Source organism: Sinorhizobium sp. 8-89 (assembly GCF_030124325.1).
In the GTDB taxonomy this organism is placed as follows: domain Bacteria; phylum Pseudomonadota; class Alphaproteobacteria; order Rhizobiales; family Rhizobiaceae; genus Sinorhizobium.
This window is the reverse complement of record NZ_JASKLR010000019.1, coordinates 1-57,042: the sequence shown is the minus strand read 5'-3', so window position 1 is coordinate 57,042 and position 57,042 is coordinate 1. Positions and strand designations below refer to the sequence as shown.

Sequence of the window (57,042 nt, the reverse complement as noted above, 5' to 3'; positions counted from 1 at the left end):
CAGATCAACTGACCGCCGTTCACCTCAAGCACCTGGCCGGTGATGTAGCCCGAAAGCGCATGCGACGCGAGGAAGAGATAGGCGGGGGCGCAATCCTCGGCGGTGCCGAGCCGCGCCAGCGGGATCGATTTGCGTGTCGCCTCCAGCTTCTCCGGCGACGAATAGCGCTCATGGAAATCCGTCGCGATCGTGCCGGGGGAGACGCAATTGACGCGAATGCCCTCTGGCGCCAGCTCGCGCGCCAGCGCCTTCGAATAGGTCGCGACGAAGGCCTTGGTGGCGGAATAAATCGATGAACCGGCGCTGCCGCCCGTCGACGCCGAGATCGACACGGTGTTGACGATCGCGGGATGCGTGCCCTTGCGCAAGAGCGGCAGCATTGCCCGCGTCATCTCGACGACCGACGTCTGATTGAGCTGCACGACAGTGCGATAGTCATCGTCGGTCAGGTCGGCGGCAGCAAAGCGCCCGACCATCGTACCGGCATTGTTGACGAGGACATCGATGCTGTCGAACCGCTCCCGCACGGCATCGGCGAGGCTTTCGACACCACCGGCGGCGAGAAAATCGGCGGCGTAAAGAAACGCCCTGCCCTCCGTCGCGGCCAATTCGAGAAAATCGTGATGTTCGCGGGCAATTGTTCTGCCCATGTGGACGAGGACACGCGCGCCGCAATCGAGGAATTGCCGCGCGACCTCCAGCCCAATACCCCGGCCACCGCCGGTCACCACCACGTTCGTGCCCTTGAACAAGGCCGGATGAAACATGCCTTCCCCCTCTGACCCACGATCCCCGACAGGGGCGGTCCGGATCACCAGCGCGATCAACATTTATAAAGTTGGAGCAGAATGCAGGAGAAAAAAGCGCCTGAACGTCTTTTCTCTCGCTCTGACAGGCCAACAAGCTCGTCTATCCGTCGCCGGAATGCAACACGGCGCGACGGCGATTGCCGCGAAATCGACGTCCTATGAAAACGCTGACTTCTGAAATTGCATGGCTTTCGTTTTTGCATATTATGAAAAAAAACGAAAACCAAGGGAGCCGAAATGTATCTCAGCGGGCGGCAAGCGGAAATTCTGGAACTGGCAAAAACAGAGGGGCGCGTGCTCGTCGAGGAACTCGCCCAGCGTTTTTCGGTGACTCCGCAAACGATCCGCAAGGATCTCAACGACCTATGCGATGCGAGGGTGCTGAACCGCATTCACGGCGGCGCCATCTTCCCGAGCGGCAAGGAGAACGTGAAATACGACGCGCGACGCCAGATCGCCGCGGGGGAAAAACAGGCGATTGGCCGCGCCGCCGCCGCCCTCATCCCCGACAACGCCTCGCTCTTCATCAATATCGGCACCACCACCGAAGCGGTCGGGGAAGCGCTGCTCGACCACAAGGAATTGATGGTCATTACCAACAACATCAATGTTGCCAATAGGTTGCGTGTATTCCCTTCGATCGAGGTGGTGATCGCCGGTGGCGTCGTGCGCGGCTCCGACGGCGGCATCGTCGGCGAGGCCGCCGTCGACTTCATCAAGCAGTTCAAGGTCGATTTCGCCGTCATCGGAGCCTCCGCGATCGACCACGACGGGGCGCTTCTCGATTTCGACTTTCGCGAGGTGAAAGTCGCCCAGGCGATCATTGCCAATGCGCGCCACGTGATCCTCGTTTCGGACTCCACGAAATTCGAGCGAACCGCACCGGTCAGGATCGGCCACATCTCCCAGGTCCAGACTTTCATCACCGACCGCTGCATCATTGAAAACGTTCGGCAAATATGTGCCGAACAGGACGTCCGGCTGATCGAGACCGACGCCTGACACGGGGCACATTTCCGGCGCGTGGGATTCGGGAAACATTCGTTTGACATTCGAAATGTTTTCGTTTTAACTGATTTCACTTTCGCAGTTGCATCAATTTGTGCGTTGCGGAATGCGGAGGGGAAATACAGTGTCAGAGCAGGCAATCTTCGACGTCTTCGTCATAGGCGGCGGCATCAATGGATGCGGCATTGCACGCGATGCCGTCGGTCGTGGCTATTCCGTCGCGCTGGCCGAAATGAAAGACTTCGCCTCCGGCACATCCTCCGGCTCCACCAAGCTTATCCACGGCGGCCTGCGCTACCTCGAATATTACGAGTTCCGCCTTGTCCGCGAGGCGCTGATGGAGCGCGAGGTATTGTGGGCGATGGCGCCGCACGTCATCTGGCCGATGCGCTTCGTACTGCCCTTCCACAAGGGCGGCTTGCGGCCCGCCTGGCTTATCCGCCTCGGCCTGTTCCTTTATGATCACATCGGCGGCCGCAAGCTTCTGCCCGCGACCCGTACGCTGGACATGACCCGCGACCCCGCGGGAGCGCCGCTGAAACGCCTGTTCACCAAGGCATTCGAGTATTCTGACGGCTGGGTCAACGATGCCCGTCTGGTCGTGCTGAACGCGCGCGATGCGGCCGATCGTGGCGCGCGGGTCATGCCGAGCACCCGGGTCGTCTCGGCGCGCCGAAAGGACGGCCACTGGACGATCGAGACGGAAAATATGGTGGCGGGCGGTCGCCAGAGCTTTCGCGCCCGCATGCTCGTCAACGCCACCGGCCCCTGGGTGGACCGGGTGCTTGCCGACACGATCGGCAAGAAGGACGTGCACAATGTCCGCCTTGTCCAGGGCAGCCATATCGTCGTGAAGAAGAAGTTCGAGGATCCGCGCGCCTATTTCTTCCAGAACCCGGACGGGCGTATCATCTTCGCCATTCCTTACGAGAACGATTTCACGCTGATCGGAACGACGGACCACGACTTCATTGGTGATCCCACCGGCGCGCGCATTAACGACGCCGAGATCGACTATCTCTGCAAGGCGGCGAGCGAGTATTTCACCGATCCTGTAACGCGCGACGACATCGTCTGGACCTATTCCGCGGTGCGCCCATTGTTCGACGACGGCGCCAGCAAGGCGCAGGAGGCAACCCGCGACTACGTGCTTCGCCTTGACGGAGAGCCCGGCCAGGCGCCGTTGCTGAACGTCTTCGGCGGCAAGCTCACGACCTACAGGCGCCTTGGCGAGTCGGCGCTCGAGAAAATCGGCGAGGCAATCGGCGTCAAGGGCAGCAAATGGACGGCCGGGTCGAGCCTGCCGGGTGGCGACTTCCCGGCTACCGGCTACGATGCCGAGGTTGCCAGCCTCAAGGCGCGCTATCCTTTTCTTGCCAATTCACATGCGCGCCGACTCGTGCGTCTCTACGGCACGCGGGCGGCCCGGCTTCTCGGCAAGGCCGCGAGCGAGGCCGATCTCGGACGGCGCTTCGGAGCAGACCTTTACGAAGCCGAAGTCAATTGGCTGATCGAGCAGGAATGGGCGCGGCGCGCGGAGGACGTGCTGTGGCGCCGCACGAAGCTGGGACTGAAGCTTTCGCCGGCGGAAGCCGCGGAACTGGAGGAATATATGCAGGGCGCTGCAAACGCTGCAGCCTAGATCATGATGATTTAGGTCGAAGCGACCCGAGCGGGACGCGGGCGGAAAACCGAGACACTTTTCCTCATCCCGCTCTGATATCCTGCAATTGACACTGCCGATGGCTGGGTGGAACACCGGAGAATTCAATGCTTGAAATGAAGAATATATCCAAGGTCGTGGGCGGGGAGACGCACATCCACCCGACCGACCTTGTGCTGGAGAGGGGGTCGCTCAACGTGCTGCTCGGCCCCACGCTCTCCGGCAAGACGTCGCTGATGCGGCTGATGGCCGGTCTCGACAAGCCTGCCTCCGGTTCGCTCCGCCTCGATGGTGCCGACGTCACCGGTCTGCCGGTGCAGCAGCGCTCGGTTGCAATGGTCTACCAGCAGTTCATCAACTATCCGGCGATGACGGTCTACGACAACATCGCCTCGCCGATGCGCATCAAGGGCGCCGATAACGCCACGGTCGATCAGGAAGTGCGCAAGGCGGCCGAACTCCTGAAGCTCACCCCTTATCTCGACCGCACCCCCTTGAACCTTTCGGGCGGTCAGCAGCAGCGCACCGCGCTTGCGCGCGCGATCGTCAAGAATGCCGATCTGGTGCTGCTCGACGAGCCGCTCGCCAACCTCGACTACAAGCTGCGCGAGGAACTGCGCGAGGAACTGCCGAAGATTTTCGCCGCCTCCGGTGCGATCTTCGTCTACGCGACGACGGAACCGTCCGAGGCACTGCTGCTCGGCGGCAACACCGCGACCTTGAGCGAGGGGCGCATCACCCAGTTCGGCCGCACCATCGATGTCTACCGCCGACCGGTCGATATCGTCACCGCGCGTACTTTTGCCGACCCGCCGCTGAACACGATCGAGCTTGTGAAAACCGGGGCGAGTTTTTCACTGGACGGCAAGCCAGTGCTTACCGTTCCAGCCCATCTTTCAGCCGTTCCCGATGGTCCCTGCACGGTTGCCTTCCAGCCGCACCACATTTCGTTCGATACGCCGAACGGAGGCGGCAACGCGCTTACCGTCAAGACGGCGATTTCCGAGATCGCGGGGTCGGAAAGCTTCATTCACGTCGGTTTCGCCGGCGCACGCTGGGTCATGCTCGCGCCCGGCGTTCACGACATCGAGCCGGACGCAATCCTCGAGGTCTTTGTCGACACCCGTCACCTGATGGCCTTCGGGCCGGACGGGCGGGCGATCGGCGGAACGGCCTGAGGAGGCGCTGGGAGGAAACCATGGCACGCATCAACCTAGAACATATCCGCCACGCCTACGGCGCCAAGCCGAAGTCGGAAGCCGACTACGCGCTGAGGGAAGTGCATCACGAGTGGAACGACGGCGGCGCCTATGCCCTGCTCGGCCCTTCCGGCTGCGGCAAGACCACGCTGCTCAACATCATTTCCGGCCTCATCAATCCGTCGGAAGGCCGCATCCTCTTCGATGGCCGGGACGTGACGCATTTTTCGACCCAGGAACGCAACATCGCCCAGGTGTTCCAGTTCCCGGTGATCTACGACACGATGACGGTCTACGACAATCTCGCATTCCCGCTTCGCAACCGGCACGTGCCGGAAGCCGAAGTCGACCGCCGCGTCAAGGAAATCATTGAGATGACCGGTCTCGGCGGCTGGGCGAAGAAGACCGCGCGCGGCTTGACCGCCGACCAGAAGCAAAAAATCTCGCTCGGCCGCGGCCTCGTTCGTTCCGATGTCAGCGCCATCCTCTTCGACGAACCGCTGACCGTCATCGATCCCGAAATGAAGTGGGTGCTACGCTCGCAGATCAAGCGGCTGCACAAGCAGTTCGGCTTCACCATGGTCTATGTGACCCATGACCAGACCGAGGCGCTCACCTTCGCCGACAAGGTCGTCGTCATGTATGACGGCCAGATCGTCCAGATCGGCACGCCGGCTGAACTTTTCGAACGGCCGCGGCACACCTTCGTCGGCTATTTCATCGGCTCGCCGGGCATGAACGTGCTGCCGGTAAAGATCGCCGGCAACACGGCCGCGATCGGCAACGAGAACATCGCGCTGAATTTCCTGCCGAAGATCAAGTCCGGCGCCAAAACCGAACTCGGCATCCGTCCGGAATTCGTCTCGCTCGGACGCGAAGGCATGCCGGTCGCAATCACCAAGGTCGAAGACATCGGCCGCCGCAAGATCGTCCGGGCGCGTTTCGCCGACCTGCCGATCTCGATCGTCCTCGACGAGGATGACGAAATCCCGGCCGAGCCACGTGTCGCCTTCGATGCGAAGGCTATCAATATCTACGCCGATTCCTGGCGCGTCGGAGAGGAGGCCTGACCCATGGAAAAGACCTGGAACAACAAGGCCTGGTTCATGGTCCTGCCGGTGCTGGTACTCGTCGCCTTCTCCGCGGTGATCCCGCTGATGACGGTCGTCAACTATTCGGTGCAGGACACTTTCGGCAACAACGAGTTCTTCTGGGCCGGCACCGACTGGTTCCTGGATGTGCTCGAATCCGACCGCTTCTGGGATGCGCTCACCCGCAACCTGATCTTCTCCGCTATCATTCTCGCGATCGAGATTCCGCTCGGCATCGTGATTGCGCTCAACATGCCCAAAAAGGGCATCGGCGTGCCGATCTGCCTCGTGCTTATGGCACTTCCGCTGCTGATCCCGTGGAACGTCGTCGGCACGATCTGGCAGGTCTTCGGCCGTGTCGATATCGGCCTCCTCGGGCGCACGCTCGCCTCGCTCGGCGTCAACTACAACTACGTGCAGAACCCGCTCGACGCCTGGGTGACGCTGATCATCATGGACGTCTGGCACTGGACGAGCCTCGTCGTGCTGCTCTGCTATGCCGGCCTCGTCTCGATCCCGGACGCCTACTACCAGGCGGCCAAGATCGACGGCGCTTCACGCTGGTCCGTCTTCCGCTACATCCAGCTTCCGAAAATGAAGCGCGTGCTGCTCATCGCCTTCCTGCTGCGCTTCATGGACAGTTTCATGATCTATACGGAACCCTTCGTCGTCACCGGCGGCGGTCCGGGCAATTCGACGACCTTCCTGTCGATCGACCTCGTCAAGATGGCCATTGGCCAGTTCGACCTCGGCCCGGCCGCAGCCCTCTCGATCATCTACTTCCTCATCATCCTGCTGCTCTCGTGGATCTTCTACACCGTGATGACCACCAGTGACGCGCAAGGCTGAGAAGGGAGGGAGGACATTATGAAAACTCAAACGCAACCGATATCGCAACGCCTCTCCTGGCTGGTGCCGACGATCTACATCATCTTCCTGCTGCTGCCGATCTATTGGCTCGTCAACATGAGCTTCAAGGAGACGAGCGAGATCCTCAGCACCTTTTCGCTGTGGCCGCAGAATCCGACGCTTCGCAACTACATGGTGATCTTCACCGATCCCTCCTGGTACAACGGCTACATCAACTCGATCACCTACGTGGTAATGAACACGGTGATCTCGGTCGCCGTGGCGCTACCGGCGGCCTATGCCTTTTCACGCTACCGCTTCCTCGGCGACAAGCATCTGTTCTTCTGGCTGCTGACGAACCGAATGGCGCCGCCGGCCGTCTTCGCGCTGCCCTTCTTCCAGCTCTATTCCGCCTTCGGCCTGATCGACACGCATATCGCGGTCGCGATCGCGCACTGCCTCTTCAACGTGCCGCTGGCGGTCTGGATCCTCGAAGGCTTCATGTCGGGCGTGCCGAAGGAGATCGACGAGACGGCCTATATCGACGGCTATTCCTTCCCGCGCTTCTTCGTGAAGATCTTCGTACCGCTGATTGCCTCCGGCATCGGCGTCGCCGCCTTCTTCTGCTTCATGTTCTCCTGGGTCGAACTGCTGATCGCCCGCACCCTGACGACGACCGACGCCAAGCCGATCGCCGCCACCATGACCCGCACCGTCTCGGCGTCCGGTCTCGACTGGGGTGTGCTTGCCGCCGCCGGCGTGCTGACGATCATCCCCGGCGCACTCGTGATCTATTTCGTTCGCAACTATATCGCCAAGGGCTTCGCCCTGGGGAGGGTCTGATGGAAACCGTCGCCACTCGCAAGAACCGCTGGCCCGTCGCACTTGTCGCCGTGCTTGTCGTCTATGCCGTAGTTGCGGGCCTGCTCGTTTCCGCCCTGCCGCTCAAGGACGGCCAGCGCGACTGGTTCGCCCCGCTGTTCCCCGGCGGCTGGATGGCTTGGTCCTTCCCGACCGCCATGTTCTTCCTGACGATCTTCGCGCTGCTGTCGCTGATGGCCGTCTGGGAATATGCCCGGCCCGGAGGCAATCCGAGGGTCGGCATCCTGCGCTTCGAAACGACGCGCGGCGACCGGCTCTTCGTCTCGCTGCTCGGATCCGCCTTCATTCAGCTCGGCTGGCTGGGGCTGGTCGGCACAAACCTCTGGTGGGCGGTCGCGCTCTCGGTGGTTTATGCCATCGGCGTCTTCCGCTACGTCTGAGAACGAAATGGGGGGCATCGAGATCGCGCCCCTCGCAACTGCAATGAACTGCAATCGCAAAACCCAAGGGAGGAAATTATGCGACGGCATCTTCTAACGACGACGGCAGCAATGCTGCTGGCTCTCACCGGCTCGGCCTATGCCGGCATGGATGAGGCAAAGGCATTCCTGGACAAGGAAATCGGCGACCTCTCGTCGCTCGATCGCGCGGCCCAGGAAGCGGAAATGCAGTGGTTCGTCGATGCGGCGAAGCCCTTTGCCGGCATGGAAATCAAGGTCGTCTCCGAAACGATCACCACTCATGAATATGAAGCGAAGACGCTCGCCAAGGCGTTCTCCGACATCACCGGCATCAAGATCACTCACGACCTGATCGGCGAAGGCGATGTCGTCGAAAAGCTGCAGACGCAGATGCAGTCGGGCGAGAACGTCTATGACGCCTACATCAACGATAGCGACCTGATCGGTACGCACTGGCGCTATCAGCAGGCCCGCAGCCTGACCGACTTCATGGCGAACGAGGGCAAGGACGTCACCAACCCGAACCTCGACATCGACGACTTCATCGGGAAGTCCTTCACCACGGCTCCGGACGGCAAGCTCTACCAGCTTCCCGACCAGCAGTTCGCGAACCTCTATTGGTTCCGCTACGACTGGTTCAACGATCCGAAGATCCAGGAGGAGTTCAAGGCCAAGTACGGCTACGACCTCGGCGTGCCGGTCAACTGGTCGGCCTATGAGGATATTGCCGAGTTCTTCACCGGTCGCGAGATCGACGGCAAGAAGGTCTATGGCCACATGGACTACGGCAAGAAGGACCCGTCGCTCGGCTGGCGCTTCACCGACGCCTGGCTGTCGATGGCCGGCAACGGCGACAAGGGCATCCCGAACGGCAAGCCGGTCGACGAATGGGGCATCAGGGTCGATGAGAACTCGCGTCCCGTCGGATCCTGCGTTGCACGCGGCGGTGACACCAACGGCCCGGCCTCCGTCTATGCCATCCAGAAGTATCTCGACTGGATGAAGGCCTATGCTCCGGCCGCTTCCCAGGGCATGACCTTCTCGGAATCCGGTCCGGTCCCATCGCAGGGTGAGATCGCGCAGCAGATGTTCACCTATACTGCGTTCACCGCCGACTTCGTGAAGCAAGGCCTGCCGGTGGTGAATGAGGACGGCACGCCGAAGTGGCGTTTTGCCCCGAGCCCGCACGGCGTCTACTGGAAGGACGGCATGAAGCTCGGCTATCAGGACGCCGGCTCCTGGACGCTTCTGAAGTCCACTCCGGACGACCGCGCCAAGGCCGCCTGGCTCTACGCGCAGTTCGTCACCTCCAAGACCGTGGACGTGAAGAAGAGCCATGTTGGCCTCACCTTCATCCGCCAATCGACACTCGATCATCCGAGCTTCACCGAGCGCGCACCGAAGCTCGGCGGTCTGATCGAGTTCTACCGTTCGCCGGCCCGCCTGCAGTGGTCGCCGACCGGCACGAACGTTCCTGACTATCCGAAACTGGCTCAGCTTTGGTGGCAGGCGATCGGTGACGCTTCTTCCGGCGCCAAGACGGCGCAGGAAGCCATGGACTCGCTTTGCGCCGAGCAGGAAAAGGTGCTGCAGCGCCTCGAACGCGCCGGCATCCAGGGCGACATCGGTCCGAAGCTCGCCGAAGAGCACGATCTCGAGTATTGGAACGCGGAGGCCGTCAAGGCCGGCAATCTCGCTCCGCAGCTGAAGGTCGAGAACGAAAAGGAAAAGCCGATCACCGTCAATTACGACGAACTGGTCAAGAGCTGGCAGACGAACTAAGTCTGACGGCAACGGCGCCGCCCGAAATTGGGCGGCGTCAAAATTACCGGAGATGCGGCGCCGGGGCTGGAAACAGCCCCGGTTCTTTTTTCAGTGCTCGCTAATGCAAGAAAGCGGAATGTGAGTGGCCAGGAAACGGCCAGCGCTGTGAACAAGGACAGCATCGACGGGCGATCGTGATTCGACAGTATTACCGCTGATCAAGCGAAAACTGTTTCCCCTTTTTCAATAAAGAAATGATTCGGCATCACTGCCATAGTTTGCCACCCCACGCCTTTAGACGTGGGAATACATGCAAAGGTATTGGAGGAGATTACCTTGGCAAACAATATTGAGGAAACTGTTTCGCATACGCGCCCGGAGGATGAGAATCTCGGTATCGGAGCCAATCTGGCCTACGGCCTGCAACACGTCCTGACGATGTATGGCGGCATCGTCGCGGTCCCATTGATCCTGGGTCAGGCGGCGGGCCTGAGTTCCAGCGACATCGGCCTGTTGATCACGGCATCTCTTTTCGCCGGCGGCCTTGCCACCATGCTGCAGACCCTCGGTCTGCCATTCTTCGGGAGCCGCTTGCCGCTGGTCCAGGGCGTTTCGTTCTCGGGCGTTGCGACGATGATAGCCATCTCCGGCAATGGTGGAATCGAGTCCGTGCTTGGTGCGGTCATGGCCGCGTCGCTGACCGGCCTGCTGATCACCCCGATCTTTTCGCGGATCACCCGCTTTTTCCCGCCCCTGGTCACAGGAATTGTGATCACCACAATCGGATTGACGCTGATGCCCGTTGCCGCGCGCTGGGCGATGGGGGGAGACAGCGCCTCACCGGATTTCGGCAGCCAGGCCAATATTCAGCTCGCCGCGGTGACGCTCATCATCGTGCTGCTGCTCAGCAAGCTTGGTAGCGCGTCGATCTCGAGACTCTCCATCCTGGTTGCGTTGATCATCGGCACCGTCATCGCCTTTTTCGCCGGCATGGCCGATTTCTCGCAGGTGACCGAGGGACCGTTCTTCGCACTCCCGACAATCTTCCACTTCGGCTATCCGACTTTCGAGATTGCTGCGATCATTTCGATGTTCATCGTCATCATGGTGACGCTGGTGGAGACCTCGGCCGATATTCTGGCCGTCGGCGAAATTATTGAGACGAAGGTGGATTCTCGCCGTCTCGGCGACGGCCTCAGGGCGGACATGCTGTCCAGCCTGATCGCTCCGATCTTCGGCTCGTTCACCCAGAGCGCCTTCGCCCAGAATGTCGGGCTCGTGGCGGTCACCGGCGTCAAAAGCCGCTATGTGGTGGCGACGGGAGGCATGTTCCTCGTGGCGCTCGGCCTGCTGCCGGTCATGGGCCGCATTGTCGCCGCGGTTCCGAGTGCCGTTCTTGGAGGCGCCGGTATCGTGCTTTTCGGCACCGTCGCGGCGAGCGGCATCCGTACCTTGTCGAAGGTCGACTATAACAACAACATGAACCTGGTCATTGTCGCCACCTCCATCGGGTTCGGTATGATCCCTATCGCATCACCCGGTTTCTACGAACATTTCCCGGCGTGGGTTGCAACGATCTTTCATTCCGGCATCAGCTCCGCCGCACTGATGGCGATCAGCCTCAATCTGCTCTTCAATCACCTCTCCGCCGGAAACTCCGACCAGCAATCGGTGTTCGTCGCCGGAATGGAGCGGACGCTCCGGTATCAGGACATCGCACGGCTGCACGACGGCGACTATTTTCTGAACGGCAAGCTTTATGACGCGAAGGGCATCGAAGTGCCCGTAATCGCTTCGGAAGCGCACTAATCCCCATTGCTGCAACGACACGTCCGTGGCGCCGAGATCGACACACTATCGCTCTCGGCCGGAGCACCAACGCGGACAACAACAAGGGACGACCACATGTCACAAGAAGACGAAATGCTCGGACTGCTCGAGGCCCTGCTGACCACGATGGAGCGCGGCGTAATCCCAAAAACGGAGGTCGGCGTCGCCGCCGGCAACAAGATCTTCGGCGCCGGTTTGCTGAGGAAGTCGGACCTGTCGGTCGTCCTCGTCGAGACCAACAACGAAACGGAGAACCCACTTTGGCACGGCGAGGTCCACACGCTGAAGCGGTTCTACGAAATCGCTGGAGCCGCTCGCCCCGACCCGCGTGACCTCATCTTCCTGTCGACACACGAACCGTGCTCCATGTGCCTTTCGGCGATCACCTGGGCGGGCTTTGACAATTTCTACTATTTCTTCAGCCACGAGGATTCGCGCGACTCCTTTTCGATCCCGCACGACCTCAAGATCCTCAAGGAAGTCTTCCTGTTGGAGCCGGGCGGCTACAACAGGAAGAACGCCTTCTGGAAAGGCCGGTCGATCGCTGATCTGATCGCCGGTATTCCGCAGCCCGACCGCTCGCGCTTCGAACTGCGCGCCGCGGCGATCAGGCAGAAATATGCTGACCTCTCGGCCACCTATCAGGCCGGCAAGGAAAGCAACGCCATTCCGCTGAACTAAAGTCTCGTCACGAGAACGTCGGGCAGGTCCGGATCAATCCTTGCGCTTTCGGCAATAGAGCTCCAGCCGGTGGCGCACCAGTTCGTAGCCGAGCTCGGCGGCGATCTCTGCCTGCAGCTGTTCGATCTTGTCGGATCTGAATTCGATCACTGCGCCGGTTTCGATGTCGATAAGATGGTCGTGATGCGGCGCATCCGCCGTCTCGAATCGGGCCGTTGCACTCTCGAAGGCATGGCGCTGCACGACCCCCTGCTGTTCGAGCGCCGACAAGGTCCGGTAGACCGTCGACAGCGAGACCGTTGCGTCGATTTCCTTTGCGCGGCGATGCAGTTCGCTGGCGTCGGGATGGTCCTCAGCTTCGGCCAAAATCTTCAGGATTGCAGCGCGTTGGCGCGTGACACGCACACCGCCGTCTCTGAGGATTCCTTCCAACTCCTCGATGCGATTCTTGTTCTGTTTCATCTGGCGACACTAGCCAAGGGCGATCTGTTTGAAAATAGCTAGTTGCAAATGGTTCTCATTTGCATTGACTTATGCAAATCATTCGCATAGGCATAGTTTGGGTCAACTTGAGGAGCGACGGATGATCGATTGCACGAGGCGTATGATTCTGGCGGCAGCAGCGGCGGCGGCCGCCCTTTCCTTCATTTCCGGCGCAGCGCTGGCCCAGGAAAAATTCAAGGCCGTCACCACCTTCACGGTGATTGCCGACCTGGCGCAGAATGTCGCAGGCGACGCGGCAATCGTCGAATCGATCACCAAGCCGGGCGCGGAGATCCACAACTACCAACCCACGCCGCGCGACATTCTGAAAGCGCACGACGCCAAGCTCATTCTCTGGAACGGGCTGAACCTGGAACTCTGGTTCGAAAAATTCTTCCAGAACTTCGACGACATTCCCGGCGTCGTCGTCTCGGAAGGCGTCGAGCCGATGGGGATCGCGGAGGGTCCGTACACCGGCAAGCCGAATCCGCATGCCTGGATGTCGCCCTCGGCAGCGCTGATCTATGTCGACAACATCCGCGATGCCTTCGTGAAATTCGACCCTCGGAACGCCGAGACCTACAAGGCGAATGCCGAAGCCTACAAGCGAAAGATCGAGGCGACCATCGCTCCGATCCGGGCGGAACTCGAGAAGATCCCGGCGGAAAAGCGCTGGCTCGTCTCGAGCGAGGGCGCCTTCAGCTACCTGATCCGCGACTTCGGCATGAAGGAGCTCTATCTCTGGCCGATCAACGCCGATCAGCAGGGCACCCCGCAGCAGGTGCGCAAGGTGATCGATGCCGTGCGCGCCAACAATATTCCGGTGGTCTTTTCCGAGAGCACGATCTCGCCGGATCCGGCCGAACAGGTGGCGCGGGAGACCGGTGCGAAATATGGTGGCGTGCTTTATGTCGATTCCTTGAGCGAGGCCCACGGTCCGGTGCCGACCTATATCGACCTGCTGCGTGTGACCTCCGAAACGATCGCGAAAGGTCTTTCGCAATGAACCTCCAGGTAAAGACGCGCGCCACGCCGGCGCCGGCATCAACGGACGAGGGCAGCGGCATCCGCGTCCGTGGCGCGACGGTGACCTATCGCAATGGCCACCGGGCGCTGCGCGACGCCTCCTTCGAGATCCCGACCGGCACGATCACGGGGCTCGTCGGCGTCAACGGCAGCGGCAAGTCGACGCTGTTCAAGGCGATCATGGGCTTCGTCAAGCTGGCGAAAGGCGAAATCTCGATCCTCGGGCTTTCGGTGCCGGCCGCGCTGAAGAGAAACCTCGTCGCCTATGTGCCTCAGGCCGAGGAAGTCGACTGGAACTTTCCGGTTCTCGTCGAGGACGTCGTGATGATGGGCCGCTACGGCCACATGAACATGCTGCGAATCCCTAAGAAAGTCGATCATGACGCGGTCGAGGCCGCCCTTGCGCGCGTCGGCATGAGCGACTTCCGCAAACGCCAGATCGGCGAGCTTTCCGGCGGCCAGAAGAAACGCGTCTTCCTCGCCCGCGCGCTGGCGCAGGATGGCCGCGTCATCCTGCTCGATGAGCCCTTCACCGGCGTCGACGTCAAGACTGAGGATGCGATCATTCGCCTGCTCATCGCCTTGCGCGACGAGGGCCGCGTGATGCTCGTCTCCACCCACAATCTCGGCAGCGTGCCGGAATTCTGCGACCGCACCGTGCTCCTGAAGAACACGGTGCTCGCCTACGGTCCGACGGCAACCACCTTCACCCGCGACAATCTCGAACTCGCCTTCGGCGGCGTGCTGCGTCACTTCGTGCTCGGGGGTGAAAGCCTGCACGACGACGCCGATCCGCGCCAGCTTGCCGTCATCAGCGACGACGAGCGCCCGCTCGTCATGTACGGCGCTCGGGACCGGATGGTGGCGCAGCCCGCAAAGCCGGAAACCGACCCTGAATCGGACGACAAATGATAGCGGCGCTCATCGAACCCTTCACCTACAGCTACATGCTGAACGCCATGTGGGTGAGCGCGCTCGTCGGCGCCGTCTGCGCCTTCCTCTCGGCCTACCTCATGCTCAAGGGCTGGTCGCTGATCGGCGATGCCCTCTCCCACGCGATCGTGCCCGGGGTCGCCGGCGCCTATATGCTGGGTCTCCCCTTCTCGCTCGGCGCCTTCTTTTCCGGCGCGCTCGCTGCGGGCACCATGCTGTTTCTGAACCAGCGCACGCGGCTGAAGGAAGACACGATCATCGGGCTCATCTTCACCTCCTTCTTCGGCCTCGGGCTCTTCATGGTGTCGCTGTCGCCAACCTCGGTGAACATCCAGACGATCGTGCTCGGCAACATCCTCGCCATCACGCCGGCCGACACGCTGCAGCTCGCCATCATTGGCATTGTCTCGCTCGCGATCCTCTGGGCGAAATGGAAGGACCTGATGGTGACCTTCTTCGACGAGAGCCACGCCCGTTCGATCGGCATCAACACGACCTTCCTGAAGGTCCTGTTCTTCACCCTGCTTTCGGCCTGCACGGTCGCAGCCCTTCAGACCGTCGGCGCGTTTCTCGTCATCGCCATGGTCGTGACCCCCGGGGCAACGGCCTATCTGCTCACCGACCGCTTTCCGAAGCTGATCGCTATCAGCGTGGCGATCGGTGCGCTGACAAGTTTTGTCGGCGCCTATGCGAGTTATTTCCTCGATGGCGCGACGGGCGGCATCATCATCGTGTTGCAGACGCTGATCTTCCTGCTCGCCTTCGTCTTTGCCCCGAAGCACGGGCTCATCGCCGCCCGTCGTCGCGTGTCCGAGGCGCTGGAGGCCGTACGATGATCTCGCTCGACATGCTTCTCGCCGTCTTCGAGTTCGAGTTCATGCGCAACGCGCTGGTGATCTCGGTCCTGGTCGCGATCCCGACGGCCATGCTCTCCTGCTTCCTCGTTCTCAAGGGCTGGTCGCTGATGGGCGACGCGATCTCGCATGCGGTCTTTCCGGGCGTTGTCATCTCCTACATCGTCGGCCTGCCGCTCGCCGTCGGTGCCTTTGCCGCCGGCATGTGCTGTGCGCTGCTCACCGGTTACCTCAAGGAAAACAGCCGCATCAAGCAGGATACGGTGATGGGCATCGTCTTTTCCGGCATGTTCGGTTTCGGCCTGGTGCTCTACACCAAGATCCAGAGCGACGTGCACCTCGATCACATCCTCTTCGGCGACATGCTCGGCATCGGCTGGCGCGACATTTTGGAAACGGGAATCATTGCGCTCGTTGCCGCCGGCATCCTCGGGCTCAAATGGCGCGACCTGCTGCTACACGCCTTCGATCCGGCCCAGGCGCGCGCGGTTGGTCTTCCGGTCGGATGGCTGCATTACGGCCTGCTTGCGATCCTGTCGCTGACGATCGTCGGGGCTTTGAAGGCCGTCGGCCTCATTCTTGCGATCGCCATGCTGATCGCCCCCGGTGCGATCGCCTTTCTGCTCACGCGCACATTCGGCGGCATGCTGATCGCCGCCGTGATCGTCGCGGTCTTCGCCTCCTTCTTCGGCGTCTACCTGTCCTTCTTCATCGACAGCGCACCGGCGCCGACCATCGTAATGCTGATGACGGCGATCTTCCTCGCCGCCTTCGCCTATTCCACCTGGAAAACGGCACGCCTTGCCGACTCATTGAATTCAAAGCCCCAGCGCCCTCATGAGTAAGTATCCACCCGGGCCACGCCGGAGCGGAAATACTCGTCCGGTCGCTCTCCAGTCAGGCGCTCATGTGCTTGTTGCCACCTCTTTGAGCGTGACATTCATTTCAGCGCCAAAGGTTTCGCGTCTTGGAATATCGGGACAAGCTGACGAGCAAGCTCTTCGCTCAACGTGCGCATATAGGTGGCTGTTACGTGATGCTTGTCGTAATAGACCTGCACATTGCCAATAACCGCAGGGCACATTTCGGCCGTGCAGAAATAATCGGAAAAGTCCAGAAAATGCAGGTTTTCCTCGAAGGAGACCGCGCGTGCCGGACTGATCGGAGCGAGCACCAATTCCCGCTGCACGGCGCATTTCGGCGAGAAGCGACCATTGATCTCCACGCATTCGGGGACGTCAAAGCCAAACCAGGGCGTGTCGCGCATTGCGACGACCGGAATTCCCGCCGCCGCCAGTTTCTCCCATTGCCGTTGATAACCAGCGGGAACTTCCTCGATGCCATCGACCACCCGCGTGGACGTGGTGAAAACCAGATCCGGCTTCGTCGACAACAATCTTTCCATCAACAGTTCGTTCCACTTGGTACAGGCGTCTCGATGTGCCGGCGCCTCGGAGGTCTCCTGCGAGCTCAGCGCGCAACTGCTCTTGGTGTAGGTGACAATTTTCCAGTCCGGATATCGCTGCAAGACGCCCTGCAGCGCCGGTAGCCAATGCACGCTGTGCGAGCCACCAACGAGCGCCAGAGTGTGGTTGGCCTCTCTCGGCCCGTAACTGCAACTGAGCAAGGCGGTTCCCTGTAGAGACTGGTGGCAGCCGTCCCGATAGGCGTCTGCATCGTCCCATTTTACGGTCATAGGTCCAGGATGGACGGGGATATCGCTCGAACCCGCCGCAAGCCCTTCGATCGCCGCACCGGGATAACGCTCGGCATCCGCGACGCGTAGCTGCTCCTCGGTCATGTTTTGACCGGCCTCTACTCTCCAGACGAACAGGCCCGCAGCGATTACGGCAAGGGCAACGATCGCCCCGAACGCTGTTTGCAACGGGCGGCCGTCATTCTTCCGCCCGCGAAAACGTGCCTCCACGAGCCGGGTTGTGAAATAGGAAAGGACGATGGAGACGAACAGGACGACCATGCCCTCTATGGGACCGGCCGAGGTTTGATAAGAGCAGGTGAGATAGAAGACCAGGATTGGCCAATGCCAGAGATAAAGGCCGTAGGATATGCCCCCGAGCCACACGAGCGGTCGCGCGGCCAGCAGTCTTGCGACACCGAACCGCAACGGCGGCCCATCGCCGGAAACAAGGATTGCTGCAGCGGCGAGCGTCGGCCAGAGGGCGGCGTAGCCGGGAAAGACAGTCGATATCTCAAGCAAGATGCCACAACTCAGAATCGCCGCGAAACCGATCCACCCGCCGATCGTCCGCTGCATTGGCGACAAATTGATACCGGGCAGCAGCAGGCGACTGATCCCGCCAAGCGCGAACTCCCAGATCCGCGCAAAGGTGTCGTAGTAGGCGAATGCCTGGTTCCGGGACGTACTGTAGATCGAGTAGGCAAGCGACAGTGCGAACACACTTGTGAGAAACGCCAACAGGTCGGCGCGCGAGGGGCGTCGCCTTATCGAGGTAAATACGGCAACACCCGCTGCTAGAATCAGCAGGCATTGGACCTGGGCTGACATTGCCCAGTAATGCTGGACCGGACTTCCCACCTCATCTCGTGCGAGATAGTCGATCGCCGCGGCCGCCAGAAACCAGTTCTCGATATATAGCGAGCTGGCCATAATCTGATGCATGCCGGTTTGCCATCGCATTCTCGGCAGCCAAAACGGCGCCGACATCGCGATCACGGCAAGCACCAAAAAGGACGCGGGCAGAAGTCGACGGGCCAACTTGGTGGCAAAGAGGATGAGATGCACGCGGTGCTTGGCTTCGGCCTGTTGCGCTAGCGATCCGATGAGCAGATAGCCGGAGACGATGAAGAACACATCGACACCACCAGAAACCCGGCCGATCCATATATGATATATCGCGACCAAAAGTACGCCGATTGCCCGCAAGCCCTGAATGTCGTCGCGCTGCGCGGCGCGAATATTCGGCTCAGCTATTAGTTTACGGGCGTGGTAATGAGGTCGGGATGCCAGGGCTGCGTCGGCAGAGCCTCGAAACCGCTTCGTAGATCCGGTCGCCAATCTGCGTCACTCTCTCGAGATCAAATTAGCCCATCCTGCATCAGCAGCTTAAAATGCTGCACCGCACAAAGTAATGTCAAGGCGAGGGGCCGGAGATACGGTTCACTTTCGGCATCGAGTGTCACAAAGGTTGATAAGTCTCCTGTCGATCAACCTCCGCGATCGCTATCTGTGCATCGTTTCAGACGCACAACATCGCCGCAGAACTTTGATTTTCTGCGTGGTTTGTCCTTAAAGCTGCGATTTAGGAAACATGCGATAGACCAGAACCTCAGCCGACGGCCGTGGAATAGCCGCTCTCGCGTCTCGATCCGTTGTGAGATTTCGGTATGAGTGCGGATCGGACGATGCCTCAGCCGCGCCGCGTCGCCTTCAATCTCTCCTCGTCGAGCGCGATGCCAAGGCCGGGCGCTTCGCCCAGTTCCAGCCAGCCGTTTTTGTGCCGCAGCGGAGCCGCCATCGGATAGTCGCGCCGCTGTTCGCTCCACTCCGGATTGTCGTAAGGGTATTCCAGCCACGGCGCATCACCCACCCCTGCCGTCAGATGGGCGTTCGCCAGAACGCCGATGCCATTGGTCCAGGAGTGTGGAGTGAACATCACCCCCGCCTCGCGCGCCTGCCAGGCGAGCCTACGGCAGCCGGTAATACCGCCGACCAGCGCCACGTCCGGCTGGATCACATCGAAGGCGCGCTCCTCGATGATGTCGCGGAATTCATAAAGCTCCCGTGTCATCTCGCCGCCGGCGATGCGCACGGAGGTCGCATCGCTCAACCGGCGCATGCCCTTGCGGTCGGAGCGATGCAGCGGCTCCTCCATCCAGTAGACCCCTAGGCGCTCCAGTTCCTTCGCGACCGCCAATGCGTCCTTGAAGGTCCAGGCAAGCGTCGTATCCCAGGGCATGCGCCAGCCCTGATTGCAGTCGACCATCAGTTCCAGCCGGTTGCCGACGCGGGTCTGGATCGCCTCCAGCGCCCGCACATCCTCCCGCCAGCCGTCGCGCCCGCCGGCGGAGGAGGTGAAGCGGACCTTCATTGCCGGAAAACCCTCCTCCAGATAGCTTTCGGCCTGGGCCGCCATCGCGCCGGGATCACGAAGCACGCCGGAAGAGGCATAAAGGCGCACCCGGTCCGCCCGACCGCCCAGCATGCGCCAGACGGGCTCGCCAACGATTTTGCCTGCGAGGTCCCAGAGCGCCAGATCCATCGGCCAGCAGCGGCCATAGTGGAAGTTGATATGCGACAGCACCTCATAGTGCCGCTCGAGATGGCGCGGATCCTCGCCGACGAAGAGGCCTTCGTGGCCCTCGAAGCCTTTCATCAGGTCACCCGAGCCGATGCCCTCGCGGCCTTCGTCGTCGCGCACCCGGACGATCGTCGCGTCGAACTGTTTGCGCGGGCGCCCGTCCCAGCTTGCCTTGAACAGCGGATCGAGCGGCAGGCGGTGGTGGGTGATCTCGATGGAAACGATCTTGCTCATGGCTCCTCCGATCCGCCTCCTTGTTCTTACGTCCTGCAAGTGCCTAACCAAACTGCTGCCAGATGGTCTTGTAGTCGCAGTATTTGTCGATCGCGTGCACAGAACGGTCGCGACCGAAGCCGGACTGCTTAAAGCCGCCGAAGGGTGTCGCGAAACTCGACATGTCGTAGGTGTTGATCCACACCGTGCCCGCGTGGATCGCTTCCGAAAAGCGATGCGCCCGATCCATGTCGCGGGTGAAGACGGCGCCCGCCAGTCCGTAGACCGTGTCATTGGCGATCCTCAGCGCCTCCGCTTCCGTTTCGAAGGGAATGGCGGCGAGCACCGGTCCGAAGATTTCCTGGCGCGCGAGCTTCATGTCGTTCGTCACGTCCACGAAGACGCCCGGCGAAACATAATAGCCTCCGGTTTCGTCCATCACGCGTTCGGCACCAAAGACACGGCGTCCCCCCTCCTTCTCGCCAGCGGCGATCATCGAAAGCACCTTTTTCATGTGGTCTTCCTCGATCAGCGCGCCGATCTGCGCCGAAGGGTCGAGCGGATGGCCGAGCGTGATCTCGCGTCTGGTCACCGCCTGGATCTTTTCGATCAATGCTTCCTGCACCGAACGCTGGACAATCAGCCTCGTCGCTGCGTGGCAGGTTTCGCCGGAATTGTAGAAGCAGCCCCAGGCCGCCGCACTCGCGGCGGCATCGAGATCGGCGTCCTCGAAGACGACGAGTGGCGACTTGCCGCCGAGTTCCAGCGCCACGCGCTTGACGTTCGACTGCGCCGCATAGCCCATGATCAGCTTGCCGACTTCGGTCGAGCCGGTAAAGGCGATCATGTCGACGTCCGTGTGTAGCGCCAGCGGTTTGCCGGCCTCCTCGCCGTAGCCGGTAACGACGTTGAACACACCCGTCGGCAGCCCCGCTTCGATCGCGAGTTCCGCAAGTCGGATGGCGGAGAGCGAGGACTGTTCGGCCGGCTTCAGCACGACCGAATTGCCGGCCGCGATCGCCGGCCCGAGCTTCCAGGCGTCGATGATCAGCGGATAGTTCCACGGCGTGATCGCTCCGACGACGCCGAGCGGCACTTTCCGCACCAAGGCACGCGCATTCGGTCCCGTCGGCGCGATCTCGTCATAGAGCTTGTCGATCATCTCGCCGTAATACTGCATGCCGTCGGCTGCGAGCCGGACATCGACATTTAGCGATGCCATGATCGGCTTGCCGACGTCGAGCGTTTCCAGCAGCGCAAGCTCCTCGCCGTGCTGCCGGATGAGATCCGCCCATTTGAGCATGATCTTCTTTTTCTCCAGCGGTTCCTTCTTGCGCCAGGTGCCGCTCTCGAACGCGGCGCGGGCGGCCGCGACAGCCGCATCGACATCGGCGCCGCCACCGCGGGCGAGTTCCGCGCCCGGCTTTCCATCCATCGGCCGGGCGCGCGTGAAGGTCGCGCCGGACGCCGAGGGCCCGTGCGCGCCGTCGATAAAGTGCCGTCCCTCAGGCTTCAGTCCCGCCAAAAGGTTTTCCCAATAGGCGCGTGTATATTCCTGGGTCATCTCATTATCCTTTCGCCAGCGCCATCATCGTCGCCGCGAACCGGTCGATATCGACATCGGTCACCTCGCGGATCGTCGAGTGGCGCATAGGCCGGTTTTCCAGGGCCTTCATTTCGCGAGCAAGATTGGCCGCGGAAAAGGCGTCGAAGGCCTTCGGCAGCGCGCGGTCAACGCCGCAGCGGTCCATCAGATCGGAGACGAAGGCCGGAAGGTCGCCTGGCTCATCGAGGCCACAGGCCCTTGCCGCACGGTTGAGATCCGCCGTGTTCGCTTCCACAAGCCAACCGATCGTCGCTTCGAAGCCAAGCGCGGTGGCAAGCCCGTGATGCACCGGAGCGAGCCCGGCCAGCGCATGACTGATGTTGTGGGCAATCGCCGTGCCGCAGTTGTCGATGGCAATGCCGGCGTAACAGGAACCGAGCAGCACCTTGCCGCGGACTTCCAGATTGGCGGGTTCCCTGACTGCCGTTTCCAGAGCGCCGGTGATCAGCCGCAGCGCCTCATGAGCGTAGAACTGGGCGCCAGTATGCGTGTTGCGGTTGGTCGCCGCCTCGAAAGCGTGGACGAACGCATCGAGTCCGCACCAGGCGGTGAGACTGGCGGGCAGGCTCACCGTTAGCGATGGATCGAGAAGCACGAGATCGGCCTTGGTCTCCGCCCCCCAGATCCAGAGCTTCTTGCCTTCCGGCCCGGAGAAGATGTTGGTGGCGGAGGTCTCCGATCCCGTGCCGGCGGTCGTCGGCACCAGGATCTTCTTCAAGGGATCTTTCGGCAGCGGATTGGCGGCGAGCGCATAGTGCATAGGATCCCGGCCCGAGGCGGCGCAGCAGGCAACGATCTTGGCGATGTCGAGCGCCGAGCCGCCGCCGATGCCGATCACGAGATCGGATCCCGTCACCGTTTCAAGTGCCGCATGAAGGTGAGCGAGTTTCGGCTCTCCGGTGAAATCGGAGAAGATGCAGGCGGGGATGTCCTCCCGCTCGACGGCTTTGGCAATGCTTTCGGCCAGCCCGGATTTTGCGAGGAAGCCATCGATGACAATGGTCGCGCGCCGCGCTCCAAGCCCCTTCACGGCCTGGCCGATCGCCTGATGAATATTGTCTCCGAAGCGGATTTCCGGAATGAAGGAGGTGGAGAACTGCACGGGTCGTGTTCCTGGCTGGCCTTTGTCGCGGCTTTACCCTGCAACACAATCTGATATTTTCAAATCCGGTGAATTTTCAGCCTTTTTGATAACCTGAAGTCATGGAAAACCGTCTGCTCGATCGCATCCCGCTGGAAGCCTTCCGCGTCTTCGACGCCGCCAGCCGGCACATGAACTTTTCCCGTGCCGGGCGGGAGCTCAACATCACCCAGGCGGCCGTTAGTCGGCGCATCAAGACGCTTGAGGACCATCTGGGCAGTCCGCTGTTCAGCCGTCGCGGCAAAAACCTGGAACTGACACCGCAGGGAGAACGGCTTTTCCAGCGGGTACGGGCCTCGCTCGACTATCTGGAGGAAAGCCTCGAACCTTTCCGCGGCGCCGGCGGCCAGGTGATCTCCATCGCCGCCAGCGGCTCGGTCTCCCACCTCTGGCTCGGCACGCGGCTGCGCGAATTCGGCAAGGAGAACCCGGGCATCTCGATCCGTCTCCTGACGACCGACAGCCCGTCCGAACTTGCTTCGGAAAACAACGATCTGGTCATCCTCTATTCGACCGGAGATCATCCGCGCTGGTCGCTGACCTTGCTGATGGCCGAAGAGCTGGCGCCGGTGGCCTCGCCCGAATACCTCGCCGCCAGGGGCCTCGACGCGCCCGAGCTGCGGCCAGAAACCATCGCGACGCTCGATCTCATCGACTACGACCGCTTCAATGCCCACTGGATTTCGTTCCAGAACTGGTTCGAGCGGATCGAGCCCTCCCGGCACGGCGCGAAGCCGCGTCCGAAATATACGTTCTCGACCTATGTGATGGCGATCGATGCGGCACTGCGCGGCGACGGCGTGGCGCTCGGCAGCCTCGGCCTGGTGCGGGAACATCTCAACGATGGCCGACTAGCTATGCTCGGCCAACGCAGCCTCGCCTCCGGCTACGGCTATTATCTCGGGCTGCCGCGCAACCGGCCGTCGACGGACGAGGTGCTTCGCCTCCATGCAGCACTGAGCAGGCCGGCATGAACGGCGTCCCTCATATGGACGGGCGGCTCCGGTGCAGTGAACCTTTGGCTGCGTGCTCTACCGCGCTCACGATTTGCGTCAGCCGGGCGCTTTTCAAGACGGAGCGCTGACACCAGATGGAGAAGAAGCAAAAAGGCCGTTCCGGCATCGCCTTTTTCTTCCTTGCCGTGGGGCTCGTCTTCACGGCGATCCTCGCGACCGTTCTCCTTGCCAACGAGCAGCGCAACCTAAAACAACTCCTCACGGTTGCCGGATTGCCGACGACATTCTTGGAGGAGGCGAAGCAGGAGACGAAGCAAGCCGAGCCGGTGCGCGAATTCCGCAAGAAGCCGGAGCCGCCGCGTGTGTTGCTGCCGGCCCGAACCTTTGAGGATCTGAATACACCAGAACAGCAGTTTCTGCGCGAGATCCGCAGCGACCCGCGCGCGCTTTGCGAAGGCCTGCGCCAAGCGGGCTTTCGTGAACTCGAGTGGAAATCTGCGGAGAGTGGCCGGTGGGAATGCTCGTCGCTCGTGCCGTTTGCCCGACCTGGCGAAGACACCCCCTCGTCGATCTTCATCTTCGTCAAAGGCAATGGCGAAGACGAGATCACCTCGTTTCGCGTGAAGCTGAACATCGAACGCCCCAATGACACGCAGGCCGTCACCAGCGCCGCCGCAAAAGCCGCCTCGGTCTTCCTGACGCAGGTCCGCTGGGCGGATAGCGAAGGCATCGCCCTGCGGCTCCAGGCGCTCAAGGAATTTGACCTCAAACGCTTCGGCAGCCGCATCCAGTTCAAGCAGGAATCGGGCGACGTTCCCCGCTACAATTTCCTCGCCAATCAAGCGGCGCGGTCAAGACCGAAGAGCATCGCCGAACTCTTTTTCGATCGCGGCAAGTGGCTCACCCCGGGCGACGGTTCAGCGGTTTCCGTCGTGCGCGGTCCGACAGCCTGGAACGTGCCGGACGCAGTGTCTGAGCCAAGCGGTGCGTCTCGATCCGCGAGCGAACAGCCGGAGCATTGAAATGCCAGAGCTCAGCGGTCGATGCGGGTGGAAAGAATGATCGACGACAGCGTCTTTTCGACCCCGTCGATTTCCCCGATGCGATCGATCAGCAAGTCGAGCTCGCTGATCGAGGTGGCCGCGACGATTGCAATGAGATCGAAACTGCCGCTGACGGAATGCAGCGTGCGGATCTCGCGGATGGCGCCAAGTTCGGGAGTGACCCGGCTCAACGCCCGCGGCGCGATGGTGATCAGCACATGCGCTTTCACCAGGCCTTTTTCGTAGACTTCCGAAAGCCGCACGCCATAACCGGCGATCACGCCCTCGCGCTCCAGCCGCTCGATCCGCGCCTGTACCGTCGTGCGAGAAAGCCCAAGCCGGCGCGCGATCGTCGCCGTCGGCATGCGTGCATTCTCGCTCAGGATGGCCAGAAGTTCGCGGTCCTTGCCGGTCACTTGCATATCGTCGATCCATTTTGGCGAATTGCCGAATATTGATTGGCGATTTAGCCATACTGACGCTTCAAATCAACGCATCCCGGGAGGAAAATGGGTCTGAAGCTCATACCCTGGGGAAAAGAATGAAAGACATTGTTGTCATCGGTGCCGGCAAGATCGGCTCCACCATCGCTCGCATGCTGGCGCACACCGGCGACTATCGCGTCTGCGTTGCCGATCGCAGCGCCGAGCAGCTGCAACAGGTCGAAAAGCACGACGCCATTTCGACCGCGACCATCGACATCGGCGACAGGAAGGCGCTCGTCGGTCTGCTGACCGGCAAGTTTGCGGTGCTGAGCGCCGCTCCGTTCCACCTGACGGTCGCCATCGCCGAGGCCGCTGCCGAAGCCGAAATCCACTATCTCGACCTGACCGAAGACGTCGAATCGACCCGCCAGGTCAAGGCGATCGCAGCCAAGGCGAAAACCGCCTTCATCCCGCAATGCGGCCTTGCGCCCGGCTTCATCTCGATCGTCGCCAACGATCTGGCTAAGCGCTTCGAGACGCTCGAAAGCGTACGGATGCGTGTCGGCGCCTTGCCGCAATATCCGTCGAATGCGCTCAACTATAACCTGACCTGGAGCACGGACGGCGTCATCAACGAATATATCGAGCCTTGCGAAGCGATCGTCGAAGGTTCGCTGATCGAAGTCCCGGCGATGGAGGAGCGTGAGGAATTCTCGCTCGACGGCGTCACCTACGAGGCCTTCAACACCTCCGGCGGCCTCGGCACGCTCTGCGAAACCCTGAAGGGCAAGGTCCGCACGCTGAACTACAAGACCATCCGCTATCCCGGCCATGCCGCCATCTTCAAGGCGCTCCTGAACGACCTCGGCCTGCGCCACCGCCGCGAGGTGCTGAAGGACATTCTGGAGAACGCCCTGCCGTCCACCACGCAGGACGTCGTCGTCATCTTCGTCACGGTCTCCGGTTTCCGCGAAGGCCGGCTGGTCCAGGAGACTTACGCCAACAAGGTCTATAGCGGCGTCGTCGCCGGACGCATGCAGAGCGGTATCCAGATCACCACGGCAGGCAGCATCTGCGCCGTTCTGGACATGCTCGCCGAGGGTAAGATCGCGTCGAAGGGTTTCATCCGCCAGGAAGACATAGCGCTCGACGCTTTCCTTGCCAACCGCTTCGGCCACTACTACGCGCAGAAGCACGAGACGAATCGCGCCGCAAGCTGAGCTTTCGTCGACGCGAAACGCGCGTGGCGTTTTGCCCGCGCGTCCACAGAATGAAACACATAAATGCCCGGATCAACTCCGGGCATTTTTCGTTCACGGCGGAAATCTTGGACAGGAAGCGCTCGGACTCCGCCTCGCAGCACTCCCAAGCCTGGGTGTCGGTGATTGCAGATCGGTCCGCCGGGACGAATTCCCTCACCTGCCGGCCATCTTCTCGCCGCAAGTGGAGCGAAGGAGCTCGCAGCAAGCGCCAGCTCAAAGTTCCCTCTCCCGGCCTACAGAGAGAGGGGATGAGGGGCAGTCGCCCCGCGCAAGCAAATCGAGCCGCCGCTCCCTTGACAGCTTCGAACGCCGCCATGGCCAATGGCGTTGACTAAACACGAAAAACCCCGCTCGAGGCGGGGTTCGATAGGCATTATCCCTTGTCGGGATGTCCCTTTCAGGCCGGTATGACGATCTCCCCGAGCTTCGTCAGCTCGGCGATGAATTGTTCGAGACGAGTCTTCTTCTCGTCGCCGGCGCCCTCCAGTTCAGCGCGAACTGCTTCGATGCGATTCTCCAACACCGTCGGATCGAGTTCGTCGACGTGGACGGCGGACTCGGCAAGCAGCGTGCAGCCGGTCGGCAGGATATCGGCGAAGCCGCCGAAAACCGCAAAGCGTTCGGTCTTGCCGTCAGCCGTTCTCACGGTAACAACGCCCGGCTTGACGGTCGTCATCGTCGGCGCGTGATTGGCCATCACGGTCATCTCGCCCTCGGTTGCAGGGATGACGACTTCCGTCACCTTTTCCGAAAGCAGCAGGCGCTCGGGGGAAACAAGTTCAAAATTGAAACTGTCGGCCATGACCATTCACTTCTGGTGCGCGCGCCACCAAGTCGGCGGCGGCTGTGCATGTTCTCTGCCGCTCCCCGCGGCAGGATGAAAACCGCGGCGCGAAACGCCCGCGCCACGGTTCACGATGCTGATTAAGCGGCTTCGGCAGCCAGCTTCTTTGCCTTCTCGATCGCTTCGTCGATGGAGCCGACCATGTAGAAAGCGGCTTCCGGCAGGTGGTCGTATTCACCGTCGACAAGGCCCTTGAAGCCCTTGATCGTGTCTTCGAGCGCGACCAGCTTGCCCGGCGAACCGGTGAAGACTTCGGCGACGAAGAACGGCTGCGACAGGAAGCGCTCGATCTTCCGGGCGCGGGCAACCGCCAGCTTGTCCTCTTCGGAAAGCTCGTCCATGCCAAGGATGGCAATGATGTCCTGGAGCGCCTTATAGCGCTGCAGCGTCGACTGCACCTTGCGCGACACTTCATAGTGCTCTTCGCCGACGATCATCGGGTCGAGCATGCGGGAGGTCGAGTCGAGCGGGTCCACGGCCGGGTAGATGCCCTTTTCGGCGATCGAACGCGACAGAACGGTTGTTGCGTCGAGGTGGGCGAACGAGGTCGCCGGCGCCGGGTCGGTCAAGTCGTCAGCCGGAACGTAGATGGCCTGAACCGAGGTGATCGAGCCCTTGGTCGTCGTGGTGATGCGTTCCTGCATCGCGCCCATGTCGGTCGCGAGCGTCGGCTGATAACCCACGGCCGAAGGAATACGGCCGAGCAGAGCGGACACTTCCGAACCCGCCTGGGTGAAGCGGAAGATGTTGTCGACGAAGAAGAGAACGTCCTGGCCCTCATCACGGAACTGTTCAGCGACCGTAAGACCGGTGAGCGCGACGCGAGCGCGGGCGCCCGGCGGTTCGTTCATCTGGCCGTAAACGAGAGCAGCCTTGGAGCCTTCGCCGCCACCGTGCTTGTTCACGCCCGATTCGATCATTTCGTGGTAAAGGTCGTTGCCTTCGCGGGTACGTTCACCAACGCCTGCGAATACCGAGTAACCACCGTGCGCCTTGGCGACGTTGTTGATCAGTTCCATGATCAGAACGGTCTTGCCGACGCCTGCCCCGCCGAAGAGGCCGATCTTGCCGCCCTTTGCATAGGGAGCGAGCAGGTCGACGACCTTGATGCCGGTAACGAGGATCTGCGCTTCCGTGGACTGCTCGACATAAGCCGGTGCTTCCTGGTGGATCGCGCGGCGTCCGGAAGTTTCCAGCGGACCGGCTTCGTCGACCGGCTCGCCGATGACGTTCATGATACGGCCGAGGGTTTCCTTGCCGACCGGAACCGAGATCGGGCCGCCGGTATCGGTGACCGACTGGCCGCGAACCAGACCTTCGGTCGAGTCCATGGCGATCGTGCGGACGGAGTTTTCACCGAGATGCTGCGCGACTTCGAGAACGAGGCGGTTGCCCTTGTTGTCGGTTTCCAGCGCGTTCAGGATCTGCGGGAGTTGACCTTCCTCGAAAGCGACGTCGACGACGGCGCCGATAACCTGCGTGACGCGACCGACAGCGCCGGTAGCCGCAACGACTGTCTTGGCGGAAGCTGCCTTACGCGGTGCAGCGGGCTTCTTCGCCGCTGCGGTTTCTTTCGGGGTAGCTGCCTTAGCCATAATTCTTACCCTCTTTCGTAACCTTAGAGCGCTTCCGCGCCAGAGATGATTTCAATGAGTTCCTTGGTGATCTGCGCCTGCCGCTGACGGTTGTAGTTGAGCGTCAGCTTGTTGATCATCTCACCGGCATTGCGCGTCGCATTGTCCATGGCGCTCATCTTGGCGCCCATTTCGCCTGCCACGTTCTCGAGCAGAGCCCGGAAGATCTGCACCGAGATGTTGCGCGGGATGAGATCGGTCAGGATGGCGCCCGCGTCCGGCTCGTATTCGTAGATCGCCGATGCGTCCGCAGTCTCGGCAGCGGATACATCGCCAGCCGACGCCGGGATGAGCTGCTGCGCGGTCGGAACCTGCGAAATCACGGACTTGAACTCGGAGTAGAACAGCGTGCAAACATCGAACTCGCCCTTCTCGAAGAGCCCGATGACCTTGTGTCCGATCTGATCGGCGTTTTCGAAGCCGATCTTCTTGACCTCACGCAGGTCGACACGGTCGATGATCAGCGACGCGAATTCCCGCCGCAGGATATCGAAGCCCTTCTTGCCGACGCAGATGATCTTCACGGTCTTGCCGGCCAGAAGCAGCTTGCGCACATGATCGCGGGCAAAACGCGCGATCTGCGAGTTGAAGCCGCCGCAGAGGCCGCGTTCCGCCGTGCAGACGATCAGGAGATGCGTATCGTCCCTGCCGGTTCCCGTCATCAGCCGCGGCGCGCTGTCGTCCGCACCAACCGCCTGGGCGATATTGGCGAGAACGGCAGCCATACGCTGCGAATAAGGCCGGGCGGCCTCGGCCGCCTCCTGCGCACGCCGAAGCTTCGCCGCGGCGACCATCTTCATCGCCTTGGTGATCTTCTGCGTCGCCTTGACGGAGGCGATCCGATTTTTCAGATCCTTAAGTGAAGGCATCCGTTGTCCGTCCTAAATGAAACCCGCTCAGGCGAAAGACTTGGCGAAGCTGTCGATTGCAGCCTTCAGCTTGCCCTTGGTGTCGTCGGAAATCGCCTTTTCCGTGCGGATCGTCTCCAGCACGTCCTTGCCTTCCGAACGCAGGTAGGAAAGCAGGCCCTGCTCGAACTTGCCGACCTCATTGACCGGCAGCTTGTCGAGGTAGCCGTTGACGCCTGCGAAGATCACCGCGACCTGCTCTTCCGTCTTCAGCGGCGAGAACTGCGGCTGCTTCAGGAGTTCGGTCAGGCGGGCGCCGCGGTTGAGGAGGCGCTGCGTCGCGGCATCGAGGTCCGAGCCGAACTGCGCGAAGGCCGCCATTTCACGGTACTGGGCGAGTTCGCCCTTGATCGAGCCTGCGACCTGCTTCATCGCCTTGATCTGCGCCGAGGAGCCGACGCGCGAAACCGACAGACCGACGTTAACCGCCGGACGGATGCCCTGGTAGAACAGGTCGGTTTCAAGGAAGATCTGGCCGTCGGTGATCGAGATCACGTTGGTCGGAATGAACGCGGAAACGTCGTTGCCCTGCGTTTCGATGACCGGCAGAGCCGTCAGCGAGCCGGCGCCCTTGTCGTCGTTGAGCTTTGCAGCGCGCTCCAAGAGGCGGGAATGCAGGTAGAAGACGTCGCCCGGGTAAGCTTCGCGGCCCGGCGGGCGGCGCAGAAGCAGCGACATCTGACGGTAGGCGACGGCCTGCTTGGAAAGGTCGTCGTAGCCGATAAGCGCATGCTTGCCGTTGTCGCGGAAGTATTCACCCATTGCGCAGCCGGCGAACGGAGCGAGATACTGCATCGGAGCCGGATCGGAGGCGGTAGCAGCAACGATGATCGAATACTGCAACGCGCCGCGCTCTTCGAGAACCTTCACGAACTGCGCGACGGTCGAACGCTTCTGGCCGATAGCGACGTAGACGCAGTAGAGCTTGTCCTGCTCCGGGCCGTTGTCGTGGATCGGCTTCTGGTTCAAGAAGGTGTCGAGGATGATCGCGGTCTTGCCGGTCTGGCGGTCGCCGATGACGAGCTCGCGCTGGCCGCGGCCGACCGGGATGAGGGCGTCGATCGCCTTGAGACCGGTCGACATCGGCTCGTGAACCGACTTGCGCGGAATGATGCCCGGAGCCTTGACGTCAACGCGGGCGCGTTGCTTGGCGTTGATCGGGCCCTTGCCGTCGATCGGGTTGCCGAGCGCGTCGACGACGCGGCCGAGCAGCTCCGGACCAACCGGGACGTCCACGATGGCGCCGGTCCGCTTGACGGTGTCGCCTTCCTTGATGTCACGGTCGGAACCGAAAATAACCACACCGACGTTATCGGCTTCGAGGTTCAGCGCCATGCCGCGAATTCCGCCCGGGAATTCGACCATCTCGCCTGCCTGTACGTTGTCCAGGCCGTAGACGCGGGCGATACCGTCACCGACGGAAAGCACCTGGCCGACTTCGGAGACTTCTGCTTCCTGGCCGAAATTTTTGATCTGATCTTTGAGAATTGCGGAAATTTCCGCGGCGCGGATATCCATCAGCCGACCTCTTTCAGTGCAAGCTTAAGGGTAGAGAGTTTGGTGCGAAGGGAGGTGTCAATCTGGCGGGACCCGACCTTGACGATCAGACCTCCAAGAATAGACGGGTCGACGGTGACGTTGACCGCCACGTCTTTGCCGGTGACGCCCTTGAGCGTCGCCTTCAATTCAGTTTCCTGCGCCGGGGTAAGCGCATGGGCCGACGTGACGTCGGCAGAGATTTCACCACGATGGCGCGCGGCGAACAGGCGGAACGCCTTGATGACGCCTGGCAGCACAAAGAGGCGGCGATTGCGCGCGACAACCTTGAGGAAGTTGCCGACCAGCCCGGAAAAACCGGCCTTCTCCACGATCGCGGATATAGCCTTGAACTGGTCGTCGGCAGAAAAGACAGGGCTGACGATCAGCCGCTTGAGGTCGTCGCTCCCGTCGATCAGCGCCTGGACGCGATCGAGGTCGGCGCCGATCGCTTCGATTGAACCGGCTTCGAGGGCGAGTTCGAAGAGCGAGGACGCATATCTTTCTGCAACACCGGAAATAAGCTGGGATGTGTCTGCCACGGGCACAAGCTTCTCTCAAATTCATCCAAGAACGTCAGCTGCGGCGAACCGCTGACTTAACATCTTGAATTTGCTGCAATAACTCGCAGGATATCGAGGCCGTTACGACCCAATTCCCCCGCAATTCGCGGTTCGTCTAGCATAGGATGTTTGGACTCGCAACACGCCAACGGCAGGAATGCGGCATAAGTCGACCCTGCGGGGCGAATTTTGCCGTAAATCCCGAACGGAACGTCGAAATCGTGCCGACGCGCGTCAGATCAGCCCGAAAACGTAAGCAAGCGGCAGGATCGCAAGCACCGCCTGAATGGCAAGGGCGATCCAGTTGAAAAGTGTCCCGCCGTTGTCGCTCATCATCGACAGGATCCGCCCGAAGGCGGCGAGCGAGAAGGCGGCGCCGACGGCGAGATAGACCATCGGCTGGGCGAGCAGGATGGCGCCGAGGCCGAGGCCGAGATGCATGCCGCCCATGGTGGAGCGGGCTTCCGCAAGCCCGCCGCGGCGCCCTTCGGCAATGCCGATGCCGGCCGCGCGAAAGGCAAGGCGCGGCGCAAAGAGCATGACGAGGCCGATGAGCGCGGCGGCCGCCGCCGCGCAGAATGCCAGCAACTCCCCGGTTTCCGTCGGAATGTAGAGCTCCATGCCGTCCCCGCTGATGAAATCATCCCATTGCGTCGCGTGGTTCTTTGCAAGCGCCGCGCCGGGGAGGTCTAGCGCATGTCGTCGCCGATGTGAATCCGGTCCGTGCCGTTCACGCCATCGATCACAGAAAACTCTGGGGATCAGAGAAAACTCTGGGGATCGATGTCGAGTTGCACGCTGATCGATCCCCTCTCTTTCGGCCCGCCGGCAATCATCGCTTTGACAAAGGCTTGCATGTCGCTGTTGCGCCGCCCGTGCACGAGCAACCGGAATCGGTGCCGCCCCCGGATGAGCGCCAGCGGCGCCTCGGCCGGGCCGAGAATTGCAATGCCGTCGACGCGTGGGGCAGCCATGCGCAAGCCGCGCGCATGGCTCTCGGCGTCGTTACGCGAGTCGGCCGAAACGATGATCGAGGCAAGCCGACCGAAGGGCGGCAGCGCAGCGCGCTCCCTTTCATTGATCTCGCGCTCGTAGAACGCGTCCGAATCACCGGAAACGATCGCCTGCATGACCGGGTGCTGCGGCTGATAGGTCTGCAGCAGGCCAAGGCTCTTCAGGCCCGTCCGCCCGGCGCGACCCGTGACCTGCGAGAGAAGCTGGAACGTCCGCTCCGCCGCGCGCGGATCGCCGTTGGCGAGGCCGAGGTCGGCGTCGACGATCCCGACCAGCGTCATCATCGGAAAATTATGGCCCTTGGCGACGAGCTGCGTGCCGATGACGATATCGGCCTCGCCGCGCGCGATCGCCTCCAGCTCCAGCCTCAGTCGTTTGACGCCCATGAGATCGGACGAGAGTACGATCGTCCGGGCCTCGGGAAAATGCCGCTCGACCTCCTCGGCAATACGCTCGACGCCTGGGCCGCAGGCAACCAGATGATCGAGCGTGCCGCATTCGGGGCAGGCTTCCGGCGTCCGCTCCGAATAGCCGCAGTGATGGCACTGGATCTGGCCGCGGAAGCGATGCTCGACGAGCCAGCTCGAGCAGTCCGGGCACTGGAAGCGATGGCCACAGACGCGGCAGAGCGTCAGCGGTGCATAGCCGCGCCGGTTCAAAAACAGGAGCGCCTGTTCGCCGCGGCCGATCGCCTTGCCGACCTGGTCGAGGAGTACCGGCGAGAGAAAGCCGCCGCGCTCGGGCGGATGGCGGCGCATGTCGACGACGCCGAGATGCGGCAGCGCCGCATCGCCGAAGCGCGTCGGCAGGTGGATCGGCCTGTAGCGACCCATCTCGCCGTTGACGCGGCTTTCGACGGACGGCGTTGCCGAGACCAGCACGACCGGAAAGTTGCTGATCCTGCCGCGTACGACCGCCATGTCGCGGGCATTGTAGAAGACGCGGTCCTCCTGCTTGTAGGCGGGATCATGCTCCTCGTCGACGATGATCAGGCCCAGGTCCTCGAAGGGCAGGAACAGGGCCGAGCGGGCGCCCGCGACCACACGCACCTGGCCCGTCGTCACCTGTCGCCACACCTTCTCGCGCGTTCGCGGTGCGAGGTCCGAATGCCATTCGGCCGGCTTCGAACCGAAGCGGTCCTGGAAGCGTTCGAGGAAGCTTGCCGTGAGCGCGATTTCCGGCAGCAGGATCAGCACCTGCTTGCCGGCACGCAAGGTCGCGGCGATCGCCTCGAAATAGACCTCGGTCTTGCCGGAGCCTGTAATGCCGTCGATGAGGGAAACGGAGAACTTTTCCTCTTCCACCGCTCTCAGCAGATCGGCTGCAGCGTCCTTCTGCGCGCCCTCCAGCCGGGGAGCGGCGAAATCCGGATCGGGCAGGGCGACAACGGGCGGCGGCGGCATGAAGACGGTTTCGAATACGCCCTGTGCGGTAAGACCGTCGACGACGCTCGAGGAAACGCCCGCCGCATGCGCGAGCCCGGATCGCGTCCAGGAAAAACCGTCGCTCGCCGCCGCGATGACGCGTTCACGCGCCGAGGTTATGCGCTCCGGCCGCAGGTCCGTGAGGCGCAGCGCTTCCACCATCGGCTCGGGATCGAAAGCCGCCGGCGCGCGCAATGCCATTCGTGCGACAAGGCCGGGCGGTGTCACCGTATAGGCCGCCACCCAGTCGAGAAAGGCGCGCATGTCGCCCGTCAGCGGCGGACAGTCGAAAACTTTCTCGATCTGCTTCAGTTTCCTTGGATCGACCGTGCCGTCATCGGCACCGTCCCAGACGACGCCCACAACCAGGCGCGGCCCGAGCGGCACCTGCACGATCGATCCTGGCTCGACTGCCATGCCGTCCGGCACCACATAGGAATAGGCCTTCGCCGCCGGCATCGGCACCAGGACAGGCGCGACGCGGCGTTCAACTACGGCCCCGAATAAATCGGTTGAATCAAGAGTCATTTTGCCGTGACCTTGCCACCGCTTTCAGTTAAAGAAAACTGCGCAGCGAACCGCTGCCTTGTGGATAGCAGGGTTTGTCACGGTTCCATCAGAGTTTCAACGCGCGCGGTTTCTGCCCGCGGATTTTCCGCCCGGCAGATATGCGCCCGAACGGCAATCATGCCCCAAGGGAGACACCTCCATGAAATTTTTCGTTGATACCGCCGATGTGAAGGAAATCCGGGAACTGAACGACCTCGGCCTGCTCGACGGCGTCACCACCAACCCCTCGCTGATCTTGAAGTCGGGCCGTGACATCGTCGAAGTTACCAAGGAAATCTGCTCGATCGTCGACGGCCCGGTTTCGGCAGAGGTGACGGCGACCGAATACAGCGAGATGATGAAGGAAGCGGCGGCCCTCTCCAAGATTGCCGACAATATCTGCATCAAGGTGCCGCTGACGCTCGACGGCCTCAAGGCCTGCAAGGCGCTGACTTCGGACGGCCACCAGACGAATGTGACGCTCTGCTTCTCCGCCAACCAGGCGCTGCTTGCCGCCAAAGCCGGCGCGACCTTCGTCTCGCCCTTCATCGGCCGCCTCGACGACATTGCCTTCGACGGCATGGATCTCATCCGTGAAATCCGCCACATCTTCGACAACTACGGCTACGAGACGGAAATCCTTGCCGCCTCGGTGCGCACGGTCAACCACGTCAAGGAAGCAGCCCTCATCGGCGCCGACGTCGTCACCGCGCCGCCGGCAACACTGAAGGCGCTCGTCAAGCATCCGCTGACCGACAAGGGCCTGGAAATGTTCCTCGCCGATTGGGCGAAGACCGGCCAGAAGATCGGCTGATCAAGCTACAGAAATCCGAAAGGGCCTCGCAGCGATTGCGGGGCCCTTTTCTATTCGTCGTCCATGAGGCCGGTAAGGCGCATCCCGTCGATCCAGGTCGCGCCGTCCCTGCGGATCACCCGCCGCGGCCGAACGCCGCAGCGCTCCTGCACCGCCGGTGCCAGCCTTTCGGAATGCGTGACGATCCAGATCTGGCTTTCGCGCGACGCGCTCGCGATCATGTCGGCCAGCGCCGGCAGCATATCCGGATGAAGGCTCGTCTCGGGTTCGTTAAGCGCGATGAAGCGCGGGCGACGGTAAGAGAGCGGCGCGGCAGCGAGCGCCAGGAATCGCATCTGGCCGTCGGAGAGCTCCCGGGGCGAAAACGGCCGGTGCGGGAAATCCGGAAAGACGAGCGAAAATTCGGCGAACTGCCCCGGATGCGGCACGTCGAGCCGCGCCCTGCCAAAGGCGTCGGCAACTGCTCGGTCGAGATCGACCGTATCTTCGCGTGTGTGATAGAGCGTCGCGAAGACAGCGGCCATGTTGGCGCCGTCCTCTTCGAGCATCGGCGCAGTCACCGCAAGGCACGGCGCGCGCAAGGGCGAATCGCGATCCGTTCGAAAACCGTGGAAGAAGCGCAAAAAGCAAATCCAGCCGCCGCCTCTGGCGGCTTCAGGCCAGCCTCGATCCGATAGTGGAACGTCATTGCGCGCTCTTCATCGATCAATTCGGCATCGAAGCGGATGCGAACCGGCTTCCCAGCACGACGCGAACCGCTCCACAAGGCGGAAGACATTCCCCCTTCCCGGGCGATCTCGTGCGCCAGACGGCCGCGCACCGCGGACTGCACCAGTTGCAACGCCCGGTAGAGATTGGACTTCCCGACGCCGTTCTCGCCCGATGAAAAGGTTGACATCCGCCAGATCCATGCGGATCGACCTGAGCGAGCGGTAGTTCTCGGCAAACATCGAGCGGAGCAGCATGGAAGAGGCTTAGCGCATCCGCCGCACAACCAGAACCGTCAGAACAGAATTTTTTCCAGAGCCTGACGTGGGTCGAACACAGCATCGCTGTCTGCAGCGAGTTCGTAGACCGTATGCCTTTCCAGCGCACGCGTGACATCCGCCGGATCGCCGTCAAGTGCTTCGGGCGCGATCAGATTGCCGATGCGGAAATCGAAAAGGTCGCCCTTCTTGTTCAGAAGCTCATGGAACACCGTCATGTCGCGCAGTTCCGTCGACCATTTGGCGAACCAGTAGAAGAGACCGGAATTGCGCGCGCTCATATGCACCGGCAGGATCGGGAGGCCGTATTTGCGCGCGAAGCCGACGGCAGAGCTTTTCCATGGACGTTCATTGAGCCGTCCATCGGCCCAATAGGCGATGCGGCCTGAAGGGAAAAGCACGGTTGCCTTGCCCTCTTCAATGGCGCGATTGGTGACCTGCAACGTTTCGCGGGCCTTGAGCTTGCTCTTGTATTCTTCGCGCCATTCGACCGGAATGACCATCTCGACGAAGCGAGGATTGACCCGAATCGCATCTCGATTGGCGAAGAACATCATATCCGGGCGACGGGACTTCAGGAGATCGAAGACCGCGATGCCATCGGCAATGCCGGTCGGATGGTTGCTGACCAGGAGAAAGCCGCCGGACGACGGGATGCGCTCAGCCTTGTCGACGCGAACGTCCAGCGAAAGCAGCGAACTCAAGTGCTCGAACGCTTGGAAACCAGGCATGTTGGCGACGGAGTCGGCGAACTCGATCGCCTTGCGATAGTTGAGCAGCGTGTAGAGAAAGGGCCGCATCACCGGCCACAACGGATGCCGGACGATCTTCTTGCCGCGCTCGGCAATCAGCGTGTCGACGATATGGCCGGGCTGCCCTTGTGAAACCAGAGCAATGGCCTCAGCAAAGTGCGCGAATCCGTCCCCCATATCCCGTCTCGCCATAGTCCCATCCGCGTTTGCTGATCGACCATCGCAGTTCAATATGATCGAACAATGACAAATTCCAAGAGTGCGTTAGCAAAAACATAAGGCGTCGGGCGACATTCTGGACGGCACACAGAATCGCCGGAGCAACGATGAACGAGCTTCTTGCAATTGGTCATCCCGAAGTCATGGCGGAACGCCAGCGCTGGCTGGCGAGCCTCAGCCGGGAGCGCCGACTGTCCGCAAAAACGGTCGAGGCTTACGAGCGCGACACCCGACAATTCCTGACCTTCCTGACCGGCCATCTCGCCGGGCCGCCGCGCCTGGCGGACATCCGCACACTGCGCCCGGCCGACCTGCGCGGCTTTCTTGCACAGCGGCGCAAGCAGGGTGTGGGCGCACGCACCCTCGGACGCGGGCTCGCGGGGCTTCGCTCGTTCCTGCGCTATCTGGAGAAAAATGGCCTCGCCAATGCCGCGGGCGCCCAAGCGGTGCGCTCGCCGAAGCAACCGAATTCCCTGCCGAAACCGCTGACGGACCGCGATGCGCTGAAGGTCGTGACGACCGACGCGCAACTCGCGGAGGAGCCGTGGATCGCGGCCCGTAACGCCGCCGTTCTGACGCTGCTCTACGGCTGCGGCCTGCGCATATCCGAGGCGCTCGCGCTGACGCCCGACGATTTTGCCGGCGCCAGTTCCTCGCTGCGTATCACCGGCAAAGGTGGCAAGACGCGAATCGTTCCGCTCATTGCCGCGGCGACCGACGCCGTGGCGACCTACACAGGGCTTTGTCCCTACCACCTCGCGGCGGATGCGCCGATGTTTCGCGGCAGCCGAGGCGCGACGCTTCAGCCGGCGATCATCCAACGCGAAATGCAGAAGCTGCGGGCGGCACTCGGCCTCCCCGATTCAGCGACACCGCACGCGCTGCGTCATTCCTTCGCCACGCATCTTCTCGCCGGCGGCGGCGACCTGCGCACCATCCAGGAACTGCTCGGCCATGCGAGCCTCTCGACGACGCAGGTCTACACCGGCGTCGATTCGACGCGGCTCCTCGAAATTTACGATCGAGCCCATCCGCGCGCCTGAAATTCGGCGAAGTGGCGGATTAACCAAGCTCGTTAAGGAACCCGTGACCGGCAAGGCGTAGGGTTCGAGAGAGCAATTCCACAGCGCCGCGCGTCTTTTCGGGCGCACAAAGGTCTGTAGCACCTTGAATTGCTGCATGTATTTATCTTTGTATTGGCTCCGGTTCATGGAGACATGCGGCAGGAGAAGTGTATGACGATTTTCCGTCCGGAATCGCGTGGTTTCGAGTAGAATTGCCCAGAATTCGGTGCCCGATGACAACGTTTCCGATCTCAAGATCCGCTCGCAATCTCGCTGTCAGGCTTACGGACGGCGTCCTGTGGCTGATCGCGTTCCTGCATCTTCTGGTGCTCGCGACCCTCATCGCCGCGCTGCTCTCGATTTCGGACGCCGGCGCCACCGAAGAGTCCACCTGCGGCGGCACCAATATCCTGGCGAGCATGGAACAGTCGGACCCGGCGCGCCTTGCCGCACTGCGCCAGGAGGCGAACGCAGTTCCGAACGGAAAGGGCCTCCTCTGGAAAATCGAAAGCCAGGGGTCGGCACCCTCCTGGCTGCTCGGCACCATGCACGTTACCGACCCGCGTGTTTTGGCGATGCCGGAGGGCGCGGTAGACGCTTTTACCAAGGCGGCGATCGTGATCGTCGAATCGGACGAGATCGTCGACGACACGAAGGCGGCGGCCGCGATCATGATGCGTCCCGACCTCACCATGTTCGCCGGAGACAAGACGATCAACGACTTTCTCAAGCCGGAGGATCGCCTGCGCCTGGAAAGCGGCCTCAAGCAACGTGGCATTCCGCTGCCGCTCGTCGCCAAGATGAAGCCCTGGATGATTGCGAGCTTCGTCGCCCTCCCGGCATGCGAAATCTCGCGCAAGGCTGCCGGCGCTTCCTTCCTCGACAAGAAGCTTGCGGAGGATGCCGTCAAGGAAGGAAAAACGCTGAAAGGACTGGAAACGCTGGTCGAGCAGCTTTCGGCAATGGACTCGCTGCCTGTCGAGCTTCACCTTCAGGCGTTGATCGAAACGCTGGCGCTCGGCAAGACGATCGACGATGTCATGCAGACAACCACTGATCTCTATCTTTCCGGCGACACCGGAATGATCATGCCGATGATGAAGTCCGTCTCCACACAGACCGCGGCAAGCGACTTCGGTTTTGCCGATTTCGAGCAGCGCATCATCATCGACCGCAACAAGATCATGGCGGCGCGGGCCGAGCCGATCCTGAAGGGCGGCAATGTCTTCATGGCCGTTGGCGCGCTGCATCTTTCCGGTCCGGAAGGCCTGGTCGAGCTGCTGCGCCAGCGCGGCTTCACCGTCACGCGGACAAACTGAGCGGGATGAGGAAAGGTGTGCGCGGTTTTCCGCCCGCATCCCGCGTCATTAGAATCGCCCCCGTTCACCGCCGCTCGTTCAGCCCGGCCAACAGCGTCGGGACGATCGTCTTGTGGAAAGGCGTGACAACCGCGAGATAGATGCGGCCGAGAATATTCCGGCGACGCACCAGGGTCGTGACGCCGATCACCTGGCATTCCGCCGGCCCGTCGCGGACGTCCACGACAATGCGAAAGTCCAGATGCCGGTCGTCGAAGCCGAGAACCGCCTTGCGCTCGTCATCTCGCAGGACGGGAAAAAAGCCAATCAGGCTATCGGCTGCGGCGGGTGCCGCAGTCTTCAGCCCGACGAACGACACGATCCTGTTGCGAAGCGCCAGAAGGATTCGAATCCAACCCGGCAGCGGCTCGAGCATTCGCCGCGCCGCCTCACGCGCCGTCAGCCGCTCGTTCAGAATGAGCAGTTCGTAGCGGTCCGCCCAGTCGGCTTCGGGCAGTATCGCATTCGGAAGGTGAGCGGCAACACTTCGCGGTCTCATGAACGATCCTCTATTGGCTCGTTCATGTTCGCGTCGGTCGGCCGCGCATGGTAGGGGGCCGCTTGTCGCAGCCCCCGCAGCCACTGTCTTGGTCGAAGGCGACCAAGACAGAATCATGCATCGTTTCAAAGCGCTAAAGCGTCGTTTCGAGCGTTTGAAAAGATGTGCCGCGCTGTAATGTCACATATGGATCGGCTTGAAGAAGGTGGCGAGAGCCGCCTCCTTGACTGCTTCCGACATGGTCGGATGTCCGTGGCACGTGCGTCCGAGGTCCTCCGACGAGCCGCCGAATTCCATCAGCACGGCGATCTCGTGAATCATTTCGCCGGCGCCGAAGCCGACGATATGGCCGCCGAGCACACGGTCGGTTTCCTTGTCGGCCAGGATTTTAACGAAACCATCCGTCTGAAGCATAGCGCGGGCGCGGCCATTGGCGGTGAAGGGGAACTTGCCGACCTTGTAGGCGACGCCCGCGGCCTTGAGCTCCTCCTCGGTCTTGCCGATCGAAGCGACCTCCGGTTGGGTGTATACGACGCCGGGAATGACGTCGTAGTTCACGTGACCGGCCTGTCCGGCGATGATCTCCGCGACGGCAACGCCTTCGTCCTCGGCTTTGTGGGCGAGCATCGGCCCGCGCACCACGTCGCCGATAGCATAGACGCCCGCCACGCTCGTCTGGAAGTGATGGTCGATCTCGACACGGCCGCGCGCATCCATGACGACGCCCGCCTTTGCGAGGCCCAGACCCTCGGTGCAGGGCTTCCGGCCAGTGGCGATCAACACGACATCCGCGTCGATCGTGGTCGACTCGCCGCCCTTGACCGGCTCGAACGTCACCTTTGCGCCACTGCCCGGCTTGGAGACGGCGGTCACCTTGGCGCCGAGCTTGATGTCGATGCCCTGCTTCGTCAGCATCCGGTGAAGCTGCTTGGCGACTTCGCCGTCCATGCCGCCGAGAATCGTGTCGAGGAATTCGACTACCGTGACCTTGGCGCCGAGACGTGCCCAGACCGAGCCGAGCTCCAGTCCGATGACGCCGCCGCCGACGACGACCATGCTCGCCGGTACCTTCTCCAGCTCGAGGCCACCGGTCGAGGAGATGATGACCTTCTCGTCGAACTCGACCTCAACGCCCGGTATGCCCGCGACGTCGGAGCCGGTCGCGATCACCACATTCTTCGCTTCGAGGACCTGCTCCTCGCCCTTGTCGTTCGTTACCGAAACCTTGCCTTGGCCCAGAACCTTGCCCGTGCCCTGAAAACCGTCGATCTTGTTCTTCTTGAAGAGGAAGGCGACGCCGTCGACATTCGACTTAACGGTCGCATCCTTGTGGGCCATCATCTTCTCGAGATTGAGCTTCGGGCTTGCGACCTCCACACCCAGCGCATCAAGACCGTGCTGTGCGTGGTGATACATCTCGGAAGCGTGCAGCAAAGCCTTGGAGGGGATGCAGCCGACATTGAGGCAGGTGCCGCCATAGGTGCTACGCTTCTCGACCACGGCAACCTTCATGCCCAGTTGCGCCGCCTTGATGGCGCAGACATAGCCGCCGGGGCCGCTTCCGATAACGATGAGATCATAAGCCATTTGATAATCCTTGTTTCAGGGGCGGTTACCGGCCGCCGCTGACGTTGAGAATTGCTCCCGTCACATAGGTCGCCTTATCCGACAGGAGATAGAGAATTGCATCGGCAACTTCGCCGGCCGTGCCGGGACGTTGCATGGGGATCGAAGGCGCCAGATCGCGGGCGCGATCCGGCAGGCCGCCGGAGGCATGAATTTCCGTATCGATGATGCCCGGACGCACGGCGTTCACGCGAATGCCTTCTGCCGCCACTTCACGCGCGAGGCCGACGGTGAAAGTGTCGATCGCACCCTTCGTGGTGGCGTAGTCCACATATTGGCCCGGTGCGCCCAGCACGGCGGCGATGGAGGTCAGATTGACGATAGAACCGCCGCGTCCCCCGTGGCGCGTCGACATCCTCAGTACCGCTTCGGCGGCACAGCGGATCGAGCCGGTCACGTTCACGCGGAGCATCCGGTCCAGCCGTTCCGCCGAAATCTCGTCGATGCGCTGCGGCGGGCCGACAATACCGGCATTGTTGACCAGGCCGTCGAGCCTGCCAAAGCCGGCATCGACGGCGGAGAAGATCGCCTTCACACCGGCTTCGGAACCGACGTCTCCCTCAACGGCAATCGCGACGCTGCCCGCCTCCTCGATCGCACGCACCACGTCTTCCGCCGCTTTCCGGTTGGAAGCGTAGTTGACCGCCACGCGCCAGCCTTCCCTGGCGGCCGCGACGCAGACGGCGGCACCTATGCCGCGGCTGCCGCCGGTGACGAGAAGAACGCGCTCGCCACTCATGCAGCACATCCCTTGAATTTAAAGACATCCGAGCTGTCGACGCTTGCCTTCCCCTTGCCCCAGGCACTCGACTCCGTGAGTGCCGGGCCGAAGCCCGGAAGCAGGATCTGCTCGGCGGCCGGGGCATCCTCCGCCTGAAGCAGCCCGATGCCGCCCGCCTTGTCGGCCGCGTAGATCACGCCTTCCCAGACGGTGCAGGCTCTCAATTCCTCGCCGGTCACGTCACCGGTCGGGCAATTGTGCATCACGATCCCGTTCGAGCGCTCCGGTTCGCCCGACCACAGGACGACGCCATCAAGAAGCAGTCCCGATTTCTCGACGCTAACCTTGAAGTGATTGCTGGTGGCAGCGCTTTCGGAGCCGACCGGCTCGAAGCGCAGCTCGTAGCCGCCGTCCGCATCGCCATAGATCGCATGTGCTTGCCGGCACTCGTCGGCAAGCACAGGAGTAGCGACCAGCGCGATGGCAAGCGAAGCTGGCAAAACGCTGCGGCTGATCATCAGGCGGCCTTCTCCGTCGCAAGCTTCAGCCCAAGCGCGATGAAGACGAGGCCGCTTGCCCGGTCGATCCACTTGCTCGCCCGGGTGAAGGCAGCACGCATCCGCGGCGTCGTCATGAACAGGCTGACGCCGACGAACCAGAGGATGAGAGCGCTCGCCATGACGAGGCCGTAGCCAAACTTGACCATCAAAGGCGTATGCGCGCTGACCACCGTCGAGAAGATCGACAAGAAGAAGAAGACCGCTTTCGGGTTAAGCGCATTGGCGGCGAAGCCGAGGCCGAAGGCTCTTAGCACCGACTGTGCCCTGCCCGCCCCTGCATCCTCTCCGGCTTCGGCCGTGATTTCCGTCTGGCCGGCGCGGAGTGCCTTGATACCGATATAGATCAGGTAAGCGACGCCGCACCATTTGACGATGTTGAAGAGATAGATCGACTGGGAAATGATCAGCCCCAGCCCGAGGATGGTGTAGCTGACGTGAAACATCAGCGACGTGCCGATGCCGAAGGAGGTGATGATCGCCTGACGGCGCCCATGCACCAGAGACTGCCGCATCACCATGGCGAGATCGGCGCCGGGCGAGATGATGGCGAACGAGAAGATCGCCATCAATGATGCGAGTTCGATCAAATAATTGCTCATGATTTTGCGACCGGTGCGTTGAAGGCCCAGATGTGACCGAAGGGATCCTGGATGCGCGCATAGCGTGCTTGCCAGAACGTATCCTGCGGTTCCATCACTGTCGATGCCCCGGCGGCGATCGCCTTGACAAAGGCCGCATCGACATCCTCCGGCTTCGCAAGATTGATATTGATCGCGACGCTGGCGCCGCCGGCCGTCTTGGGCGAACGGATACTCATTCCGAATTCCGGAAACTCGTCATGCAGCATGATCTCGCCGCCGAACAGGGCGAGATTGGCATGCATGACACGTTTACCGTCCTCGGCCATCTGGTGGAACGTGTTAACCGCGCCGAATGCCTTCTCGTAGAAGGCGATGGCGGCGAGGCCGTCCTTCACGCAGATATGAGCCTGGATCGGGGGAACGTTCGGTTCGAATGCCATGCTTTTCTCCTCCGTCTAGATGAGAATGCCTGCAAGGATCAGCGCCAACCCCACTGCCGATACAGCCCAGATCGCCGAGCGAACCCGCCCGAGCCCGGCGACATAGACCGGCAGATAGACGGCCCGCGCCCAGAACCAGATGATCGCACCCCACTGCGTCAGCAGCCCGCTGCGGCCGGTGAACTCTACCACGACCACGAGCACAATGAAGATCGGATAGGTCTCTTGAAAGTTGCGAAGCGCGCGCCCGGCGCGCGCGGTCAGCATGTTCGGCCGTTCCTCCACGTCTCGGTTTGGGTCCCGGTCGACAAGCCCGTGCTGCAAGCGGTAGGCGCCCGCCTGCGTCATCATGTAGACGAAGGCCAGCGCTGCGCTCGCGAGCAGGTAAGTCAGTTCCAGCGACATCCGCGCACCCGAAGGAAGAAGCGGGGGCTGCTTGTCGCGCCCCGCCTGTCTTAGAGATCGAGCACCAGGCGTTCCGGATCTTCGAGGCTCTCCTTGACGCGCACCAGGAAGGTAACTGCTTCCTTGCCGTCGACGATACGGTGGTCGTAGGAGAGAGCGAGATACATCATCGGACGGATGACGACCTGTCCGCCGATCGCAACCGGCCGGTCCTGGATCTTGTGCATGCCGAGGATGCCGGACTGCGGCGCGTTGAGGATCGGCGAGGACATCAGCGAACCATAGACGCCGCCGTTGGAGATGGTGAAGGTACCGCCCTGCATGTCGGCCATCGACAGCGCGCCATCGCGAGCGGCCTTGCCGAGGCGGCCGATTTCCTTCTCTATCTCGGCGATCGACATCTGGTCGGCATCGCGCACGACCGGAACGACGAGACCCTTGTCGGTACCGACGGCAACGCCGATGTGGCAGAAGTTCTTGTAGATGACGTCCGTGCCGTCGATCTCGGCGTTGACCGCCGGCAGTTCCTTGAGCGCATGCGTGACGGCCTTGGTGAAGAAGCCCATGAAGCCGAGCTTGACGCCGTGCTTCTTCTCGAAAATGTCCTTGTACTTGTTACGCAGGCTCATCACCGCGCTCATGTCCACCTCGTTGTAGGTGGTGAGCATCGCGGCCGTGTTCTGTGCATCCTTGAGGCGCTTGGCGATCGTCTGGCGCAGGCGCGTCATCTTGACTCGTTCCTCGCGCACGGCGTCCTCGGCCGGCGCCGGCGCACGCGCTTGGACTTTCGCCGGTTCAGCGGCGGGGGCCGAAATGCCCTTGGCGAGAGCAGCGATCACGTCGCCCTTCAGCACCTGGCCACGCTTGCCCGAACCGTCGACCTGATCGGCGGAGAGGCTGTTTTCCGCCAAGAGCTTGGCGGCGGCCGGTGCCGGCGGCATCGACGTCGGCGCCTGCGGTGCTGGCGCTGCAGCGGCGGGCTGCGCGGCCGGGGCGGCCGCAGCCGGTTCAGGCTTCTTCTCCGCCGGAGCCGGAGCAGCCGCCGCCGCACCGGCGCCTTCTGCGATCTGGCCGAGCAGCGCGCCAAGGCCGACGGTCTCGCCCGCCTGCGCTACGATTTCGGAAAGCGTGCCAGCGGCCGGCGCCGGCACTTCGATCGTCACCTTGTCGGTCTCGAGTTCGAGGATCGGTTCGTCGGCCTTGATCGCATCGCCAACCTTCTTGAACCAGGTGCCGACGGTCGCTTCGCTGACGGATTCGCCAAGAGTGGGAACGCGGATTTCTGTTGCCATGATTTTTGTTCCGTTGATCAGATATCTGTTTCTGTCGATTGGCAGACCGTGAGGGGCTTCGTCAGCCCCCCAGCGCGTCCTCGAGGAAAGCGGCAAGCTGCGCCATGTGCTTGGACATCAGGCCCGTCGCCGGCGACGCGGCGGCCGGACGGCCGGTATAACGCACCCGCTGGTATTTGGCATCGATATGGGCGAGCACCCATTCGAGATAGGGATCGATGAACGACCAGGCGCCCATGTTCTTCGGCTCTTCCTGGCACCACACCATCTCCGCATTGCGGAAGCGGCTGAGTTCGTTGATCAGAGCCTTGGCCGGAAACGGATAGAGCTGCTCGACGCGCAGCAGGTAGATGTCGTCGATGCCGCGCTTCTCGCGCTCCTCGAGCAGGTCGTAGTAGACCTTGCCGGTGCAGAGCACGACGCGGCGGATCTTCGAATCCTTCTGCAGCTTGATCGGGCCGTCCTTGATGACCTCCGCATCGTCCCAGAGCAGCCGGTGGAAGGAGCTCTCGCCCGCCATTTCGGAGAGGCTGGAGACCGCCCGCTTGTGGCGGAGCAGCGACTTCGGCGTCATCAGGATCAGCGGCTTGCGGAAGTCGCGCTTCACCTGGCGGCGCAGGATGTGGAAGTAGTTCGCCGGCGTGGTGACGTTGGCGACCTGCATGTTGTCTTCCGCGCAGAGCTGCAGGAAGCGTTCGAGGCGTGCGGACGAGTGCTCCGGCCCCTGGCCTTCATAGCCGTGCGGCAGCAGGCAGACGAGGCCGGACATGCGCAGCCACTTGCGTTCGCCGGACGAGATGAACTGGTCGAAGACCACCTGCGCGCCGTTGGCGAAGTCGCCGAACTGGGCTTCCCACAGCGTCAGCGCGTTCGGGCGGGCAAGCGAATAGCCGTATTCGAAGCCGAGCACCGCCTCTTCCGAGAGCATCGAGTTGATGACCTCGTAGCGTGCCTGGGTCGGCGACAGGTTGGCGAGCGGGATGTAGCGCTCTTCCGTCTGCTGATCATAAAGAACCGAATGGCGCTGCGAGAACGTGCCGCGCTCGCAGTCCTGCCCCGAGAGGCGGATCTTCGTGCCTTCTGTGACGAGCGTGCCGAAGGCAAGCGCTTCCGCCATCGCCCAGTCGATCCCCTCGCCGGTCTGCACCATGCTGGCGCGGTTTTCCATGAAGCGCTGGATCGTCCGGTGCGCGTTAAAGCCAGCCGGGATCTCGGAAATCTTGCGGCCGACTTCCTTCAGCTGTTTCATTGGCACCGAAGTCCGGCCGCGGCGCTGCTCGTCCTGGTTGTCGGCCGTGCGCAGGCCCGACCAGACGCCGTCGAGCCAGTCGGCCTTGTTCGGCTTGTAGGACTGGCCTATCTCGAACTCCTGCTCGAGATGGGCGCGCCAGTCGGCCTTCATCTTCTCGACTTCGCCTTCGGTCATGAGACCTTCGGCGATCAGCCGTTCGGAATAGAGCTGGACGACCGTCTTGTGGGCGCGGATGGCCTTGTACATCTTCGGCTGCGTGAACGCTGGCTCGTCGCCTTCGTTGTGGCCAAAGCGGCGATAGCAGAACATATCGACGACGACCGGCTTGTGGAACTTCATCCGGAACTCGGTCGCGACCTTGGCCGCGTAGACAACGGCTTCCGGATCATCGCCGTTCACGTGGAAGATCGGCGCTTCGATCATCTTCGCCACGTCCGACGGATAGGGCGACGAGCGCGAGAAGGCCGGGTTCGTGGTGAAGCCGATCTGGTTGTTGATGATGAAGTGTACGGTGCCTGCAACGCGGTGACCGCGCAGACCAGAAAGGCCGAGGATTTCTGCGATGACGCCCTGCCCGGCAAAGGCCGCGTCGCCATGCAGCAGAAGCGGCATGACCTTGACGCGTTCGCGCAGCGGAATGATGTCGCCCTCGAACACGGTCGCCATCTGGTCCTGCTTGGCGCGCGCCTTGCCCATGACGACCGGGTTGACGATCTCGAGATGCGACGGGTTCGCCGTCAGCGACAGGTGCACCTTGTTGCCGTCGAATTCGCGGTCGGACGAAGCGCCGAGGTGATATTTGACGTCGCCGGAACCTTCCACGTCATCGGGTGCATAGGAGCCGCCCTTGAACTCGTGGAAGATGGCGCGATGCGGCTTGGCCATCACCTGGGAAAGCACGTTGAGGCGGCCGCGGTGGGCCATGCCGAGGACGATTTCCTTGAGGCCTTCCTGGCCGCCGCGCTTGATGATCTGCTCCAGCGCCGGGATCAGCGACTCGCCGCCGTCGAGGCCGAAGCGCTTCGTGCCCTTGTACTTGACGTCGATGAACTGCTCGAAGCCTTCGGATTCGACGAGCTTCTGCAGGATCGCCCGCTTGCCCTCGGCCGTGAATTCGACGCCCTTGTCCGGACCTTCGATGCGGGCCTGGATCCAGGCCTTTTCCTCGGGGTTGGACATATGCATGAATTCGACGCCCATCGTCGAGCAATAGGTGCGTTCGAGGATTTCAACCATTTCGCGCACGGTCGCGTATTCGAGGCCGAGCACGTTGTCGATGAAGATCTTGCGGTCGTAATCCTTCTCCTCGAAGCCGTAGGACTTCGGCGAAAGCTCATCGTAGTCCTCGACCGGATCGGCAAGGCCGAGCGGATCGAGCTTGGCATGGAGATGGCCGCGCATGCGGTAGGCGCGGATCATCATGATGGCGCGGACGGAATCGCGCGTCGACTGATGGACCTCCGCTTCGCTGACCGGGACGCCCGTGACGGCCGCGGCTTCCTCGACCTTGGCCTTGACCTTCTTTTCGATGACCTTTTCTACGGCGCCCCAGTCGCCGTCGAGCGCCGACACGAGTTCGCCATTGGCCGCGATCGGCCAGTTGCTTTTCTTCCAGGAGGCGCCCTTGGCGGCCTTCACAACGTCTTCCGGCCGGTCGGCGAGCGCCTTGAAGAAGGATTGCCATTCGGACGAAACGGAGGACGGATCCGCTTCGAAGCGTGCATAGAGCTGCTCTATGTAAGCAGCGTTGGCGCCATCCAGAAACGATGTGAGCTGGAATTGCTCGTTGGCCTCTTGCCTTGTCATGGTCTCTCGCGAACCCCTGGTTCGCCTCCTGACTAAAGTTGGATGCCGGGTCTTCCCGGTCGTTCACGTTTATTCGGCGCTTCTAGTGCGCCAAGCTTGCGTCATAAATTGGTTCGGCTGAGGGCCGGCACTCGGCGCCGGCCCCGAGCCTCGCTATCGGAGCCTCAGCCCTTCAGGACTTCGACCAGTGTCTTGCCGAGGCGTGCCGGCGACGGCGAGACGCGGATGCCGGCCGATTCCATCGCCGCGATCTTGTCTTCCGCGCCGCCCTTGCCGCCGGAAATGACCGCGCCGGCATGGCCCATGGTGCGGCCGGGGGGGGCCGTGCGGCCGGCGATGAAGCCGACCATCGGCTTCTTGCGGCCGCGCTTGGCTTCGTCCTTCAGGAATTGCGCCGCGTCCTCTTCAGCCGAGCCGCCGATCTCGCCGATCATGATGATCGACTTGGTCTCGTCGTCGGCGAGGAACATTTCGAGCACGTCGATGAATTCGGTGCCCTTGACCGGGTCGCCGCCGATGCCGACAGCGGTCGTCTGGCCGAGACCTTCGTTGGTGGTCTGGAAGACGGCCTCATAGGTGAGCGTACCGGAGCGCGACAGAACGCCGACCGAGCCCTTGCGGAAGATATTGCCCGGCATGATGCCGATCTTGCATTCGTTCGGGGTCAGCACGCCCGGGCAGTTCGGGCCGATGAGGCGCGAGGACGACTTCTCGAGCCGCGCCTTGACCTTGACCATGTCGGCGACCGGGATGCCCTCGGTGATGCAGACGATCAGCGGAATTTCCGCGTCGATCGCCTCGATGATCGCGGCGGCAGCGCCTGCCGGCGGCACATAGATGACCGATGCATTAGCGCCGGTCGCGTCACGGCCTTCGGCAACCGAGGCGAAGATCGGAAGCTCTTCGCCCTTGGCGCCGGTCCAGGTCTCGCCACCCTTCTTCGGGTGGATACCGCCGACCATCTTCGTGCCGTTATAGGCGAGCGCCTGTTCGGTGTGGAAGGTACCGGTCTTGCCGGTCAGGCCCTGAACCAGGACCTTGGTGTCTTTGTTGATCAGGATGGACATCGGCCTCAGGCTCCCTTCACGGCTGCAACGATCTTCTGGGCGGCATCGTCCAGGTCATCGGCGGAGATGACGTTGAGGCCCGATTCATTGATGATCTTCTTGCCAAGCTCGACATTGGTGCCTTCGAGGCGAACGACGAGCGGCACCTTGAGACCCACTTCCTTGACGGCAGCGAGCACGCCTTCGGCGATGACGTCGCACTTCATGATGCCGCCGAAGATGTTGACGAGAATGCCCTTAACGGCCGGATCGGCAGTAATGATTTTGAAGGCGTGCGTCACCTTTTCCTTCGAAGCGCCGCCGCCGACGTCGAGGAAGTTCGCTGGCTCCGCGCCATAGAGCTTGATGATGTCCATGGTCGCCATGGCAAGCCCGGCCCCGTTGACCATGCAGCCGATGTTGCCGTCGAGAGCGACATAGGCGAGGTCATGCTTGGAGGCTTCGATTTCCTTCTCGTCCTCTTCCGTCGTGTCGCGCAGCGCGACCACGTCCTCGTGGCGGAAGAGCGCGTTGCCGTCGAAGGAGACCTTGGCGTCGAGCACGCGCATGCGGCCGTTCTTCATGACGATAAGCGGATTGACCTCCAGCAGGCTCATGTCCTTCTCGACGAAGGCCTTGTAGAGGATCGGGAAGAGCTTTTCAGCATCGGCACGCGCTTCGCCTTCGAGCTTCAGCGCCTCGGCGAGCGTCTTCAGATTTTCTGCGGTGACGCCCTTGTCCGGGTCGATCGCGACAGTGACGATCTTCTCCGGCGTATGCTCGGCAACCGCTTCGATGTCCATGCCGCCCTCGGTCGAAACGACAAAGGCAACCTGACCGACGGACCGATCGACGAGGATCGAGAGATAGAGTTCGCGGTCGATGTCGGCACCGTCCTCGATGTAGAGGCGGTTGACCTGCTTGCCGGCCGGACCGGTCTGCTTGGTCACCAGCGTGTTGCCAAGCATCTCCTTCGCGTTCGCCACAACCTCGTCGACGGATTTTGCGAGCCGCACGCCGCCCTTGGCGTCGGGGCCGAGTTCCTTGAACTTGCCCTTGCCGCGACCACCGGCGTGGATCTGGCTCTTCACGACGTAGAGCGGTCCCGGCAGCTTCTTCGCAGCGGCTTCCGCTTCGTCGGCGGAGAAGATCGCGACGCCTTCGGCGACCGGCGCGCCATAGCTCTTCAGCAGAGCCTTGGCCTGATATTCATGAATATTCATGGGGTTATTCCTGTCTGATTGGCCGGATGGCGGTTACTTCAGGCTGGGCGCGATGTTGATGCAGGCTTCGCAAAGGCCAGCGACCGCCGCGACCGAGTTGTCGAAGGCTTCCTTCTCGCTCTTGTTGAGATCGATCTCGATGATGCGCTCGACGCCGCCGGCACCGATGATCGTCGGCACGCCGACATACATGTCCTTGACGCCGTACTGGCCGGAAAGATGGGCCGCACAGGGAAGCACGCGCTTCTTGTCCTTGAGATAGGCTTCCGCCATCTCGATCGCGGAAGCAGCCGGCGCATAATAGGCCGAGCCGGCCTTCAAGAGGCCGACGATCTCGGCGCCACCGTCACGGGTGCGCTGGATGATTTCCTCGAGGCGGTCCTTGGTGACCCAGCCCATCTGGACGAGATCGGTCAACGGAATGCCGGCAACGGTCGAGTAGCGGGCGAGCGGCACCATCGTGTCGCCATGGCCGCCAAGCACGAAGGCCGTTACGTCCTGAACGGACACGTTGAACTCCTGGCTGAGGAAGAGGCGGAAGCGCGAGGAGTCGAGAACGCCGGCCATACCGACGACCTTGTTCTTCGGCAGGCCGGAGAACTTCTGCAGCGCCCACACCATGGCGTCGAGCGGGTTGGTGATGCAGATGACGAATGCGTTCGGCGCATATTTCTTGATGCCGGCACCGACCTGTTCCATGACCTTGAGGTTGATGCCGAGCAGATCATCGCGGCTCATGCCGGGCTTGCGCGGCACGCCGGCTGTCACGATGCAGACGTCGGCACCTTCGATCGCAGAATAATCGCTCGCGCCCGTGAGCGATGCATCGAAACCTTCGACCGGGGACGACTGTGCGATATCGAGGCCCTTGCCTTGGGGAATGCCGTCGGCGATGTCGAACAGGACAATATCGCCCAGTTCCTTCAGGCCGGCGAGATGCGCCAGCGTGCCACCAATCATCCCTGAGCCGATAAGTGCAATCTTGTTGCGCGCCATGAAAGTGCTTCCTTTGTGATCCCAATATGATCGAGGCCTGAAACGCGGCAAACGCCAAACCTTCGCGAAAGCCCATAAACGGCAAATGATAAAATATCAATTGATACTTTTTGGCAGAGCAATTTCAATCGGTTAGATCATAAAATCCTTACGTAAACGTAAGATTTCGTGTAACCATTGCGTCATCAAACAGCCGTTCTCGCCGGATGTTGCGCCGCATATTCCTCGCTTTGCATCTCGATCAGACGCGATACGGTGCGGTCGAATTCGAAGCCCTCCGTCCCCTTTTTAGCGGTCAGCAGCTGCTGCGGTTCGGCCGCGGCGGAGGCAAAGAGGCGCGCGCCCTGGTCGTAGAGGGCGTCGACGAGGATGATGAACCGCTTGGTCTCGTTGCGCAGGTGGGGCCCAAGATGCGGAACGTGATCGACAAAGATCGTGCTGTATTGCGCCAGGATGGCGAGGTAGTCGGCGGCACCGAGCGGCTGCGCGCAGAGGTCGGCAAAAGCGAAACGGGCGCTTCGGCCGGACGCCGATGGCACGTGGATCTTGCGCCCCTTGCGGCTGATTTCCGCCGGGGCTTCGGGCGCTCCGCCGGTCTCGCGATACCAGGCGCGGTCCATCGCGGCTTCCGCCTCCGGACCGAGCGGCGAAAGCCAGACCGGATTTCCATCCGTCTTCTGCAGGCGGTAATCCGTCTCGGTATCGAGCGAGATGATCTCCGCGTTCGCCTTCAGCAGGTCGATGAAAGGGAGAAAGAGGCCACGATTGAGGCCATCGCGGTAAAGATCGGTCGGCTCAACGTTCGATGTCGCGACGAGCACGCAGCCCTTGACAAAAAGCTCGCCGAAGAGGCGCGCCAGGATCATCGCGTCGGCAATGTCGGTGACCGAGAATTCATCGAAGCACAGCAGCCGCGCCTCGCCGAAGAGCTCGGAGGCCACCGGAGGGATCGGGTCGGCCTGCTTCGTCTCGCCATTCTTGAGTTTCTGGCGATGCTTGTAGATGCGCTCGTGCACATCCGCCATGAACTCGTGGAAATGCGCCCGGCGCTTGCGCTGGATCGGCACGGCGTCGAAGAACATGTCCATCAGCATCGTCTTGCCGCGCCCGACGCCACCGTGGATGTAAAGCCCCTTGACCGGAGCGTGGTCCTTCTTGCGCGAGGCGAAAAGCCAGCCAAGTGCGTTGGACTTGCGCGACGGCCTGCTGGCAAGCAGTTCCGCCGTCAGGTGGTCGAGCCGCCGGGCGATTGCCAATTGCGCCGGGTCGCGCTGGCGTTCGCCAGTGGTGACGAGCGTTTCGAGTTTATGGAGAATGCTGTCGTCTGGGTTGAGCACGCGGCACCCAAGGTGAGCAAGGAACAATTCCGGCGCGAGAGGCGCGGGACGGGCGAAAACTGCTCACACGTCCTCATCCCGCGTCGCATCCGGCCAAGGGCCGGACGTTAACGGCCGTCAGCGGCTGAGGCTCACCGGCTGCCCGCTGTTGGTCGAACCGTCGAAGCGCGCGTCCGCAGTCTTGTAAAGGCGGGCGATCGGGCTGCCGCCCCGGTCCTTGAGCACAACCTGCTTGCCGGCCACTTCCCAGGAACCCATCGTCGTCAGTTCACCGGCGCAGCCGCGCGTGCCGCCGCGCGATCCGCTGCCGAGGTTCGTCAGCGTCAGGAACATGTCGCAGGAACTGCCGGCGCTCGACACGCGCCAATTGCCGACCATCGATTCCTTCGTCACATCGAGCGCGTTGGGGGCTGCCGCAACTTGTGTGCCCGCCGGTGCACCGCCGGGTGCAGCAGCGCCGGTCGGTGCCGCGGGGAACTGCGAAGTGTTCGTCGTCGGGTCAGGGAGCTGGCTCGACGAAACCGTCGGAACCGGCTGGGCCTGCAGGGGAGCAGGTGAAACATCCTGAGAACCGAAACCACCCATGGATGTCCGCTGGCATCCGGTCAGCGCAAGCACAACCGCCAGCCCCGCCGCCGCATGAAAAACCCGCATATCTCTTACCCCCGATATCTTCGCCGAACCATGATGCAACGCGATAATAATGGCCGAACTACAGCAAATCCACCTGTCAAATCAAGGGAAGGCATTTCAGCAGTACCTGTTGCACGTTTGAAACGTTGGTCCGAAGAGGAATGCACCCTCGGGAAGAATGGAAAATCCAGCTGGCGTAAACACAATCAGTGATTGATCCCGGCATAGGCGCGGTCGCCCCAGAGCGCCTCGACCGCCCGGTTCCTGCCGCAGCCGTTCCTGTAGTACCAGTAGCGAATCGGGTTTCGCGCGCCGAAGTCCTGATGGTAGTCCTCGGCGGGCCAGAATTTTGCGGCGCCTTCGACCGGCGTGACGATCGGCTTGCCGAGTTCGGCTTCGGCCTTGATCTTTCCGGCCTTCGCGTCCATCGCCTGCCTCTCGTCGAGTGCGTAGATCGCCGTCGTATAGGCAAAACCGCGATCGCAGAACTGACCCCCGCCATCCGTCGGGTCGGTCGTGTGAAACAGCACGGCGACAAGCGTCGAATAGGAAACCCTTTCCGGATCGAACTTGATCCGGACGACTTCGCGATGACCGCCCTTCACGTAATCCTCATAGGTCGGATTGGCGCTTGTGCCACCGGCGTAACCCGAGATCGTCTCGAGCACGCCGGGCACACCATCGAAATCGGTCTCGACGCACCAGAAGCAGCCGCCGGCAAACAGCGCGAATTGCGGCTCGGCCGCCCGCGCCGGCAGGGCCATCAGACAACCGGCGGCAAGTGCAAGCAACAAACGATTCATCGCAATCTCCGATCCCAGTCTAAAGCTATGAGGACCGTTGAAAGTTTCAAATCAAATGCCGACACGTGGACGTGAAATTCGTGATACGCAAACGGCAGGCCAGAAAGCCGGCCGTCGAAATCGTCGCCGACAAAAAAGCCGCCGGATCAGATCCTGCGCTCGACCAGCATCTTCTTGATTTCGCCGATCGCCTTGGCCGGGTTAAGCCCCTTCGGACAGGCCTGGGCGCAATTCATGATCGTGTGGCAGCGGTAGAGCCGGAACGGATCCTCGAGATTGTCGAGCCGCTCGCCGGTCGCCTCGTCTCTGGAGTCGATCAGCCAGCGGTAGGCCTGCAAGAGAACGGCCGGGCCGAGATAACGATCGCCGTTCCACCAGTAGCTCGGACAGGAGGTCGAGCAGCAGGCGCACAGGATGCACTCGTAGAGACCGTCGAGCTTCTGACGGTCCTCGTGGCTCTGCTTCCATTCCTTGGCCGGCGTCGGCGAAACGGTTTTCAGCCAGGGCTCGATCGAGCGGTGCTGGGCATAGAAATTGGTGAGATCCGGAACCAGATCCTTGACCACCGGCATATGCGGCAGCGGATAGATCTTCACGGTTCCCTTGACCTCGTCCATGCCCTTGGTGCAGGCGAGCGTGTTGGTGCCGTCGATGTTCATCGCGCAGGAGCCGCAGATGCCCTCGCGACAGGAGCGGCGCAGCGTCAGCGTCGGATCGATCTTGTTCTTGATGTAGAGCAGACCGTCGAGCACCATCGGGCCACAGTCGTCGATGTCGATATAGTAGGTGTCGACGCGCGGGTTCTTGCCGTCGTCCGGGTTCCAGCGATAGACGCGGTATTCGCGCAGGTTCGTCGCGCCGACCGGCTTCGGCCAGACCTTGCCTTCGGTGATCTGCGAGTTCTTGGGGAGAGCGAGTTCAACCATATCCTTAAACCTCGAGATCAGTACACGCGCGCCTTCGGGGCGATCTTCATCGGATCGATGCCCTCGGCGATCAGGTCGGTGTGAACCGGGCGGTAATCGAGCCGGACATCGCCGGCGTCGTTGACCCAGGCGAGCGTATGCTTGCGCCAGTTGACATCGTCGCGCCCGCCGAATGGGCCCTCGGTGTAATCCTCGCGCGCATGCGAGCCACGGCTCTCCTTGCGGGCCTCGGCGCCGTAGATGGTGGTGATGGCGTTGGCCATCAGGTTTTCCAGTTCCAGCGTTTCGACAAGGTCCGAGTTCCAGATCATCGAGCGGTCGGTAACCTTGACGTCGGGAAGTTCCTTCCAGATTTCCGACAGACGGCGGCAGCCGGATGCAAGCGATTCCTGCGTGCGGAATACGGCGGCGTCCTCCTGCATGGCGCGCTGCATCTTTTCGCGCAGCACCGCCGTCGGCGTCCTGCCATTCGCATGACGCAGGCGATCGAAGCGCTCGACAATACGGTCGCAGGCGGCGGTGTTGAGCGCCGGGATCGATTCCTGGCGGTCGATGATCTGGCCGGCACGGATCGCCGCGGCACGGCCGAAGACGACGAGGTCAATTAGCGAATTGGAGCCGAGGCGGTTGGCGCCGTGAACCGAGGCGCAGCCCGCTTCGCCGACCGCCATCAGGCCGGGCGCGATGCGCTCGGGGTTCTCACCGTCGGCGTTCAGCACCTCGCCCCAATAATTGGTCGGAATGCCACCCATGTTGTAGTGGACGGTCGGCAGCACCGGGATCGGCTCGCGGGTCACATCGACGCCGGCGAAGATCTTCGCGCTCTCGGAAA

General features: G+C 62.0%; 52 protein-coding genes and 1 pseudogene (1 of these 53 only partly in view). 20 read left to right on the top strand and 33 right to left on the bottom strand.

The annotated features are described in order from the left end of the window. Positions 1 to 767, bottom strand: partial view of an SDR family oxidoreductase gene (locus QN219_RS25815; RefSeq protein ID WP_284002967.1) — the 5' portion only. Its footprint begins 4 nt before the window's first position; 767 of the gene's 771 nt are visible here — the first part of the coding sequence; it begins with the start codon at positions 765 to 767; the stop codon falls past the left edge of the window. A gap of 279 nt (positions 768 to 1,046) precedes the next feature. On the opposite strand from QN219_RS25815, the gene QN219_RS25810 reads away from it, so the two are divergent. The 10 genes from QN219_RS25810 (at position 1,047) to QN219_RS25765 (ending at position 12,177) form a co-directional block, all read left to right on the top strand. Beyond that, positions 1,047 to 1,811, top strand: coding sequence for a DeoR/GlpR family DNA-binding transcription regulator (locus tag QN219_RS25810; protein ID WP_284002966.1), 765 nt, complete (start codon positions 1,047 to 1,049; stop codon positions 1,809 to 1,811). Positions 1,812 to 1,941: 130 nt separating this feature from the next. Next, positions 1,942 to 3,459 (top strand): glycerol-3-phosphate dehydrogenase, encoded by a 1,518-nt coding sequence (glpD, locus tag QN219_RS25805; protein WP_284002965.1) that lies wholly within the window; start codon positions 1,942 to 1,944, stop codon positions 3,457 to 3,459. Positions 3,460 to 3,587: 128 nt separating this feature from the next. Then, positions 3,588 to 4,658: an ABC transporter ATP-binding protein gene (locus tag QN219_RS25800; RefSeq protein ID WP_284002963.1), complete on the top strand. Its 1,071-nt coding sequence runs from the start codon at positions 3,588 to 3,590 to the stop codon at positions 4,656 to 4,658. A gap of 20 nt (positions 4,659 to 4,678) precedes the next feature. After that, the gene (locus QN219_RS25795) at positions 4,679 to 5,749 is read left to right on the top strand and encodes an ABC transporter ATP-binding protein (RefSeq protein ID WP_284002960.1); all 1,071 of its coding nucleotides are present in this window, start codon (positions 4,679 to 4,681) and stop codon (positions 5,747 to 5,749) included. 3 nt (positions 5,750 to 5,752) lie between these two features. Then, the gene (locus QN219_RS25790) at positions 5,753 to 6,619 is read left to right on the top strand and encodes a sugar ABC transporter permease (protein ID WP_284002958.1); all 867 of its coding nucleotides are present in this window, start codon (positions 5,753 to 5,755) and stop codon (positions 6,617 to 6,619) included. Between the two features lie 18 nt (positions 6,620 to 6,637). Next, a complete protein-coding gene (locus QN219_RS25785) occupies positions 6,638 to 7,462 on the top strand; it encodes a carbohydrate ABC transporter permease (RefSeq protein WP_284002957.1) in 825 nt (274 codons plus the stop codon). Further along, positions 7,462 to 7,881: a DUF2160 domain-containing protein gene (locus tag QN219_RS25780; RefSeq protein WP_284002956.1), complete on the top strand. Its 420-nt coding sequence runs from the start codon at positions 7,462 to 7,464 to the stop codon at positions 7,879 to 7,881. The genes QN219_RS25785 and QN219_RS25780 overlap by 1 nt, the downstream gene beginning before the upstream one ends. Positions 7,882 to 7,959: 78 nt before the next feature. After that, on the top strand, positions 7,960 to 9,684 hold the full coding sequence (locus QN219_RS25775; protein ID WP_173508860.1) for an ABC transporter substrate-binding protein: 1,725 nt from the start codon (positions 7,960 to 7,962) through the stop codon (positions 9,682 to 9,684). Between the two features lie 318 nt (positions 9,685 to 10,002). Then, the gene (locus QN219_RS25770) at positions 10,003 to 11,475 is read left to right on the top strand and encodes a nucleobase:cation symporter-2 family protein (RefSeq protein WP_284002955.1); all 1,473 of its coding nucleotides are present in this window, start codon (positions 10,003 to 10,005) and stop codon (positions 11,473 to 11,475) included. A 96-nt stretch (positions 11,476 to 11,571) separates the two neighbouring features. After that, positions 11,572 to 12,177, top strand: a complete 606-nt coding sequence (locus QN219_RS25765) for a nucleoside deaminase (RefSeq protein WP_284002954.1) — start codon at positions 11,572 to 11,574, stop codon at positions 12,175 to 12,177. A gap of 33 nt (positions 12,178 to 12,210) precedes the next feature. Here QN219_RS25765 and QN219_RS25760 read toward each other — a convergent pair whose 3' ends face one another. After that, positions 12,211 to 12,639 carry a Fur family transcriptional regulator gene (locus QN219_RS25760; RefSeq protein WP_284002953.1) on the bottom strand — a complete coding sequence of 143 codons (429 nt, stop codon included), beginning with the start codon at positions 12,637 to 12,639 and terminating at the stop codon, positions 12,211 to 12,213. Between the two features lie 121 nt (positions 12,640 to 12,760). Between QN219_RS25760 and QN219_RS25755 the strand changes: the two genes are divergently transcribed. The 4 genes from QN219_RS25755 to QN219_RS25740 are packed head-to-tail and all read left to right on the top strand — an operon-like array spanning position 12,761 to position 16,318. Continuing rightward, complete coding sequence (locus QN219_RS25755) at positions 12,761 to 13,666, top strand: metal ABC transporter substrate-binding protein (RefSeq protein ID WP_284002952.1); 906 nt, start codon at positions 12,761 to 12,763, stop codon at positions 13,664 to 13,666. Next, the gene (locus QN219_RS25750; protein WP_284002951.1) at positions 13,663 to 14,598 is read left to right on the top strand and encodes a manganese/iron ABC transporter ATP-binding protein; all 936 of its coding nucleotides are present in this window, start codon (positions 13,663 to 13,665) and stop codon (positions 14,596 to 14,598) included. Before QN219_RS25755 ends, QN219_RS25750 begins: the two co-directional genes overlap by 4 nt. Beyond that, positions 14,595 to 15,455 carry a metal ABC transporter permease gene (locus tag QN219_RS25745; protein ID WP_284002950.1) on the top strand — a complete coding sequence of 287 codons (861 nt, stop codon included), beginning with the start codon at positions 14,595 to 14,597 and terminating at the stop codon, positions 15,453 to 15,455. Before QN219_RS25750 ends, QN219_RS25745 begins: the two co-directional genes overlap by 4 nt. After that, positions 15,452 to 16,318 (top strand): metal ABC transporter permease, encoded by an 867-nt coding sequence (locus tag QN219_RS25740; protein ID WP_284002949.1) that lies wholly within the window; start codon positions 15,452 to 15,454, stop codon positions 16,316 to 16,318. The genes QN219_RS25745 and QN219_RS25740 overlap by 4 nt, the downstream gene beginning before the upstream one ends. 95 nt (positions 16,319 to 16,413) lie before the next feature. On the opposite strand, the gene QN219_RS25735 is transcribed toward QN219_RS25740, so the two are convergent. From QN219_RS25735 to QN219_RS25720, 4 genes are all read right to left on the bottom strand, one after another. After that, entirely contained in the window at positions 16,414 to 18,378 is a 1,965-nt protein-coding gene (locus tag QN219_RS25735) for an acyltransferase family protein (RefSeq protein WP_405052265.1), read from the bottom strand. A gap of 484 nt (positions 18,379 to 18,862) precedes the next feature. After that, entirely contained in the window at positions 18,863 to 19,987 is a 1,125-nt protein-coding gene (locus QN219_RS25730) for a mandelate racemase/muconate lactonizing enzyme family protein (protein ID WP_284002947.1), read from the bottom strand. A gap of 43 nt (positions 19,988 to 20,030) precedes the next feature. Then, a complete protein-coding gene (locus tag QN219_RS25725; protein ID WP_284002945.1) occupies positions 20,031 to 21,530 on the bottom strand; it encodes an aldehyde dehydrogenase in 1,500 nt (499 codons plus the stop codon). Positions 21,531 to 21,534: 4 nt separating this feature from the next. Beyond that, on the bottom strand, positions 21,535 to 22,674 hold the full coding sequence (locus QN219_RS25720; RefSeq protein ID WP_284002944.1) for an iron-containing alcohol dehydrogenase: 1,140 nt from the start codon (positions 22,672 to 22,674) through the stop codon (positions 21,535 to 21,537). Positions 22,675 to 22,775: 101 nt separating this feature from the next. Here QN219_RS25720 and QN219_RS25715 point away from each other — a divergent pair, with 101 nt between their 5' ends. Continuing rightward, positions 22,776 to 23,687, top strand: coding sequence for a LysR substrate-binding domain-containing protein (locus QN219_RS25715; RefSeq protein WP_284002943.1), 912 nt, complete (start codon positions 22,776 to 22,778; stop codon positions 23,685 to 23,687). A 116-nt stretch (positions 23,688 to 23,803) separates the two neighbouring features. Continuing rightward, the gene (locus QN219_RS25710; RefSeq protein ID WP_284002942.1) at positions 23,804 to 24,691 is read left to right on the top strand and encodes a DUF6030 family protein; all 888 of its coding nucleotides are present in this window, start codon (positions 23,804 to 23,806) and stop codon (positions 24,689 to 24,691) included. 11 nt (positions 24,692 to 24,702) lie between these two features. Here QN219_RS25710 and QN219_RS25705 read toward each other — a convergent pair whose 3' ends face one another. Further along, positions 24,703 to 25,134 (bottom strand): Lrp/AsnC family transcriptional regulator, encoded by a 432-nt coding sequence (locus tag QN219_RS25705; protein ID WP_284002941.1) that lies wholly within the window; start codon positions 25,132 to 25,134, stop codon positions 24,703 to 24,705. A gap of 119 nt (positions 25,135 to 25,253) precedes the next feature. Here QN219_RS25705 and QN219_RS25700 point away from each other — a divergent pair, with 119 nt between their 5' ends. Next, complete coding sequence (locus tag QN219_RS25700; protein ID WP_284002940.1) at positions 25,254 to 26,357, top strand: saccharopine dehydrogenase family protein; 1,104 nt, start codon at positions 25,254 to 25,256, stop codon at positions 26,355 to 26,357. Positions 26,358 to 26,796: 439 nt separating this feature from the next. Here the strand turns inward: QN219_RS25700 and QN219_RS25695 are convergent, their stop codons facing one another. The 7 genes from QN219_RS25695 to QN219_RS25665 form a co-directional block, all read right to left on the bottom strand. Then, positions 26,797 to 27,201 (bottom strand): F0F1 ATP synthase subunit epsilon, encoded by a 405-nt coding sequence (locus QN219_RS25695; protein WP_284002939.1) that lies wholly within the window; start codon positions 27,199 to 27,201, stop codon positions 26,797 to 26,799. Between the two features lie 122 nt (positions 27,202 to 27,323). Continuing rightward, positions 27,324 to 28,838 (bottom strand): F0F1 ATP synthase subunit beta, encoded by a 1,515-nt coding sequence (gene atpD, locus QN219_RS25690; protein WP_173508843.1) that lies wholly within the window; start codon positions 28,836 to 28,838, stop codon positions 27,324 to 27,326. Between the two features lie 23 nt (positions 28,839 to 28,861). Further along, positions 28,862 to 29,746: a F0F1 ATP synthase subunit gamma gene (locus QN219_RS25685; RefSeq protein ID WP_173508842.1), complete on the bottom strand. Its 885-nt coding sequence runs from the start codon at positions 29,744 to 29,746 to the stop codon at positions 28,862 to 28,864. 27 nt (positions 29,747 to 29,773) lie between these two features. Continuing rightward, entirely contained in the window at positions 29,774 to 31,303 is a 1,530-nt protein-coding gene (gene atpA, locus QN219_RS25680; RefSeq protein ID WP_173508841.1) for a F0F1 ATP synthase subunit alpha, read from the bottom strand. Further along, positions 31,303 to 31,869 carry a F0F1 ATP synthase subunit delta gene (locus QN219_RS25675; protein WP_173508840.1) on the bottom strand — a complete coding sequence of 189 codons (567 nt, stop codon included), beginning with the start codon at positions 31,867 to 31,869 and terminating at the stop codon, positions 31,303 to 31,305. Before QN219_RS25675 ends, atpA begins: the two co-directional genes overlap by 1 nt. Positions 31,870 to 32,118: 249 nt before the next feature. Continuing rightward, positions 32,119 to 32,505 carry a DUF4345 domain-containing protein gene (locus QN219_RS25670; RefSeq protein ID WP_173508839.1) on the bottom strand — a complete coding sequence of 129 codons (387 nt, stop codon included), beginning with the start codon at positions 32,503 to 32,505 and terminating at the stop codon, positions 32,119 to 32,121. 140 nt (positions 32,506 to 32,645) lie between these two features. After that, on the bottom strand, positions 32,646 to 34,850 hold the full coding sequence (locus QN219_RS25665) for a primosomal protein N' (protein ID WP_284002938.1): 2,205 nt from the start codon (positions 34,848 to 34,850) through the stop codon (positions 32,646 to 32,648). Between the two features lie 181 nt (positions 34,851 to 35,031). Here QN219_RS25665 and fsa point away from each other — a divergent pair, with 181 nt between their 5' ends. Further along, positions 35,032 to 35,685 (top strand): fructose-6-phosphate aldolase, encoded by a 654-nt coding sequence (gene fsa / locus QN219_RS25660; RefSeq protein WP_136508991.1) that lies wholly within the window; start codon positions 35,032 to 35,034, stop codon positions 35,683 to 35,685. 50 nt (positions 35,686 to 35,735) lie between these two features. Here fsa and QN219_RS25655 read toward each other — a convergent pair. Continuing rightward, positions 35,736 to 36,650: pseudogene (locus QN219_RS25655) on the bottom strand (AAA family ATPase). 38 nt (positions 36,651 to 36,688) lie between these two features. Next, positions 36,689 to 37,615, bottom strand: coding sequence for a GNAT family N-acetyltransferase (locus tag QN219_RS25650; protein WP_284002937.1), 927 nt, complete (start codon positions 37,613 to 37,615; stop codon positions 36,689 to 36,691). 134 nt (positions 37,616 to 37,749) lie between these two features. On the opposite strand from QN219_RS25650, the gene QN219_RS25645 reads away from it, so the two are divergent. After that, entirely contained in the window at positions 37,750 to 38,685 is a 936-nt protein-coding gene (locus QN219_RS25645; RefSeq protein ID WP_284002936.1) for a tyrosine recombinase XerC, read from the top strand. Between the two features lie 254 nt (positions 38,686 to 38,939). Next, a complete protein-coding gene (locus tag QN219_RS25640) occupies positions 38,940 to 40,025 on the top strand; it encodes a TraB/GumN family protein (RefSeq protein ID WP_284002934.1) in 1,086 nt (361 codons plus the stop codon). A gap of 64 nt (positions 40,026 to 40,089) precedes the next feature. Here QN219_RS25640 and QN219_RS25635 read toward each other — a convergent pair whose 3' ends face one another. The 17 genes from QN219_RS25635 to QN219_RS25555 all read right to left on the bottom strand — a co-directional run. Beyond that, positions 40,090 to 40,563, bottom strand: coding sequence for a DUF2867 domain-containing protein (locus QN219_RS25635; protein WP_284002933.1), 474 nt, complete (start codon positions 40,561 to 40,563; stop codon positions 40,090 to 40,092). A gap of 180 nt (positions 40,564 to 40,743) precedes the next feature. Then, on the bottom strand, positions 40,744 to 42,150 hold the full coding sequence (lpdA, locus tag QN219_RS25630) for a dihydrolipoyl dehydrogenase (RefSeq protein ID WP_284002932.1): 1,407 nt from the start codon (positions 42,148 to 42,150) through the stop codon (positions 40,744 to 40,746). Positions 42,151 to 42,175: 25 nt separating this feature from the next. Further along, complete coding sequence (locus QN219_RS25625; RefSeq protein WP_284002931.1) at positions 42,176 to 42,928, bottom strand: SDR family oxidoreductase; 753 nt, start codon at positions 42,926 to 42,928, stop codon at positions 42,176 to 42,178. After that, positions 42,925 to 43,428, bottom strand: coding sequence for a hypothetical protein (locus QN219_RS25620; protein ID WP_405052264.1), 504 nt, complete (start codon positions 43,426 to 43,428; stop codon positions 42,925 to 42,927). Before QN219_RS25620 ends, QN219_RS25625 begins: the two co-directional genes overlap by 4 nt. Next, a complete protein-coding gene (locus QN219_RS25615; protein WP_284002930.1) occupies positions 43,428 to 44,069 on the bottom strand; it encodes a LysE family transporter in 642 nt (213 codons plus the stop codon). The genes QN219_RS25620 and QN219_RS25615 overlap by 1 nt, the downstream gene beginning before the upstream one ends. Further along, positions 44,066 to 44,491, bottom strand: coding sequence for a VOC family protein (locus QN219_RS25610; protein ID WP_284002929.1), 426 nt, complete (start codon positions 44,489 to 44,491; stop codon positions 44,066 to 44,068). The genes QN219_RS25615 and QN219_RS25610 overlap by 4 nt, the downstream gene beginning before the upstream one ends. A gap of 15 nt (positions 44,492 to 44,506) precedes the next feature. Then, the gene (locus QN219_RS25605) at positions 44,507 to 44,896 is read right to left on the bottom strand and encodes an MAPEG family protein (protein WP_284002927.1); all 390 of its coding nucleotides are present in this window, start codon (positions 44,894 to 44,896) and stop codon (positions 44,507 to 44,509) included. Between the two features lie 50 nt (positions 44,897 to 44,946). Beyond that, entirely contained in the window at positions 44,947 to 46,188 is a 1,242-nt protein-coding gene (odhB, locus tag QN219_RS25600; RefSeq protein WP_284002925.1) for a 2-oxoglutarate dehydrogenase complex dihydrolipoyllysine-residue succinyltransferase, read from the bottom strand. A 61-nt stretch (positions 46,189 to 46,249) separates the two neighbouring features. After that, a complete protein-coding gene (locus QN219_RS25595) occupies positions 46,250 to 49,246 on the bottom strand; it encodes a 2-oxoglutarate dehydrogenase E1 component (RefSeq protein WP_284002924.1) in 2,997 nt (998 codons plus the stop codon). Positions 49,247 to 49,410: 164 nt separating this feature from the next. Next, positions 49,411 to 50,313, bottom strand: coding sequence for a succinate--CoA ligase subunit alpha (sucD, locus tag QN219_RS25590; protein ID WP_284002922.1), 903 nt, complete (start codon positions 50,311 to 50,313; stop codon positions 49,411 to 49,413). A 5-nt stretch (positions 50,314 to 50,318) separates the two neighbouring features. Continuing rightward, complete coding sequence (gene sucC, locus QN219_RS25585; protein ID WP_284002921.1) at positions 50,319 to 51,515, bottom strand: ADP-forming succinate--CoA ligase subunit beta; 1,197 nt, start codon at positions 51,513 to 51,515, stop codon at positions 50,319 to 50,321. A 33-nt stretch (positions 51,516 to 51,548) separates the two neighbouring features. Continuing rightward, positions 51,549 to 52,511 (bottom strand): malate dehydrogenase, encoded by a 963-nt coding sequence (gene mdh / locus QN219_RS25580; RefSeq protein ID WP_284002920.1) that lies wholly within the window; start codon positions 52,509 to 52,511, stop codon positions 51,549 to 51,551. 185 nt (positions 52,512 to 52,696) lie between these two features. Further along, entirely contained in the window at positions 52,697 to 53,848 is a 1,152-nt protein-coding gene (zapE, locus tag QN219_RS25575) for a cell division protein ZapE (RefSeq protein WP_284002919.1), read from the bottom strand. A gap of 117 nt (positions 53,849 to 53,965) precedes the next feature. Beyond that, on the bottom strand, positions 53,966 to 54,502 hold the full coding sequence (locus tag QN219_RS25570) for a protease inhibitor Inh/omp19 family protein (RefSeq protein WP_284002918.1): 537 nt from the start codon (positions 54,500 to 54,502) through the stop codon (positions 53,966 to 53,968). A 185-nt stretch (positions 54,503 to 54,687) separates the two neighbouring features. Beyond that, entirely contained in the window at positions 54,688 to 55,284 is a 597-nt protein-coding gene (gene msrA / locus QN219_RS25565) for a peptide-methionine (S)-S-oxide reductase MsrA (protein WP_284002917.1), read from the bottom strand. Positions 55,285 to 55,430: 146 nt separating this feature from the next. Then, positions 55,431 to 56,210 carry a succinate dehydrogenase iron-sulfur subunit gene (locus tag QN219_RS25560; protein ID WP_284002916.1) on the bottom strand — a complete coding sequence of 260 codons (780 nt, stop codon included), beginning with the start codon at positions 56,208 to 56,210 and terminating at the stop codon, positions 55,431 to 55,433. A 17-nt stretch (positions 56,211 to 56,227) separates the two neighbouring features. Continuing rightward, positions 56,228 to 57,042, bottom strand: an 815-nt coding sequence (locus QN219_RS25555; RefSeq protein WP_284002915.1) for an FAD-binding protein, incomplete at its 5' end; no start/stop codon positions are given.

Excerpts from the sequence above, each read along its gene's own strand:
- QN219_RS25710 (WP_284002942.1), top strand. The coding sequence starts at position 23,804 with ATGGAGAAGAAGCAAAAAGGCCGTTCCGGCATCGCCTTTTTCTTCCTT.
- QN219_RS25725 (WP_284002945.1), bottom strand. The coding sequence starts at position 21,530 with ATGACCCAGGAATATACACGCGCCTATTGGGAAAACCTTTTGGCGGGA.
- QN219_RS25765 (WP_284002954.1), top strand. The coding sequence starts at position 11,572 with ATGTCACAAGAAGACGAAATGCTCGGACTGCTCGAGGCCCTGCTGACC.
- QN219_RS25780 (WP_284002956.1), top strand. The coding sequence starts at position 7,462 with ATGGAAACCGTCGCCACTCGCAAGAACCGCTGGCCCGTCGCACTTGTC.
- QN219_RS25730 (WP_284002947.1), bottom strand. The coding sequence starts at position 19,987 with ATGAGCAAGATCGTTTCCATCGAGATCACCCACCACCGCCTGCCGCTC.
- QN219_RS25620 (WP_405052264.1), bottom strand. The coding sequence starts at position 43,428 with ATGATCAGCCGCAGCGTTTTGCCAGCTTCGCTTGCCATCGCGCTGGTC.
- QN219_RS25715 (WP_284002943.1), top strand. The coding sequence starts at position 22,776 with ATGGAAAACCGTCTGCTCGATCGCATCCCGCTGGAAGCCTTCCGCGTC.
- QN219_RS25795 (WP_284002960.1), top strand. The coding sequence starts at position 4,679 with ATGGCACGCATCAACCTAGAACATATCCGCCACGCCTACGGCGCCAAG.
- msrA (WP_284002917.1), bottom strand. The coding sequence starts at position 55,284 with ATGAATCGTTTGTTGCTTGCACTTGCCGCCGGTTGTCTGATGGCCCTG.
- fsa (WP_136508991.1), top strand. The coding sequence starts at position 35,032 with ATGAAATTTTTCGTTGATACCGCCGATGTGAAGGAAATCCGGGAACTG.
- QN219_RS25670 (WP_173508839.1), bottom strand. The coding sequence starts at position 32,505 with ATGGAGCTCTACATTCCGACGGAAACCGGGGAGTTGCTGGCATTCTGC.
- QN219_RS25705 (WP_284002941.1), bottom strand. The coding sequence starts at position 25,134 with ATGCAAGTGACCGGCAAGGACCGCGAACTTCTGGCCATCCTGAGCGAG.
- sucD (WP_284002922.1), bottom strand. The coding sequence starts at position 50,313 with ATGTCCATCCTGATCAACAAAGACACCAAGGTCCTGGTTCAGGGCCTG.
- QN219_RS25775 (WP_173508860.1), top strand. The coding sequence starts at position 7,960 with ATGCGACGGCATCTTCTAACGACGACGGCAGCAATGCTGCTGGCTCTC.
- atpD (WP_173508843.1), bottom strand. The coding sequence starts at position 28,838 with ATGGCTAAGGCAGCTACCCCGAAAGAAACCGCAGCGGCGAAGAAGCCC.
- QN219_RS25745 (WP_284002950.1), top strand. The coding sequence starts at position 14,595 with ATGATAGCGGCGCTCATCGAACCCTTCACCTACAGCTACATGCTGAAC.
- mdh (WP_284002920.1), bottom strand. The coding sequence starts at position 52,511 with ATGGCGCGCAACAAGATTGCACTTATCGGCTCAGGGATGATTGGTGGC.
- QN219_RS25570 (WP_284002918.1), bottom strand. The coding sequence starts at position 54,502 with ATGCGGGTTTTTCATGCGGCGGCGGGGCTGGCGGTTGTGCTTGCGCTG.
- QN219_RS25625 (WP_284002931.1), bottom strand. The coding sequence starts at position 42,928 with ATGAGTGGCGAGCGCGTTCTTCTCGTCACCGGCGGCAGCCGCGGCATA.
- QN219_RS25610 (WP_284002929.1), bottom strand. The coding sequence starts at position 44,491 with ATGGCATTCGAACCGAACGTTCCCCCGATCCAGGCTCATATCTGCGTG.
- odhB (WP_284002925.1), bottom strand. The coding sequence starts at position 46,188 with ATGGCAACAGAAATCCGCGTTCCCACTCTTGGCGAATCCGTCAGCGAA.
- QN219_RS25755 (WP_284002952.1), top strand. The coding sequence starts at position 12,761 with ATGATCGATTGCACGAGGCGTATGATTCTGGCGGCAGCAGCGGCGGCG.
- atpA (WP_173508841.1), bottom strand. The coding sequence starts at position 31,303 with ATGGATATCCGCGCCGCGGAAATTTCCGCAATTCTCAAAGATCAGATC.
- QN219_RS25800 (WP_284002963.1), top strand. The coding sequence starts at position 3,588 with ATGCTTGAAATGAAGAATATATCCAAGGTCGTGGGCGGGGAGACGCAC.
- QN219_RS25790 (WP_284002958.1), top strand. The coding sequence starts at position 5,753 with ATGGAAAAGACCTGGAACAACAAGGCCTGGTTCATGGTCCTGCCGGTG.
- QN219_RS25640 (WP_284002934.1), top strand. The coding sequence starts at position 38,940 with ATGACAACGTTTCCGATCTCAAGATCCGCTCGCAATCTCGCTGTCAGG.
- QN219_RS25665 (WP_284002938.1), bottom strand. The coding sequence starts at position 34,850 with ATGACTCTTGATTCAACCGATTTATTCGGGGCCGTAGTTGAACGCCGC.
- QN219_RS25650 (WP_284002937.1), bottom strand. The coding sequence starts at position 37,615 with ATGGCGAGACGGGATATGGGGGACGGATTCGCGCACTTTGCTGAGGCC.
- QN219_RS25810 (WP_284002966.1), top strand. The coding sequence starts at position 1,047 with ATGTATCTCAGCGGGCGGCAAGCGGAAATTCTGGAACTGGCAAAAACA.
- QN219_RS25605 (WP_284002927.1), bottom strand. The coding sequence starts at position 44,896 with ATGTCGCTGGAACTGACTTACCTGCTCGCGAGCGCAGCGCTGGCCTTC.
- QN219_RS25595 (WP_284002924.1), bottom strand. The coding sequence starts at position 49,246 with ATGACAAGGCAAGAGGCCAACGAGCAATTCCAGCTCACATCGTTTCTG.
- QN219_RS25615 (WP_284002930.1), bottom strand. The coding sequence starts at position 44,069 with ATGAGCAATTATTTGATCGAACTCGCATCATTGATGGCGATCTTCTCG.
- QN219_RS25750 (WP_284002951.1), top strand. The coding sequence starts at position 13,663 with ATGAACCTCCAGGTAAAGACGCGCGCCACGCCGGCGCCGGCATCAACG.
- QN219_RS25645 (WP_284002936.1), top strand. The coding sequence starts at position 37,750 with ATGAACGAGCTTCTTGCAATTGGTCATCCCGAAGTCATGGCGGAACGC.
- QN219_RS25740 (WP_284002949.1), top strand. The coding sequence starts at position 15,452 with ATGATCTCGCTCGACATGCTTCTCGCCGTCTTCGAGTTCGAGTTCATG.
- QN219_RS25700 (WP_284002940.1), top strand. The coding sequence starts at position 25,254 with ATGAAAGACATTGTTGTCATCGGTGCCGGCAAGATCGGCTCCACCATC.
- lpdA (WP_284002932.1), bottom strand. The coding sequence starts at position 42,150 with ATGGCTTATGATCTCATCGTTATCGGAAGCGGCCCCGGCGGCTATGTC.
- QN219_RS25560 (WP_284002916.1), bottom strand. The coding sequence starts at position 56,210 with ATGGTTGAACTCGCTCTCCCCAAGAACTCGCAGATCACCGAAGGCAAG.
- sucC (WP_284002921.1), bottom strand. The coding sequence starts at position 51,515 with ATGAATATTCATGAATATCAGGCCAAGGCTCTGCTGAAGAGCTATGGC.
- QN219_RS25695 (WP_284002939.1), bottom strand. The coding sequence starts at position 27,201 with ATGGCCGACAGTTTCAATTTTGAACTTGTTTCCCCCGAGCGCCTGCTG.
- QN219_RS25635 (WP_284002933.1), bottom strand. The coding sequence starts at position 40,563 with ATGAGACCGCGAAGTGTTGCCGCTCACCTTCCGAATGCGATACTGCCC.
- QN219_RS25760 (WP_284002953.1), bottom strand. The coding sequence starts at position 12,639 with ATGAAACAGAACAAGAATCGCATCGAGGAGTTGGAAGGAATCCTCAGA.
- QN219_RS25785 (WP_284002957.1), top strand. The coding sequence starts at position 6,638 with ATGAAAACTCAAACGCAACCGATATCGCAACGCCTCTCCTGGCTGGTG.
- QN219_RS25685 (WP_173508842.1), bottom strand. The coding sequence starts at position 29,746 with ATGCCTTCACTTAAGGATCTGAAAAATCGGATCGCCTCCGTCAAGGCG.